The organism is Bradyrhizobium sp. YCK136, assembly GCF_044570075.1.
Classification (GTDB): Bacteria; Pseudomonadota; Alphaproteobacteria; order Rhizobiales; family Xanthobacteraceae; genus Bradyrhizobium; species Bradyrhizobium diazoefficiens.
The window spans coordinates 8,713,408-8,769,638 of the sequence record NZ_CP172424.1 but is presented as its reverse complement, the minus strand read 5'-3'; the positions used below and the strand labels follow the sequence as shown (position 1 = coordinate 8,769,638).

The following is a 56,231-nucleotide window of genomic DNA, read 5'->3' as shown; positions in this document are numbered from 1 at the left end:
TTCCGGCTGGTAGGGGCGGGCGATGATGCCGCGCGGCGGAACGCCCGCCGCCGCCAGCATCGCCTGGATCTCACGCATCGACCCCGCGACCGGACGCGCGTTGGGCGTGCCGGACGGCGCGTCGATATGGATGGCGCCGGTGCCCTCATGCAGCCAGGCCGATGCCAGGCCCATCACGTCGGCGCGCTGGGCCGCGGTCAACCCGCCGCGGGCGTGGCCGACGAAGACGACAATCGAACGGTTCTGCTCCTCGATCGCGATCGGATGACGCTGCTTGTAGCTGTCGGGAATGGAGGCGGTGACCGCTTCGTCGTGCTGGCAGCCGCCGAGCGCAAGCGCGATGCCGACGAGCGCGCCACCGAAGCCGATGGCGCCTCTGCGAATCTGGGGTGGTCTTGTGGTCATAACGAAGTCCCCGTTCCGCCTTAGTCGGTGATGAAGCCGTAGGTGCCGCGGTAGTTCCGGCCCGGCTCGGTCCGGCCAGGCACGCCGTAGATGCGGTTGATGTTGCCGAGCAGCTCGACCTGCGGATCGGCAGGCGCGGAGAATCCGTCATCCGGCCGCGACAGATCCTTTTGCGCCACCGCGCGAACGATATAGGGCGTCACGATCACGACCAGCTCGGTCGCGTTGTTGACGAAGTCGCGGCTGCGGAACAGCGTGCCGAGGATCGGGAGCTGCATCAGGCCCGGCAGCCCGCTGACCGCCTGCTTGGTCTGCTGCTGGATCAGGCCGGCCATCGCCATCGCGCCGCCGGAGGGAATCTCCAGCGACGTCTCCGCCCGGCGGGTCTTGATCGAAGGCACCGTGAGCGAGTTCACCGACGTGGAGGTCACGGCCTGCGACAGCGTGATCGCATTCTCGTTCGACAGTTCCGAAACCTCGGTCATCACCCGCAGGCTGATCTTGCCCTCGGTCAGCACCACGGGCGTGAAGTTGAGCGAGATGCCGAACTTCTTGAAGCTGATCTGGGTGGTACAGACATGCGTCGTGGGATCGCACGCATAGCCCGCCGGTACCGGGAATTCGCCGCCGGCGATGAAGGTCGCCGACTCGCCGGAGATCGCGGTCAGGTTCGGCTCGGCCAGCGTCCGGATCACGCCGGCGGTCTCCATCGCGCGCAGGGTGGCCTGCACCGACGGCGTCGCGCCGAACTTCGTGGTCAGACTGTTGCCGTCCACCAGATTTTTGCCAAGAGCGGTGAACGGGTTGGAGTTGCTGAAGGTCACCACGGAGGTACCGTAGTTGAGGTTGGCGGTGAGGTCGATGCCGAGCTGCTTGACGATGCTGCGCGCGACTTCGGCGACCGTCACCTTGAGCATGACCTGATCGCGGCCGCGGACCACGATCGAGTTCACGACCTTGTCGGCGCCGCCGGCGAGGCGCGCGGCGAGATCATTGGCCTGCTGCGCTTCCATCGGATTCGCCGCCGTGCCGGTCAGCACGATGCCTTCGCCGAGGCCGTCGATCTGGATGTCGGAATTGGGCAGGATCTGCTTCAGCGCGGCCCGCACGCCGTTGAGGTCGCGCTTGACCGCGATGTCATAGGCCGCGATCTGCTGGCCGGCGGAATCGAAGAACACGATGTTGGTCTGCCCGACCGCGGCGCCGATGATGTAGGCGCGCTGCGACGAGCGGACCACCGCATTGGCGATCTTGGGGTCGGCGACCAGCACATCCTTGATGTCGCGCGGAAGGTCGATCACGATGGACTTGCCGACGCCGAGCGAGAGGAAGCGCGCGTTCATCTGGCCGTCGGCCGCGACCGGCGCTGCGGGGCGGTAGTCGGCGGCGACCACGGGGGTCAGTGCCGGGTTGAGCACCAGCGCGAGGGCGGCCGAAAACGACAGGGCGCGGACCATTGAGGTTCGCATCGTCGCCAAATCTGCCCTGCATTTCATATCGACTGACCTCATCGTGCCTTCGCCGTCGAGCTTGGGATACCGTAGCGAATGATCGAAACGCCATCGCGCCTCTGTGCGGAATCATCGAGCGTGATCTCGCTCATCTTGACGTCGACGATGCTGCGCAGCGCCAGCGACAGCGTGCCGCTCTGGCGGGCGGCGGAAAGCGTCGCCGTCTGCGTGGGGTTGAGCTCGAGGGTGGCGGTCTTGCCGACCACCGTATTCTGGCCGTCCTTCTCCTTCGGCGCCTGGTCGATGGCCAGGACGCGGATGTTGGCCAGGATGATCTCGGACGTGACGATGTCGGGGGCGCCGTTGCTCGGGTCCGGGTTCTTGAGGCGGCGCGTCAGAAGCACGTCGACGCGATCGTTGGGCAGGATGAAGCCGCCTGCGCCGGTCTCCGGCGAGATCTCGGTCGAGATCGCGCGCATGCCGGTGGGCAGGATTGCCGCCATGAAGCCGGAGCCTTCGGCCTTGACCAGCTTCTGGTCGCGGATCGGCTCACCCTGGATGAAGGGGGCGCGCGCGATCGAACCGGTCACCTGGGTCACACCCTCGGGGCGCTCGTTGCGGCGGATGAAGGTGGCGCTGGCGGTCGCGGCCGGCCAGGTCTGCCATTGCACGTCTTCCGGTTTCACGGTCTGGCCGAGGCCGATGTCGTTCTTGGCCACCAGCACGTCGACGGTTGGAAGCTGCGCGACCGGAGCCGCCGGAGGCGGCGCAGAATTGTCCGAGCCGCTCGCCAGGTACGCGGCGACACCGCCGGCGCAGATGGCGACCGTCAGGACGACAATGCGTGCCCTATTCATACGCTTCACTTTCCAACAAACGCCGCGACGCAGCCGCCGCCGTAATCGGCAGTTGACCAGCTATTCGTCAAAGCATGGTTAATGAGGCGTATCTAAATCGCCTTAACGCCTGGTTTACCCGGAGCGTTCAACGCAGTGCGAGATGAGCGAGGTCGATCGCCTTCACCCACTCGGTTTCCGGGTAGACCATCAGCGCGCTCAGTGCGAGCGCGATGCCATAGGGAATGCCGCTCTCCTTGGCGTGCAGTCGCGCAAGCCAGGCCTGGCCCGCGAGGCCGTAGGGCAGCGGCCATTGCCGGAACTGGAGCAGGAGCAGCGTCAGCGCTCCGCCGAACAGCGAGGCGTAGAGCAGGAAGTTCATCAATGGCGCGAAGCCGAACCAGAGCGCGACGGAGGCCGCGACCTTGGCGTCGCCGCCGCCGACCCAGCCCATCGCAAAACAGGTGAAGGCCACGACCAGGACAAGCGCGCCGGCGCCGACATGGCCCAGCATCTCGTAAGGTGCCATGCCACCGGAGAGGGCGAGCGCGAAGAAGCCTGCGACCAGCGCCAGCGAGACGCGGTTCGAGATCGTCATCGTGAAGAGATCGCTCGCGGCGGCGAACGCCATCAGGGCCGGGAAGAGCAGAAGGCGCGCAAGGTCGAGGATCATGGGCTGCGTCTTGAGGCCTGGGTTCGTCGCGATATCTGGCGTCGCCCGATGCTACCCGGCAGAGCTAAACAAACCGACAACGGCGGCTGTGGCCTTGACAGGGCGGATCGCGCGAGGAGTGCTCACCAGAGGCTGGCAATGCGCGCGGCGAGTGCGAGCGTCGCAAGCAGCAGTGCAAGGCAGACCCAGTAGGCCGGCGAGCCGGTCTGCGCCGCCTCCGCCTCGCTCGCCGCAACCGCGGCATCGGTTCTGTACTTGCGTAACGCCACTGGAACTCGCCGTACTCAGAAAAACAAAGGCCCCGGATGTCCGGGGCTTTTGCCGTCGCCTGTCGGTCGCTTACTTCAGCGAGGTGCTGATCGAGGTGAACTTGGTGTTCAGCGTGCTGCCGAGGTTGTTGACGACGGTGATGATGGCCAGCGCGATGCCGGCGGCGATCAGGCCGTATTCGATGGCGGTGGCGCCGGATTCATCCTTGGCGAAACGCGCAATCAGGTTCTTCATGAACAAACTCCATCTGGGGTTGGATCGCCTCGTTCGGCGCTGTCTTTGACGCTATGAGCATGAAAGCCGAGCTCTTTCGGTAGAGTTAATTCGATCGTGCAAACCCGATCCCTGCGCGATGCTTTTGCCCAGAGTGAATTTCGCCTTAAGGCCCGCTGGAGTTCGCTGCGGTTCTAACGTACCGCAAGTGCGTCGCCGGCTTCACCCTCCCTTAAATTTCGCGGAGTAGGCGTAGGAGGACCAGCAATCCGGAAGAGAGGCGACGATGTCGAGCCTGCCCATGCAAGTCGCCCTGATGCTCGGCGAGACCATCGCGAAGGTGGTCCCCATCACCCTCGCGCTCGCGGCGGTCTTCACCGTGCTCGAGCATTTCTGGGCCTGCAATCCCGGCACGCCCTGGTGGCGCAAGCGGGAGATCGTCACCGACATCTGCTATTGGTTCTTCGTTCCGGTGTTCGCCCGCACCATGCGGATCGGGCTCTTGATCGTCGGCGCGAGTCTCCTCTTCAACATCCACGATGCCGACGGTCTCATCGCCTTCTACGACAATGGCCACGGCCCGCTGGCGCTATTGCCGCTCTGGGCCCAGGCTGTCCTCTTCCTGGTCCTGTCGGATTTCATGCTGTACTGGCTGCACCGGTTGTTCCACGGCGGCGAGTTCTGGAAGTATCACGCGATCCATCACTCCTCGGAGGAGATCAGCTGGATTTCGGCGGCCCGCTTCCATCCCGTCAATCTCGTGCTCGGCTCGATCGGGGTCGACGTCGTGCTGCTGATGGCCGGCATTTCCCCGAATGTCATGATCTGGCTTGCCCCGTTCACGACCTTCCACTCGGCCTTCGTGCACGCCAATCTGAACTGGACCTTCGGACCGTTCAAATACGTGCTGGCGACGCCGGTATTCCACCGCTGGCACCACACCTCGCTCGAGGAGGGCGGCGACACCAATTTCGCCGGGACCTTCCCGCTCTGGGACGTGCTGTTCGGCACCTTCCGCATGCCGGAGGGGCAACTGCCGCAGGATTACGGCAAGGACGAAGCGACCATGCCCAGGGAGATCGCGGGCCAGCTCGCTTATCCGTTCCGCCGCTAGCACGACCGCGAGGACCTTAAAACGCCAGTCCGCTCAAACAATAGTCGGCGAATTTGCGGAACGTTCACGAATTGAGGGCAGGTTAGCGCGGTCGGGCGCCGGCTCCGCTGTATCAATCGCTTCTGCCGGTTTGTGACGTCCCGGGGGTAAGAGTATGCGTAAAGAACTGCTGCGCCGCCATGCGCGCGTGTGTCTTCTGGTTGCGGCCGCGGTGCTGGCATCGCCGGCTGCCGGTCTTGCCGAATCCACCGCCGATACCATCGCCGTCAATGTCGACCAGGCCAAGCTGGTCCGGCTGCCCGGCAAGGTTGCGACCATCGTGGTCGGCAATCCCCTGATCGCCGACGTCACGCTGCAGCCCGGTGGCATGATCGTCGTGACCGGGAAGGGCTACGGCGCCACCAACTTCATCGCGCTCGACAGGGGCGGCGAGATCCTGGTCGACCGCCAGATCCAGGTCGAAGGTCCGAGCGACCGGCTCGTCACCGTCTACCGCGGGGTCGAGCGTGAGTCCTATAGCTGCATGCCGATTTGCCAGCGTCGCGTGACGCTGGGCGACAGCGACAACTTCTTCAACACCACGATGAGCCAGGCCGGTTCGCTGAGCAGCAATGCCAGCGGCAACGCCGGCGCGGGCGCCAAGACCAACTAGCAAGACCAACCAGCAGGCCAACTGGTAGGACCGCCCCGTTCTTCGAACATGAAAAAAAGGCCGTGCGTCACGCACGGCCTTTTTCTATTGCGTTGGCTCGTTCGCGCGAGCCGAAGCTCCGTCGGCTCAGCCGGCGGAGCGAAGATTGTCGGCGGCCGACTTGCCGGACCGGCGATCGGCAACGATCTCGTAGGAGATCTTCTGGCCTTCGCGCAGCGTGCCGAGGCCGGCGCGCTCGACGGCGCTGATGTGCACGAACACGTCCTTGCCGCCGTCGTCGGGCTGGATGAAGCCAAAGCCCTTGGTCGCGTTAAACCACTTCACGGTTCCCATGCTCACGGGGGTAGTTCCTTCTCAGATACACAATGTAAGAGCCCGCTCGCGCGGGCAGGTTAGATCGAATTTCTGGAAGGGTCGTCAGCGTGTCTGAACCGGCTGTACCGGTGGATGCCAATGTCGTCCGGCCGAAAATCGATTAATTCATTTTATTGGAAATGAGGCTTCAAAACAATCCTGACGCGCACGATTTTTTGATCCGCCGCGATGTGCGCGGCAGATCAGCATACAGGTCAGCATTTCGATTCCGCGCTTGCGCGCGGAATCGTCGTTCGCCGCCTAGCGGCGGCGGAACTGGCCACCGCGCTGCGCGCCACCCCGCGGCGGTCCGCCGGATGTTGCGGGACGTTCGTCCTTGTGGCGGAAAATCAGCCGGCCCTTCTCGAGATCGTAGGGCGACATCTCCACCGTCACGCGATCGCCCGCGAGCGTCTTGATGCGGTTCTTCTTCATCTTGCCGGCGGTGTAGGCAACGATCTCGTGCCCGGCGTCGAGCTGCACGCGGTAGCGGGCGTCGGGGAGGATTTCGGTGACCAGTCCTTCGAACTGGATCAGCTCTTCCTTAGCCATGAATGTCTCCAGGTCGTGGACGGCTAGTGCGAATAGGGTTTGCGAGTTGGTTGGCCCATCGGCCGACTGTCCCGGCGCAAAAAGGCAACGCCTTGTATCCCATCAGGCGTCCCAGCGCTATGCGCGGAACGCTGTTCAGGGCGGTCGGTTTGCGAAGAGTGCATCTTGCCGCCGGAGCGGCGGCGACGAGACCCCTTTGAGGCCTTCGGGCCGCTGCCGGGCCTTCCGTCGACGTGGCGCGCGTCGCCATGCCGGCCTTCACCGGGCCGTCCATCACCCTGCTTGCCGGCGCTGTGGTGGCGTCCGTCGCCGTGCCTTTCGTCGGTACGCCGTCCGTCACCGTGGCGCTCACCATGCCTTGCGCCTTGCGGACGCTGGCCCGGGCGGCCCGGCCGGCCCTGTCGTTGCTGCGACGGGGGCGGACCCGCATCGCGGCGGCCGGCATCGGTGCGGAGGTCTTCGCGCGGCAGCGCCACCTTGATCAGCCGCTCGATGTCGCGGAGATAGCTGAGCTCCTCGCCGCCTGCGACCAGCGAGATCGCGGTGCCCTCAGCGCCGGCGCGCGCGGTGCGACCGATGCGGTGGACGTAAGTCTCGGGCACGTTGGGCAGGTCGAAATTGATGACGTGGGTGATGCCGTCGACATCGATGCCACGGGCGGCGATGTCGGTGGCGACCAGCGTGCGGATGTCGCCCGAGCGGAACTGGGCGAGCGTGCGCTCGCGATGGTTCTGCGACTTGTTGCCGTGGATGGCGCTGGCGGCGATGCCGGCCTTCTCGAGCGTCTTCACGACCTTGTCGGCGCCGTGCTTGGTGCGGGTGAAGACCAGCGCGCGGTTGATCGGCTCGTCCTTCAGGAGCTTGGTCAGGAAGGCGGGCTTGGCCGAGAAGTCGACTTGGAGGATACGCTGGTTGATGCGCTCGGCGGTCGAGGAGACCGGGGTCACCGCGACACGGGCCGGATCACGCAGCATGGAGTCGGCGAGCTCGGCGATGTCCTTGGGCATGGTGGCCGAGAAGAACAGCGTCTGCCGCTTGATCGGCAGCTTGGCGACGATCTTCCGGATGTCGTTGATGAAGCCCATGTCGAGCATGCGGTCGGCCTCGTCGAGCACGAGGAATTCGACGCTGCCAAGCTTCAGCCCGTTGCTCTGCACGAGGTCGAGCAGGCGGCCGGGGGTGGCGACCAGCACTTCGACACCCTGCATCAGCGAGCGGACCTGGCGGCCCATCGGCACGCCGCCGATGGCGAGCGTCGAGGACAGGCGGATGTGGCGGCCATAGGCGTTGAAGCTGTCGAGGATCTGGCCGGACAGCTCGCGGGTGGGCGACAGAACCAGGACGCGGGTCGTCTTCGGCTGCGGCTTGATGCGGTGCTCGAGCAGGCGATGCAGGATCGGCAGCGCGAAGGACGCGGTCTTGCCGGTGCCGGTCTGGGCGATGCCGACGACGTCGCGGCCGGTCAACGCCGTGGGGATGGTCTGGGCCTGGATGGGGGTGGGGGTGACGTAATTCTCTTCGGAGAGAGCGCGAGCGATCGGTTCGGCGAGGCCGAAGTCCTGAAACGAAGTCAAAAGATGGGTTCTTTCCATGTCAAAGGCGGGCGCCCGGCGCATTCAGCGCGGCGCGCGCAAACGGGTGTCGAGAAGACACCTGCGTGTTTGGGGTGTCGGATGGCTTGGGAGATATGGGGCAAGCCAGAGGCCCGTAGAGGGCTTAAGAACACGCGGCTCGCAACGACCCCTTGATTCGCAAGAGGTCTCGACCGTCATATGGAACATTGAGCGGGCGCTTTCAAGGCAGGCGGGCCCTAAACGGCGATTGCAGTGCAGAAATAGTTATGCCGAAAATTTTGACAGAGGTGTCATTCTGCTCAATAAATGAACTGTCTGCCGCATTAGAATACAATTAATTTGCACAAATCTTGAGCAATTAGCTCTCGGCGAAACTTCGATTTTTGCTAGATTATAAAGCAAAATCAATGTCTTGGTGCGTGTCTAGCCCATGGCATGGTTCTTGCGATTCCGTTAATCGCAGGCGGCCGTGGGGCCGTTTCGCAGCGTTTTTCACGTCTGCGTCAGGGAGATGATACACAAATGCGCACCAAATCCACTCACGATATAGCGGCGTCATTTAGCCGCCGCGGCGTGCTCGCCGCGACCGCCGGACTGATGCTCGGTCTGGCCTCCATTTCCGGCGCGAAGGCCGCGGACGACACCATCAAGGTCGGTGTGCTTCACTCTCTCTCCGGCACCATGGCCATCAGCGAAACCACGCTGAAGGACACCATCCTCTTCCTGATCGACGAGCAGAACAAGAAGGGCGGCGTGCTCGGCAAGAAGCTCGAAGCCGTCGTCGTCGACCCCGCTTCGAACTGGCCGCTGTTCGCCGAAAAGGCGCGCGAGCTGATCACCAAGGACAAGGTCTCGGTCGTGTTCGGCTGCTGGACCTCGGTGTCGCGCAAGTCGGTGCTCCCGGTCTTCAAGGAGCTGAACAACATCCTGTTCTACCCCGTGCAGTACGAGGGCGAGGAGAGCGAGCGCAACGTGTTCTACACGGGTGCTGCGCCGAACCAGCAGGCGATCCCCGCCGTCGACTATTTGATGAAGGACGAGAAGGTGAAGCGCTGGGTGCTCGCAGGCACCGACTACGTCTATCCGCGCACCACCAACAAGATCCTGGAAGCCTATCTGAAGTCGAAGGGTGTCGCCCAGGAAGACATCATGATCAACTACACGCCGTTCGGTCACTCCGACTGGCAGACGATCGTGGCCGACATCAAGAAGTTCGGCTCGGCCGGCAAGAAGACCGCGGTGGTCTCGACCATCAACGGCGACGCCAACGTACCCTTCTACAAGGAGCTCGGCAACCAGGGTATCAAGGCGAAGGACATCCCGGTGGTCGCGTTCTCGGTGGGTGAGGAAGAGCTCGCCGGCATCGACACCAAGCCGCTGGTCGGCCATCTCGCCGCCTGGAACTACTTCGAGTCGATCAAGACCAAGGACGGATCGAACGAGAAGTTCATCAAGGACTGGCAGGCCTACACCAAGAACCCGAAGCGTGTGACCAACGACCCGATGGAAGCGCACGTGATCGGCTTCAACATGTGGGTGAAGGCGGTCGAGAAGGTGAAGTCGACCGATCCGGACAAGGTGATCGACGCGCTTCCCGGCATCGAGGCGCCGAACCTGACCGGTGGCGTGTCGAAGATGCTGCCGAACCACCACATCACCAAGCCGGTGTTCATCGGCGAGATCAAGGGCAACGGCCAGTTCGACGTGGTCTGGAAGACCCCGGGTCTTGTCGCGGGCGATGCCTGGTCGAAGGAGCTCGACGGCTCCAAGGACCTGATCGGCGATTGGGTCGGCAAGAAGTGCGGCAACTTCAACACCAAGACCAACAAGTGCCTGGGTTCGGGCTCCTGATCCGGGCCTGACCGTATCTATGCACGCGACCGGAGAGGGCGGCGATCCCGCCGCCTTCTCCACTCATTTCTGCCGGGGTCATTCACAGTGCCAGCTAATTTGTCCGCCCGCCTCTGTTCGCTCCTGCTCTCGTTGTTCCTGATCGCGTTCGCACTGCCGGCCTTCGCCGGTCCGTTCGAGGATGCGGTCGCCAAATTCGCCAACGATGATTATTCCGACACGGAAGAGGCGATCGGCGTGGTCGCGAGCAGCGGCAATCCGCTGGCCTTCCCCATCATCAGCGCGCTCCAGGACGGCCGCCTCATGGCCGATCCGGACAGCAAGAAGGTTTACGTCACCGGCACCGACGGCAAGTCGATCGACGCCGCGACCGGCCAGGCGGTGGCCAGCGTTCCCGATAGTGCGAGCGCGGTCCGCCTCAACAACCGTCTGCGCCGCAGCGTCGATGCCGCGGTCGGCAGCCTGACGCTTCAGTCGCCGGACGTCGGAACGCGCCTCCAGGCCGCGCAATCCGTCTTCAAGTCGCATGAGGAGACCGCGCTCGAAGCCGTCGATGCCGCGCTCGCCAAGGAAACCAACAAATCAGTCAAGGCTACGCTCGGCGAAGCCCGCGCGGCGATCCTGCTGTTCAAGCCGGACGCCACCGAGGTCGAGAAGCTCGAGGCCGTCGCCACCCTCAGGGCGCGCGGCGACCAGGAGGCGATGGCGCTGCTCACCGGCATGGGCGACCAGCCGGCCTCGGTGACCAAGGCCGCCGCGAGTGCGATCGGCTCGATCCAGAGTTCGCTCGCGGTCTGGTCCACGGTGCAGAATGCCTGGTACGGCCTCTCGCTCGGCTCAGTGCTGCTGCTCGCGGCGATCGGGCTCGCCATCACCTTCGGCGTGATGGGCGTCATCAACATGGCCCATGGCGAAATGGTGATGTTAGGGGCCTACACCACCTTCGTGGTGCAGGAGGTGATCCGCACCCGCTATCCCGGTCTGTTCGACTATTCCTTGCTGATCGCCGTGCCGCTGGCCTTTCTCGTCGCCGGCGCGATCGGCGTGTTGATCGAGCGCAGCATCATTCGCTTCCTCTACGGCCGTCCGCTGGAGACGCTGCTGGCGACCTGGGGCCTGTCGCTGGTGCTCCAGCAGGCGGTCCGCACTATGTTCGGCCCGACCAACCGCGAGGTCGGCAACCCCTCCTGGATGAGCGGCGCCTTCGAGCTCGGCCAGATCACCATTACCTATAACCGGCTCTGGATCCTCTGCTTCACGCTCGCCGTGTTCGCGATCCTGCTCGCGATGCTGCGCTACACCGCGCTGGGCCTGGAGATGCGCGCTGTGACGCAGAACCGGCGCATGGCGGCCTCGATGGGCATCGCCACCTCGCGCGTCGACGCGCTCACCTTCGGCCTCGGTTCGGGCATTGCCGGCATCGCCGGCGTGGCGCTGTCGCAGATCGACAATGTCAGCCCCAATCTCGGCCAGAGCTACATCATCGACAGCTTCATGGTCGTGGTGTTCGGCGGGGTCGGCAATGTCTGGGGCACGCTGGTCGGCGCCTTCACGCTCGGCATCGCCAACAAGTTCCTGGAGCCGGTCGCAGGCGCCGTGCTCGGCAAGATCGCCATCCTGGTTCTCATCATCCTTTTCATTCAAAAGCGGCCGCGCGGTCTGTTCGCGCTCAAGGGCCGTGCGGTGGAAGCATGACCCCTCACATGCTGACGCGATCACTGGACCGCAGCGCGACGATCTTCCTGCTGGTTGTCGCCGCGCTGGGCGTGCTAATCCCGTTGTCCAACCTGCTGCTGCCCGCGGGCTCGTTCCTGCAAGTGCCGACCTATCTGGTCGCGCTCTGGGGCAAATATGTCTGCTACGCCGTCCTGGCGCTCGCGATCGACCTGATCTGGGGCTATTGCGGCATCCTCTCGCTCGGCCACGGGGCTTTCTTCGCGCTCGGCGGCTACGCGATGGGCATGTACCTGATGCGGCAGATCGGCACCCGCGGTGTCTACGGCAACCCTATCCTGCCAGACTTCATGGTGTTCCTGAACTATTCGAAGCTGCCCTGGTACTGGTACGGCTTCGACATGTTCTGGTTCGCCGCGCTGATGGTGCTGGTCGTGCCGGGCCTGCTCGCCTTCTGCTTCGGCTGGCTCGCCTTTCGCTCTCGCGTCACCGGCGTGTATCTGTCGATCATCACGCAGGCGATGACCTATGCGCTGCTGCTCGCCTTCTTCCGCAACGATTTCGGCTTCGGCGGCAACAACGGCCTGACCGACTTCAAGGACATTTTGGGCTTCAACGTGCAGGCGGAAGGGACTCGCGCCGCGCTGTTCGCGCTGAGCTGCCTGGCGCTGATCCTGGGCTTCCTGGTCTGCCGCGCCATCGTCTCGTCCAAGCTCGGCAAGGTGCTGATCGCGGTGCGTGATGCGGAATCGCGCACCCGCTTCCTCGGCTACCGGGTCGAATCCTACAAGCTGTTCGTGTTCACGGTGTCGGCCTGCATGGCCGGCGTTGCCGGCGCGCTCTACGTGCCGCAGGTCGGCATCATCAATCCGAGCGAATTCGCGCCGGGCAATTCGATCGAGGCGGTGATCTGGGTCGCGGTCGGCGGCCGCGGCACGCTGGTCGGCGCGGCGCTCGGCGCCGTCGTCGTCAACTATGCCAAGACGTTCTTCACCTCTGGCATGCTGGCGCCGTACTGGCTGTTCATGCTCGGCGCGCTGTTCATCCTGGTGACGCTGCTGCTGCCCAAGGGCATCGTCGGCACCTTCAACGCCTGGTGGGACGCGTCGAAAGAGAAACGCCCCGCCGCGACAACGGCGAGCGCCGCGGCCGAGGACGGCGTCACCGAACCCAAGATGGCGGAGTAGGCGCAATGAACGTCATGGACACCCGCGCGACCTCCGCAATGCTCTATCTCGACGGCGTGCACGTCTCCTTCGACGGCTTCCACGCCATCAACAATCTGTCGCTGACGCTCGAGCCCGGCGAGATGCGCGCCATCATCGGCCCGAACGGCGCCGGCAAGACCACGATGATGGACATCATCACAGGCAAGACCAAGCCGGACGAGGGCACCGTGCTGTTCGACGGCGTCACCGACCTGACGCGACTGGATGAGACCCGGATTGCCGAGCTCGGCATCGGCCGGAAATTCCAGAAGCCCACCGTGTTCGAGAGCCAGACCGTGCAGGACAATCTGCTGCTGGCGCTCAATGTCGATCACAGCGTCAAGGGCACGCTGTTCTGGCGTGGCAGCAAGGCCGAGTCCGAGCGCATCGACAAGGTGCTGGAGACGATCCGCCTCACCGAGGCGCGCAACCGGCTGGCCGGCAGCCTCAGCCACGGCCAGAAGCAATGGCTCGAGATCGGCATGCTGCTGGCGCAGGATCCGAAGCTCTTGCTGGTCGACGAGCCCGTCGCCGGCATGACCGACGTCGAGACGCATCTCACCGCCGAGCTGCTGAAGGAGATCAACAAGACCCACACCGTCATGGTGGTCGAGCACGACATGACGTTCGTGCGCGAACTCGGGGTCAAGGTCACCTGCCTGCACGAAGGCTCGGTGCTCGCGGAAGGTACCATCGACCAGGTCTCGTCCAACGAGCGGGTCATCGAAGTCTATCTGGGACGCTGACCGATGCTCGAAGTCAAAGACATCAACCTGTTCTACGGCGCGGCGCAGGCGCTGCGCGGCGTCTCGATTGCGGCCGAGCCCGGCAAGGTGACTTGCGTGCTCGGGCGCAACGGCGTCGGCAAGACCTCGCTGCTGCGGGCCATGGTTGGGCAATATCCCATCTCCTCCGGCGCGATCGTGTTCGACGGCAGCGACATCACGGGCCTCAAGCCCTACGAGCGGGCGCGCAAGGGCATCGGCTTCGTGCCGCAGGGCCGCGAGATCTTTCCGCTGCTCACGGTCGAGGAGAATCTCAAGACCGGCTTCGGTCCGCTCAAGCGCGAGGACAGGCACATCCCGGACGACGTGTTCTCGCTGTTTCCGGTGCTGCAATCCATGCTCGGCCGCCGCGGCGGCGATCTCTCCGGCGGCCAGCAGCAGCAGCTCGCGATCGGGCGTGCGCTGGTGATGCGGCCGAAGCTGCTGCTGCTCGACGAGCCGACCGAGGGCATCCAGCCCTCGATCATCAAGGACATCGGCCGCGCCATCTCCTACTTGCGCAACCTCGGCAACATCGCCATCGTGCTGGTCGAACAATATCTCGACTTTGCCTGCGAACTCGGCGACAGTCTCGCCGTGATGGATCGCGGCGCGGTGAAGTTCACCTGCGACCGGACCAATCTCGACGCGAGCGAGATCAGCCGTCAGATGGCTCTGTAAGCCATTTGTGCCGCGACCGGCTGGGGAGGCGGATGCGCAGCGAACTATCAGTCACGTCCAGCATATTCGAGGCCAATCGCGCCCGCGGCGCGGTCAGGTTCGACGTGCATGCGCGGGACGGCGTAACACGGCGCGGAGTGTTGCATGAATCCGGCTCGCTGCGCGTGCGCTTTCCCTCGCCCGAGGATGAAGGTCTCTCCGGCGTGTTCGTCAACACGGCCGGTGGCGTTGCCGGCGGTGATCGCTTCGATGTCGAGATATCGGCGGCCGATGCCGCGCGGCTGACGCTGACCACGGCGGCTGCCGAAAAGGTCTATCGCGCGCCGGGCCCGGCGGCGGAGCTCAATATCGCCCTGAAGGTCGGCGCAGGCGCGCATCTGTCCTGGCTGCCGCAGGAGACCATCCTGTTTGATCGTGCCCGTGTCCATCGTCGCTTCGACATCGCGTTCGATGAGGCGGCCTCGCTCCTGCTTTGCGAGATCGTGGTGTTCGGACGCACTGCGATGGGTGAGCGGATGGAGCAGGGCGAGTTCGTCGACCGATGGCGGCTCTCTCGCGGCGGTCGGCTCGTCTTTGCCGAGACCGTCAGGCTGGGCGGTGATATCGGCGCGAAACTCGCGAGGTCCGCGGTGGCCAAGGGGGGCGCGGCAATCGGCACGGCCTTGATCGTGCCCGGCGATGAGGCGCTCATCGAGCGCATTCGGGAGGCCTCGGAATCCTTCGCCGGCGAGGTCGGGATATCGGCCTGGAATGGCTTTGCAATGGCGCGGTTCTGTGCCCAAGATGCGGCGCGCTTGCGCGCCGACATGATGGCCGTGCTGGCGCGCACCGGTGCGGCGTTGCCGCGGCTGTGGTTGAATTGACGTGTTGAACGGAAGAGATTTCGCATGAACCTGTCTCCCCGCGAAAAGGACAAGCTTCTGATCTCGATGGCCGCCATCCTGGCGCGCCGCAGGCTGGACCGCGGCGTCAAGCTCAACCATCCCGAGGCGATCGCGATCATCTCCGATTTCATCCTCGAAGGTGCGCGCGACGGCCGTACCGTGGCCGAGCTGATGCAATCCGGCGCGCAGGTGCTGACCCGCGACCAGGTGATGCCGGGCATCCCCGAAATGATCCACGACATCCAGGTCGAGGCGACGTTTCCGGACGGCACCAAGCTCGTCACCGTGCACGAGCCGATCAGGTGATTTGAATTCGTCATTCCGGGGCGCGCGCAGGGCGAACCCGGAATCCAGAGATTGTTGATCGAGATTCCGGGTTCTCACTCCGCGAGAACCGGAATGACGGAGGAAGACAGAGATGATCCCCGGTGAACTCTTCATTCAGGACGGCGAGATCGAGCTCAATGCCGGCCGCAAGACCGTGACGCTGACGGTCGCCAACACCGGCGACCGCCCGATCCAGGTCGGCTCGCACTACCATTTCTTCGAGACCAACCCCGCGCTGAAGTTCGAGCGCAAGAAGGCCCGCGGCATGCGCCTCGACATCGCCGCCGGCACCGCCGTCCGCTTCGAGCCCGGCCAGACCCGCGACGTCCAGCTCGTCGCACTCGCCGGCAAGAAGACCATCTACGGCTTCCGCGGCGACGTGATGGGGAAGCTGTGACGCATGCTCTCCGCCGTCTGCCTCATCTCCGAAGCCGCTGAGCTGGCCGCGCGCCGGCACAACGGCATGGCGCGCAAGGGGCGGGGGAACGAGCCTTACGTCAATCACCTTGCCGAGGTCGCGAACCTGCTCGCGAGGGCGACCGATGGCGCCGATGCGGAGCTGGTCGCGGCCGGCTGGCTGCATGATACGATCGAGGACACCGAGACCACGCGTGAAGAGCTCGCGCAGAAATTCTCCGAACGTATCGCATCTCTCGTCGTCGAGTGCACCGATGACATGAAGCTGCCGAAAGCCGAGCGGCGCCGGCGGCAGGTGGTCGATGCGCCGAAGAAATCTGCGGGCGCAAAACTGATCAAGATCGCCGACAAGATCAGCAATGTCGGTGCGCGCATTCATGCCGCCCCGACGACCGAGGAGCGCGACGACCTCGCCGACTATACCGGCTGGGCCGAGCAGGTGGTCGCCGGCTGTCGCGGCGGCAATCCGTGGCTCGATCAGAAATTCGACGACGCAGTGCGTACGGCGAGAGCTTCGCTGTGAGCACCATCAAGACATTCAAACGCAAGCGGGGCCTGTGATGTCCGTAAAGATCAAACGTTCCGTCTATGCCGACATGTTCGGCCCGACCACCGGCGACAAGGTGCGGCTGGCCGACACCGACCTCATCATCGAGGTCGAGAAGGATTTCACCACTTACGGCGAGGAGGTGAAGTTCGGCGGCGGCAAGGTGATCCGCGACGGCATGGGGCAGTCGCAGGTGACCAACAAGCAGGGCGCGGCCGACACCGTCATCACCAATGCGCTGATCGTGGACCACTGGGGCATCGTGAAGGCCGACGTCGCGATCAAGGACGGCATGATCTCCGCGATCGGCAAGGCCGGCAACCCCGACATCCAGCCGGGCGTCACCATCGTCATCGGCCCCGGCACCGACGTGATCGCGGGCGAGGGCAAGATCCTCACCGCCGGCGGCTTCGACAGCCACATCCATTTCATCTGCCCGCAGCAGATCGAGCACGCGCTGATGAGCGGCGTCACCTCGATGCTGGGCGGCGGCACCGGTCCCTCGCACGGCACCTTTGCGACGACCTGCACGCCGGGCCCGTGGCACATGGGGCGGATGATCCAGTCGTTCGACGCCTTCCCGGTCAATCTCGGCATTTCCGGCAAGGGCAATGCCTCGCGCCCCGCGCCGCTGGTCGAGATGATCAAGGGCGGCGCCTGCGCGCTGAAGCTGCACGAGGATTGGGGCACCACGCCGGCCGCGATCGACAACTGCCTCTCGGTGGCCGACGATTACGACATCCAGGTCATGATCCACGCCGACACGCTGAACGAATCCGGCTTCGTCGAGGATACGATCAAGGCGTTCAAGGGCCGCACCATCCACGCCTTCCACACCGAGGGCGCCGGCGGCGGTCACGCCCCCGACATCATCAAGGTCGCAGGGCTGAAGAACGTGCTGCCGTCATCGACCAACCCGACGCGCCCCTTCACCCGCAACACCATCGACGAGCATCTCGACATGCTGATGGTGTGCCACCACCTCGATCCCTCGATCGCGGAAGATCTTGCGTTCGCCGAAAGCCGTATCCGCAAGGAGACCATCGCGGCCGAGGACATCCTGCACGATCTCGGCGCGCTCTCGATGATGTCCTCGGACTCCCAGGCCATGGGTCGCCTCGGCGAGGTCATCATCCGGACATGGCAAACCGCCGACAAGATGAAGAAGCAGCGCGGATCGCTGCCGCAGGACAAGGGCAAGGACAACGACAATTTCCGCGTCAAGCGCTACATCGCCAAATACACGATCAACCCCGCGATCGCGCATGGCGTGTCGAAGCTGATCGGTTCGGTGGAGAAGGGCAAGCTCGCCGATCTCGTGCTGTGGTCGCCGGCGTTCTTCGGCGTCAAGCCGGACTGCATCGTCAAGGGCGGCACGATCGTCGCTGCGCCCATGGGCGATCCCAACGCCTCGATCCCGACGCCGCAGCCGGTGCACTACCAGCCGATGTTCGGCGCCTTCGGCAAGGCGCGCACGGCATCTTCCGTGGTGTTCACCTCCAAGGCCGCGATCACCGGCGGGCTGGCGCGCAAGCTCGGTATCGAGAAGAAGCTCTATGCCGTCCAGAACACCCGCGGCAGGATCTCCAAGAAGAGCATGATCCACAACGACGCAACCCCCGATATCGAGGTCGATCCGGAGACCTATGAGGTCCGCGCCGACGGCGAGCTCCTGACCTGCGCGCCTGCCGAAGTGCTGCCGATGGCGCAGCGATATTTCATGTACTGAAATAGCGCCCCGGTCCCCGGAGCCTGTCCGGGGACGGTTTTACGGTGTTGCGTTCGATCCCGCCTGGTCTAATGTCCCGCCCGGTATCTTGAACCCAGAAGAAAAGCCGGGAGGATTTCTCGTGATTTACGTCGTTGCCACCTTGACCATCAAGCCCGAGACGCGCGCCGAATTCATTGCAGGCGCCACCGCCTGCATCAAGGAGACGCGGAAAGAGCCCGGCAATATCGCCTATGATATGCATGAAAGCGTCACCGATCCGACCAAGATGGTGTTCGTCGAGCAGTGGGAGAGCGCCGAGGCGCTGGTGCCGCATCGCGCCATGGAGCACATGAAGACGTTCGGCCGCATTGCGGTGAAATGCTTCATGGCGCCGCCGAAGGTCGAAATCATTACGCCCGAGAAGGTCGAGACACGGTAACAGGGTAGAAGCCAATGATCCGGGCGACGCAGGTTAGGGGACAGCACCGCTTCACCGAAGCACCAGTGGACACGGTCGTGCTCGATTTCGACGATCGGCACCGCCGCCGCATGGCGATGACGGGGACGCGGGGGCTCGAATTCCTGCTCGACCTGGAGAACGCCGTTGCGCTGCGCGGCGGCGACGCGCTGGTGCTGGAGGACGGCCGGCTGGTCGAAGTGGTTGCGGCGCCCGAGCCGCTGCTCGAGATCCGCGGCCGCGATCCGCACCACCTCATCCGCGTCGGCTGGCACCTCGGCAATCGTCATCTGCCGACGCAGATCATGGCCAAAGCCTTGCGCATCCGCCGTGACCACGTCATCGAGGCCATGGTGAAGGGCCTCGGCGCGCGTGTCGTCGAGATCGAGGCGCCATTCGATCCTGAAGGTGGCGCCTATGCCGACGCCGGTCATGCGCATGGCCACGATGACCATGCGCATCATGATCACGGCCATCACCACCACGATCATGGCGACCATCATCATGATCACCACGGTCATGATCATCACGGCCACGACCATCATGATCATGCCGCGCATGACCATGGGCACGATCACCATCATCACGACGAGCATTGCGACCATCCCGACCACCACCACGGCCACAAGCATGCTCATGACCACAAATGAGCCGGTCAATGCCGGTGACCTCGCCGCGCGCGAGGCGGCGGCGCTGTACCGGCTGATGACCTGGCTGTCGCCGGCGTTTCCCGTCGGCGGCTTCTCCTACTCCAGCGGGATCGAATGGGCGGTCGAGGCGGGCGATATCACCGACACGGCGACGCTCGCCGACTGGCTCGATACTATGCTCGGCGACGGTTCGGGCTTCTGCGATGCGACGTTCCTGGTCCAGGCCTATCGCGCCACTGAGGCGGGCGAGGAGACCTCGTTGCGCGACATCGCTGAGCTCGCGAGCGCCTTCGTGCCGTCGCGCGAGCGGCAGCTTGAGACGACGTCGCAGGGCCGCGCTTTCATCGACATCGCCCGCGCCGCGTGGGATGCGGAGGGGCTGGACGCCATGGTTGCGGCATGCCGCACGCCATTGGTCTATCCCGTCGCGGTCGGTGTGGTCGCCGCGATGCACGGCGTGCCGTTGGCGCCGACGCTGCACGCCTTCCTGCACGCTGTGGTCTCGAACTGGATTTCCGCGGCCACCCGCCTCATTCCGCTCGGCCAGACCGACAGCCAGCGCGTGCTGGTGCGGCTGGAAGCTGCCGTTGCCGCGACCGCAACTCGTGCGCTGAGCGCGACGTTGGACGATCTCGGCAGCGCGACATTCCGCGCCGATCTCGCCAGCCTGCGGCACGAGACGCAGTATACGCGGCTGTTTCGGTCGTGAGCGCGTTGCATCACATTCTGCCGTCGTCCTGGCGAAGGCCAGGCCCCATAACCACGAATGCCTGTGGTCATGGAGGGATGTGGCCTCAGTCCGCCGCGACAATGAACTTCGGTGGTAATGGGTCCTGGCTTTCGCCAGGACGACGATAGGAAAGAGTCAATGGCTACGTCTCACGGCCCCCTGCGTGTCGGCGTCGGCGGTCCGGTCGGATCGGGCAAGACCGCGCTGATGGATCTGCTCTGCAAGACCATGCGCGAGCGCTACGACATCGCGGCGATCACCAACGACATCTACACCAAATGGGATGCCGAATTCCTGGTGCGCTCGGGCTCGCTGACGCCGGATCGCATTGCCGGTGTCGAGACCGGCGGCTGCCCGCATACCGCGATCCGCGAAGATGCCTCGATGAACCTCGCGGCGGTCGCGGACATGCGCGCGAAATTCCCCGGCCTCGACCTCGTGCTGATCGAATCCGGCGGCGACAATCTCGCTGCCACTTTTTCCCCGGAGCTTGCCGACCTCACCATCTACGTCATCGACGTGGCGGCGGGCGACAAGATCCCGTCCAAGGGCGGCCCCGGCATCACCCGCTCCGACCTCCTGGTCATCAACAAGATCGATCTTGCGCCCCATGTCGGCGCCTCCCTGGAGAAGATGGAGACGGACGCCAGGCGCATGCGCGGCACGCGCCCCTTTGTCATGACCAACCTGAAGAAGAGCGAGGGGCTCGACCGCATCGTGGGCTTCATCGAGGCCAAAGGCGGCCTGAAACGGGCCGGCTGACGGACGCGACGACTTGGCACAGGCGTTTTCCGCCGTTAACGCCTGAGGCAGGACCGTATCCGCGGAACAAATTCCGGACACGGCGATTAATTACCGGTACCCGGGGCAAATCCATTCCGGCCGGACGACCGGCCGGGCGGATTAAGCTTTTCAGGCGACCCAAGTTGCGTACTGATGCCTCCTCCTTCATTATCTCCTCCATCGGGGTTCATCCTGTTTCGGCACATGGCCGTTCGAGCTGCGTTCATATGCTCCGTGTTTATTGCCGACCTCCTGCTTCCGTCTGAGTAGTCGCGTGGTCCGGCTGGGTTTCATCATCGGCTTCATCGCTCTGCTCGGAGCCATGCTTTCCGGGCTTGCGGCCTATCGCGTCCACGACCAGGAGCTGGCGCTGGACCGGATCGCGCTCGCACGTGCGATCGACGTCCATGCGAGCCTGGTGCAGGACCGGCTGACCGAGCGCGAGCTGCTCGCGCGTGTCGCCTCAGGCCTGTTCCGCGCGCCATCGGTACTCAAGCCCAACATGCTGGAGCCGCTGCGCTCGGCGATCTACGCCTTCAAGACCGATTTCGTGGTGGCCGGCTGGGTCGCCCGGCTCCAGCCGAACGAGCTTGCTGCGGCGCAGGCCGCGATCGCGGCCGCCGGCTTCCCGAAGCCGCAGATCCGTGACTACGGCGACAAGCCGATCGATCCCGCAAGCCTCACCCAGCCGATCGACGTGCTGATGGATCTCGAGCCGCGCAGCGATGAGACCAAGGGGTTGCCCGGCCGCAGCTATGACCGGGACCCGGTGCGCAGCGCGATGCTCGCCCGGGCCAGGATCGAGAAGAGGTCGGTCGCCTCCGACCCGGTGCCGCTCCTGCGCAACAACGGGCCGGTCGGCGTCATCGTTGCGGCCCCCGTCATTCCCGAAGGCGCGACCGAGCCCGTCGGCTTCATCACATTCTCCTATGAGCTGGCATCACTGATGCTGACCAACGACGACATGTCGTTGTTCGCGGTCGCGCTCAAGGACCCGCGCAAGGACGGCGGCGAGCTCGTCGCCAACGACCAGGGTATCGTCTCCACGCGCATGACGGCGGCGGACGGGCCGGCGCCATCGGCGACGCGCACCGTGAGCTTCGGCGGCCGCGACTGGCAGCTCGGCTATTACGCAAAGACCAACTCGGCGCGGCGCGCCGAGCAGACCGCGATCATCGTGGCGGCGATCGGCTTTGCGATCACCGCGATGGTGTGCGGCCTGTTTGGCTATGTCGCCTACAACAATCTGCGGCTCAGCCGGGAGATCCAGGTGCGGATCGGCTTCGAGCGCCGCCTGACCGCCGTCATCGACGAGCTCAACCACCGGGTCAAGAACATCCTGGCGGTGATCCAGTCGATCGTGACGCGCACGCTGCGCCACGGCGCGGACATCGACGTCGCGCGCGAACTGCTGATCGGCCGCATCCACGCCATGTCCAACGTGGTCTCGCTGCTCAGCGAGAGCCAGTGGCAGGGCGTCAAGTTGAAGGGCCTGTTCGAGGCGCGCGCCATTCCGCATGCGGACCGCATCGCCGTCACCGGTCCCGACATCGCGGTGAGCGCGCGTGCGGCGCAGAGCCTGTCACTTCTGTTCTTCGAGCTCGCCTCGCATTCGGACGAAGGCCTGTCGCTGGTCGGCAAGCATCCGCACATCACCGCCAACTGGACGGTGACAGGCGAGGGGACCGACGAGGTCTTCCATTTCCGCTGGGAGGAGTTCAACACCAGCGAGGCGACGCGCCGTCCCGATTCCGATTTCGGCCTGATCCTGCTCGACCGCGTCGCGCCCGAAGCGCTCGGCGGCACCGCCAAGCGCTACTTTACCGACGTCTCCTATGTCTACGAGCTGATTGCTCCGATGGAGACGGTCGTCGACATGAGCGAGCGCGACCGCACGGACAAGCTCTCGGCCCAGGTGAGGCCTGTGCGATAAACCTCGCGCGCTTCAGCTCGAGGTCGGTCGAGCCGCGATTGCGGTCATCTCGAGCTTGACGCCTGAACCGAGATCGGCCACGCCGACGACGGCGCGTGCCGGCAGATGGGCTTCGGCAAAGTGCGCTTTCCAGGCCGCATTGAACGCAGCCTTCTCGCCGAGATTCGTAACGAAGATGGTCACCTGCAATACGTTGGCCAGGTCGGATCCAAGAGTCTTCAGCAGACGCGACAATTGGCCAAGCCCGTCGTTTGCCTGACCTGACATGTCGAGGCTCGTGTCCTCGGCGACGATTCCGCCGATGTAAAGCACGCCTCCATGCTCGACCACTTCGTGGAGCAATCCTTCGTATGGCAAGATGCGTTTGATCATGATGAGACTGATGCTCCTGTGGGGAAAGACGTGAGATGTCCGCGCGTTCTAATCACCAAGGCGTGGAACTTGAGTCGGGGACGGACGGCGGGCATTTTCAGCGCCTGATCTAGCCCTTCGGCCGCAGCACGAGGTCGACCAGATTGCGCGCGTAAGCCGGCGTGATCGGCGCGATGCCGAAGACGTAGCGGTAGAACAGGCCGCCATAGATCGCGTCGTAGAGGTCCTCGGGCGCCCCCTCGGCCAGGACGCTGCCGTCCTTCTGGCCTGCGGCGATCATCTCCACCAGCGCGTCGCGGCGGAATTGCAGGTAGCGTGCGTAGAACAGCTCCGCCGAGCCGGTCTTGGAGATGCATTCGGAGATGACGGCGAGCTGCACCTTGCCGAACTCGCCCTGGAGCGCCTCGGCATAGGCCGCGGCATGGCGGCGTGCGCGTGCCGCGGGCGTGCCGGAGCTCACCGGGGGCAGTGGCAGCATCTGCGCGGCATGGTGGAGAAAGGCGTCGATCAGCAGCGCCTCGCGCGACGGCCACCATTTGTAGATCGTCATCTTGGAGACGCTGGAGTGGCGCGCGATCGCGTCGATGGTGGTGGCGGCAAGGCCGGTCGCGGCCATCAGCGCATAGGCGCTTTCGAGGATGGCGTTGGTGGTCTCGATCGACCGCGGCCGGCCGCGCCGGGGCGCGCTGTCAGCCTCTTCACCCCCGCCTTTCGCCATCGCCACGCCCGGTCTCCTCACGCAGAGTCCCTCCGCATAGCGCAGCCACAGGTCTCGGCCTAGCAGAATCGCACGATTATGTTGTCAGGTCTGCTGCCGCAAGGCCGCAGGCAGGTCCTGCCGCTTCGACCAGGTGATGTAATAGGCGACCGCGGTCATCGCGGCAAAGCCAACGATGCTCACCGCGACCTGCATCGCCACCAGGTTCGGCCCGGTGATCAGGATGAGATGGCCGGCGAAGGAGAGGAACACCGCGACGCAGAACACCGCGAGCCATTCCTCGCCGCATATGATCACCGCCTGAAGCGGCCGCCATTTCAGGCCGGGATGATCGGCCGGAATGAGATGGGTTGCGATGAACGCGAGCGCGAGGAAGTGGACCACGCGATAGGGCGCGAGGTTTTCCTTGTCGGTCGGCGCGATGCTGTTGAGCAGCAGGTCCGGCAAATAGGCGGACAGTGCCGGCGAGTGGCGCATCAGGGTGACGGCCATCGCGAAGACGAGATAGGCGCCCGCGAGGATCCGCAACCAGGACATTCCGTGGAGCGCACGGCCGGGTGCGCCAGTCACGGCGAACCAGCCGCCCAGCACCATCAGCATCTGCCAGCACAGCGGATTGAAGGTCCACTCCTGGTCCGGATAGACCCGGAAATTCCAGTCGAACCAGCGCGCCGCGACGTACAGCGCGACCGATGCCGCCAGCGTCAGGTTCGGTCCTCGCAGCAGCCCCCACAGCACCAGCGGAAAGAACGCCATCAGCGGGATCATCAGTTGCAGCAGGTCGAGGTTCAGCGGCTCTTCCTGGAGCACCAGGCCGCGGACCAGGATTCGCAGCGGGTGCTCGAGAATGCCCGAGATGTTGTATTCGTGGATGATCTCCGGCGCCATCGATTGCGAGGCGACGTAGGCGATGGTGTCGATATAGATCACGAACAGCACGACATAGGCGGCGTAGAGCCGCCAGACGCGGCGAAAGATGCGTGTCGCTGCGACGACGTAGCCGCGCTCCAGCGCCATCCTGCCGTGGATGATGGCGACGCCATAGCCCACCACGAACACGAACAGGTCGGCGGCGCCGCTGAAGCCGAAATTGCGCAGCGTCAGCAGGTTGACGACGTTGTTCGGGATGTGGTCGACGAACACCGACCAGTTGGCGATGCCGAGCGTCAAATACAGCCTGGCGTCGTGATGGAATGCGGCGAGGTTCGCCTTGACGGACGGTTTCATGAGTAAAATAGCTTTGGGAATCAGGGTGATGCTTTTACCGGCAACCGCCTGCCTATCCGAGTAGCGTTTGCGTGAGGAGGGCCGGTTTGTCCCGACTGGCGAAAAATTACGCAGGGCGCGCCGGTGCGCTCGCGTGTCCGCCCTTGACCCGCCTGGCACGCAATTTTTGCAAAGACGATCTGCTTCGCAGCAGCTCGCGCTTCCGAAGCCGGCGACCTCTGGCGGTGTGAGATTCGCAGTCCACGCGCCCGGGCGTGCCGTGTTCGCCCTGCCGCAGCCGGGGATAGGTCAAATCGGGCGTGCCGCCCGGACCGTTACTCGGCAGGTTCAGCCGATGCCTCGTCGGAGACGCTGGTCCTACTCGCCATGATTCCGAGTGCGACGCCGGCGATCGCCAGGATCGGCAACAGTCGCCTGACCCCGATGGCGCGAACGATCTGGAGTCCCGTGGCGAGCAGCATGGGATCGGCCAGCATGCTCGCGGCCGCCGACTTCGCGGCGCGCTCGGCCGCGATTTGGGCGCGCTTCTGCACCTCGCGCTTGTAGCCCCAATAGGTGCCCGCGGCGGTGAGCGTCAGCAGGAAGAAGATGCCGGCGCCGGCGAGGCATGCCTGCACCGGGCCGTACTTATCCAGCACCGAGATGAACGCGGCCGCGCAAAGAAAGCACGTCGTGATGAAGAGCGCGAATGCGGCGGCTGCGGCGAGCGATGTCAGACGGACCGTCGTCCCGGTCGAGGCGCTGATGCCGTCGATAATGCGCTGAAACATGCCCTTGCTCCTCAATCCCCCCACAAGCCTGAGGCGGCGGCCGCGCGCCGCCGCGATCCCAGGGTCCGTCCCGCGCTTTACCGGCGCCAGGCGGCGCCGATCAGGAAGCCAATGCCGAGCGCGATACCGACGGTCGCGAGCGGCCGCGCGGTGATGGCGTCTTCCAGCGTCTCCTCGATCGAGCCATAGGCATCCTGCGCCGCGCCCATCATCGCGCTGCTGCGCTCGGACATGTCGTCGAGTGTCGAATCCATGTTCTCGCGCGCTTGCTTGTAGCCGCGCCGGGCCTGTTTTCCGGCCGAATTGGCGAAAGTATTGAGCGCGTCGGTAATCTGGTCGGTGAGGGCGGCGATATCGTTTTTCACGGCTGCTACATCCTTCTCGAGGCGTTCTGCGGTGGCTTTGTCGATCCAGTCTCTCATCCTGGTTTCGCCGTCGGCTATTGACATCGCAAACTCCGAACTGTTGGCGGTGAGATGGGCGGAAAACGTTTCGTCGTGACGGAAGTTCCGTTCGCGGGAGCCCGTCACGCCTGCGGGAGCTGCGGCGAATTCTCCGGCAACAGATGCTCCTTAAGGATGAGTCCCACGATCAGGAGCGGCGACGACAGAAACGCGCCCATTGGTCCCCACAGCCAGGTCCAGAAGGCCAGCGCGATGAAGACGGCGAGTGCGTTCAGCGACAACCTGCGACCGATGATGGTCGGCGTGACGAAGTGTCCCTCCAGGAAGGTGATGCCGCCGAAGGCGAGCCCCGCCATCAGTCCGCCGCCCAGCGTCGGGAAGGCGACGAGCCCCACCACGATCAGGACGATGAACATCGCGATCGGTCCTATGATCGGGATGAAGTTGAGCGCCGCCGCAAGTGCGCCGAGCCCGGCCGGATTCGGCATGCCGGTGATCGCGCAGATAATGCCGGTCGCGACGCCCACGCCGATATTGATGACGGTGACGGTCAACAGGTAGTTGCCGAGGTGAACCTCGATCTCGTTGAGAATCCGCAGCGTGCGCAGCCGCGCGTCGCGATCGCCGAAATTCATGATCAGCGCCCGCCGCAGGTCGCGCCAGCTCGCGATGAACAGGATCAGGGTGGCGAAGAACAGCAGGAATTCGGCGAAGGTGGGCGAGAGGAATTCCAGCGTCGGCTGGACCCATTCGGCCTTCGGCAGCGGCAGGCTTGGGAGCCCCTCTGAGCCGCCGACCATGGTTTGCAGCTCCTTCCACAGCGCCAGCGGCCGGTCGAAAACGTGCAGCTTCTCCTTCAACTGCGCGCCCAGCTCCGGCAGGCGCGAGCTCCATTCCATTGCGGGCACGGCAATCAGCGCGACGACGAAGGCGACCACCGTCGTCACCGCGGTCACGATCAGCACGGCGCCAAGCGCGCGCGGCACGCCCCGCCGTTCCAGAAAGCTTGCGGCCGGCGAGAGCATGGTACCGGCGACAACAGCCATCACCACCGGAAGGAAGAACGCCTTGGCGAAATACAGCACCCCGATCACGGCGATCAGGAGCAGGCCGGCGAGGGCGTAGGCGACGAACTCGGTGCGGCGAATGACCGGCGGCAGCTCGCTATGGCTGTCGGGGAGTGGGGCGCCTTCGCCGTTGCCGGAAATCAGACGTTCACTGGGAAGGACGCGCACAATTTCTCTCCCGCACGGAGGTGTCCGGGCGCCCATTGGTCATCAGGAAACGCCGGAGGGGTGCTGCGGTTCCATCGCGGCTTCGTGAAGTTGCGCTCGCTTGACTGTGACGTCGACGCCGCAGAAGGCGGCGGAACTTGAGTCGGCCCGGCTGCGTTTGTTGGCAAGCCGCATCACCTGAGATGCACGCACCCAATGGGGCAGCACATGACAATGGTCTCTACAGTCCGTCGCAGCTTCTCGCCGCGCGCCGCCGCCGCTTTTGCCTTCGCAACCGCTCTGCTCGCGGTGCCTTTCGGCAGCGCAAATGCGCAGACGCTGGGCTATGCGCCGATGCAACCGCAGGCGTATTTGCCGCAGCCACAGGCGTATCAACAAGACCCGAGCTATTCGCAAGGTTATGTCAGCGAGCCGGCGCAGACGACCGACGAGGATGCCCAGTTGCCCGATCGGCTGCGCAAGCAGGTCGTCAGCTTCGACCGCAGCGAGCCGGCCGGCACGATCGTGATCGATACCGGCAATACGTACCTCTATTACGTGCTCGGCAACGGCCGGGCGATCCGCTACGGCGTCGGCGTCGGCCGCGAGGGCTTCACCTGGTCGGGCGTCCAGAGCGTCAGCCGCAAGGCGGAATGGCCGGACTGGCATCCGCCGGCCGAGATGATCGCGCGTCAGCCCTATCTGCCGCGCTTCGTCGCCGGCGGTCCCGGCAATCCGCTCGGCGCGCGCGCGATGTATCTGGGCTCGAGCGAATACCGCATCCACGGCACCAACGATCCCACCACCATCGGCAAGTTCGTCTCTTCCGGCTGCATCCGCTTGACCAACGAAGACGTCACCGATCTGTTCAGCCGCGTCAATATCGGCGCCAGGGGCGTGGTGCTGCCGAAGAACGCGCCGCTGATGGCGAAGGGCGGCGACAGGGGGAGTGATTCTTGGCGCAAGCGCCCCGCGTCGACGACGCTGCCCTCGGGCCGGCAGGCCCTGAACATCTCGACGTCGGCCGTGAACTGAGAGTTGGGTGAGATCGCATGAAGAGACGTTCGATCAGCAAACTGGCCGGTGGCGCCGCGGCGTTCTTCGCCGCCGCATCTTTCGGCCTCGCGCTGACGCCGGCGCATGCGGAGGATTTCTTCTCGGCGCTGTTCGGTGGCTTCCGGATGCGCCCGCCGCCGGAGATCCGGATGCCGTTTCCCAATGACGACAGGCCGCGCTACGACACGCCGCGGCAGCGGGCGTCCTACGGCGGTGGCGCCGCCTATTGCGTCCGCGGCTGCGATGGCCGTTACTTCCCGGCGCAAGGAAACGATGCCGAGAGCAAGGCGCAGTCCTGCAAGAGCTTCTGCCCGACCTCGGAAACATCGCTGGTCTATGGCAGCAACATCGACGACGCCACGACCGAGGGCGGAAAATCCTATTCCGATCTGCCGAACGCGTTCCGCTACCGCAACGAGATCGTGTCGGGTTGCACTTGCAACGGCAAGGATCCGGTCGGCCTCGCCCAGATCAAGGTCGAGGACGACCCCACCCTGCGCAAGGGTGACATCGTCGCGGGCGCCGATGGCTTGGTGGTCGCCAGCCGCAACGCTGGCGATCGCCGCGGCGTCGCGATGAACTTCTCCCCGCTGCCGGACTCGGTCCGCGCCAGATTCCGCCAGGTGCCGGTGGTGGCGAAGGAGTAGCCCCTGTCGTCCTGGCGAAAGCCAGGACCCATTACCCCGAATGCGAGTTTGGCGGCACGCAGATAACCACCAGCCTGCCCATTGTGGTGGCCGGTGGTTATGGGTCCTGGCTTTCGCCAGGACGACATCTCGCGTGATGCAATGCCCGTGCCCCAATCTCCGCTGTCGTCCCGGACAAGCGCGCCCAAAGCGCGCCTAGATCCGGGATCCATAGCCACAGGGCGTGGTTTGGCGAAGACTCGGAGTTGCCAGCTCGCATCCTAACTTCTCCTTGTGGCTGGGTCCCGGCCCCCCCGTGCGCGATTGCGACTAGGCCGGGACGACACCGAAGGAGCGGCTACGGCTTTCTCTCCAACCCGCAGCCCTACGCCGCGCGGATCTTGCCCAGGAAGTCGCTGACCTGCTGGCCGAGCTGGCGGCTCTGCGTCTCCAGCGTTTCCGACGCCTGCTTGACGTTGTCAGCGGCGCCGGCGGCGGTGTCGGCGTCGGCCTTCACGCCGGTGATGTTGTCGGAGACGTTCTTGGTGCCCTGCGCCGCATATTGCGTGCTGCGGGTGATCTCCTGCGTCGCCGCGCCCTGCTCCTGAACGGCGGCGGCGATGGCGGTGGCGACCTCGTTGACCTCCCCGATGATGCCGCCGATGGCCTGGATCGCGTTGATGGCGTCGCCCGCGACCTTCTGGATGTCGGCGATCTGCCCGGAGATCTCTTCGGTCGCCTTCGCCGTCTGGCTCGCCAGCGACTTCACCTCGGATGCGACCACGGCAAAGCCGCGGCCGGCCTCGCCGGCGCGCGCGGCCTCGATCGTGGCATTGAGCGCCAGCAAATTGGTCTGCGCCGCGATGGTGTTGATCAGCCCGACGACCTCGCCGATCCGCCCTGCGGACTGCGCCAGCCCCTGAACGGTGCCGTCGGTCTCGCGGGCCTGATTGACGGCCCGGCTGGCGATGCCGGCGGCATGGGCCGCCTGCTGGCTGATGTCGTTGATCGAGGCCGAGAGCTCCTCGGCGGCCGCCGCGACACTGTCCACGCTGGTGGAGGCGTCGTTGGACGCCTTGCCGGCGACCTCGACGCACTCATTGGTCTGGCGCGACACCGCGGAAAGGTCGCCCGCGGTCTTGCGCATCTCGCCGGAGGCCTCGCTCAGCTCGCCCAGCGACTTGCGAACCTTGCCCTCGAACTCGCCGACATAGCTCTCCATCGCGCGCTGGCGCGCGGCGGCGCCGGCGTTGCGCTCGCGCTCCTGCTCCTCGATCTTGAGCTTGTCGGTCGCTTGCTGCCTGAACGTCTCCAGCGCTCCCGCAAGCGAGCCGATCTCGTCGTGACGGTCGAGATAGCCGCTGTCGACGGCAAGGTCACCGCCGGCGACCTTGAGCATGGCGTCGCGAATCCGGTGCAGCGGCGTGATCACGCGGCGGCTGACCGCGAGCATCGCGGCGCCGGTCAGGACGATCGCGGCGAGGAGCAGGGCGGTATTGACGATCAGCGATTGCACCGCGGTCGCGCGCTGGGCCGCGGAATGGTCCTTGGCCGCCTCGAGCGCGGCGTCGGCGAGCTTGATCGCGCTCGCCATACGGCCAACCGAATAGGGGCTCCACTGGTTCGCCGTCATCGACGGTTTCTCGCCCTTGGCGACCGCGGCAATGATGCCGTCGCGCGTAGTGGCGTATTGCGGATCGAAATAAACCGCCTTGGCGTTCGCCATCGCCGCGGCGAGCGCCGGCGGCAATTGCATGCCGACCGTGGCGAGCTCGATCGCATGCCAGGCCGTATCGGTGCCGCCAACGAATTTGATATAGGCGAGCTGAAGCTCGGGCGTGATCTTGCCGGTGCCGAGCGCGTTGCCGACGATCAGCGAGGACTCGCCGGCACTCAGGCGCAAGAGCCAGGCCATCTGCTTGATCATCAGGAGCTGGTCGATGACCGCGTCCTGATGATTGACGCTCGCGCCGAGCACCGGCGCCAGCTTTTCGAGGATTGCCATCAGTCCATCCTCGGCGTCGGTATATTCCTTGGCGAGTGCTGCGCGGCGCGAAGCCTTGGGCTTGGCGACTTCGGTCCAGAATTCCGCCTGCTTCTCAAGCAACACCTTGTTCAGCCGGCCGAGGTCCGACACCATCGTCTTGCCCTGTGGCAAGTCGATGGAGGGAAGAATCTCGGTGGCGCGTGCCAGCGCCGGCATCAGGATGTCGCGGATTCCGCGGATATATCTTTCGATGTCCTGGTCCAACTGGACGTCCGAGGTGAGCTGGCGGCTGCTGGTCGAACGGTCGGCACGGATGTTCGCCATCGCCTTGAACACTTCTGCCGATGCGGCCGAGACCGCGACGATCCGGTTGGCGGCTTGCAGCCGGCCCCATGAGCTCCATGCGCTGATCGAGAAGCCGATCACGACGACGAATGCGGTGGACAGGATTACCGCCTTCAGCAGTGCGGATACGGTCAGGCGGTTGAGCATCGGACACCCCGGTACGCGTTTCGAAGTTCGTGGCCCCGAACGGCAGCCCCCTCGAACTTCGAAGGACCAAAGGGTTGCACGTGACAGAAGCACCCGCCTTGCGGCAGGCGCTTGAGGCGCATTTGGCCCGAAAAGGGTAAAAACTTAGACAGTGGTGCTGCCGTAAAATTACCGGGGCATTGAGGGTTGGCACCCACCATCGTCGTCCTGGCGAAAGCCAGGACGACATCGGGGTGTGTGGCCGGCCACGCGCCTATGAAGCCTAAGCCGCGCGGATCTTGCCAAGGAAGCCGGTGACGTCCTCGCCGAGCTGGCGGCTCTGGCTCTCCAGCGTCTCGGAGGCGTGTTTGACGTTGTCCGCGGCGGCTGCGGCGGCATCCGCATCGGCTCTGACGCCGGTGATGTTGTCGGAGACGTTCCTGGTGCCCTGCGCCGCAAATTGCGTGCTGCGGGTGATCTCCTGCGTCGCCGCACCCTGCTCCTGCACGGCGGCCGCGATCGCGGTCGCGACCTCGTTCACCTCGCCGATGATGCCGCCGATGGTCTGGATTGCGTTGATGGCGTCGCCAGCCACCCGCTGGATGTCGGCGATCTGCTCGGAGATTTCCTCGGTGGCCTTGGCCGTCTGGCTCGCCAGCGACTTCACCTCGGAGGCGACCACGGCAAAGCCGCGGCCGGCTTCGCCGGCGCGCGCCGCCTCGATCGTGGCGTTGAGCGCCAGCAAATTGGTCTGCGCCGCAATGGTGTTGATGAGGCCGACGACCTCGCCGATGCGTCCGGCGGATTTTGCCAGGCCCTGCACGGTGCCGTCGGTTTCGCGCGCCTGGGTGACGGCGCGGCCGGCGATACCCGCGGCATGGGCCGCCTGCTGGCTGATGTCGTTGATCGAGGCCGAGAGCTCCTCGGCGGCGGCCGCCACGCTGTCGACGCTCATGGAGGCGTCGTTGGAGGCGTTGCCGGCGATCTGCACGCGGTCGTTGGTCTGGCGCGACACCGCGGACAGATCGCCCGAGGTCTTGCGCATCTTACCGGAGGCCTCGCTCAATTCGCCGAGCGTCTTGCGCACCGCGCCCTCGAACTCGCCGACATAGACCTCGATCGCGCGCTGGCGGGCCGAAGCGCCCGCGTTGCGCGCGCGCTCCTGCTCTTCGATCTTGAGTTTGTCGGTCGCTTGCTGCTTGAACGCCTCCAGCGCGCCGGCGAGCGCGCCGATCTCGTCCTTGCGGTCGAGATAGCCGCTGTCCACGGCAAGGTCGCCGCCGGCGACCTTTAGCATGGCATCGCGCATGGTGTTGAGCGGATGGATGACGCGGCGGTTGACCAGCATGATGGCACCGACGGCGAGGCCGACGGCGAGCGCCAGAAGTGCGAGCTGCATGACGAGTGCGCGTTGAGCTGCGGAGCGCTGTTCCAGCGTATGGCTCTTGGCGGCATCGAGAGCGGCTTCCGCCACCGCGACCGCGCTGGAGAGACGGCCGACGGTGACCGGGCTCCACTGGTTGGCGGTCATCTCGGCTTTCTCGCCCTTGACCAGCGTGTCCGCGAGACGGTCTCGCAGCGCGAGATATTGCGGCTCGAAATAGGCGGTCTTGGCCGCGGCCAGGGCGGAGGCAAGCGCCGGCGGCAACTGCATGCCCGAGGTCGTCAATTCCAGCGCCTTCCACATCGCCGACGTGCCGCCGACATGTTGGGTGTAGTTGTATCGGGCTTCGGGGGTGATCTTGCCGGCGGCAAGACCGGTCGAGACGATCAGCGAGGCTTCGCCCGCGGTGTTGCGCAGCAGCCAGGCATTCTGCTTGATCGACAGCAGCTGGTCGATCACGGCGTCCTGGTGGTTGACGGTGGCGGCGAGGACGTTCGAGAGCTTGTCGAGCGTCTCGAGCAGGCCCTGCGTCGTCTCCATGTATTCCTTTGGCAGGCCCGCGCGGCGCTGGTCCTTGGGCTTGGCCACGTCCTCCCAGAACTGCTTCTGCTCCTCGATCAGCAGCTTGTTGAGGCGCGCGAGCTCCGGCACCAGCGTGCCTGATTGCGAGAAGTCGATGTTCGGCAGCAGCTCCAGCGCACGTGCCATCGCTGGCATCTGCGCATCGCGCAGCGCACGCAAATACTTCTCGATCTCGGAATCCATCGGCTCGGTCGCGTTCAGGAGCCGGTTGGTGGTCGAGCGGTCGGTGCGCAGATTGTGCATCGCCTTGAACAGATCGGCGGAAGCGTCGGCGATCTACGAAATGCGGTTGGCGGTCTTGAGGCGATCCCAGGATTCATAGGCGGTGAGCGAGAGCGCGATCACCACACAGACCGACGTGATCGCGATCACCGCCTTCAGCAGCGCGGATACGGTCAGACGATTGAGCATCGAAGTCCCCCAAATTCCCATTGCAAATTTCGTGAAGACGCCCGGCAACATCGGCAAACAGGGGCGCGGCAGATCGGCAATCGCACGCCGTTTGCGCTTCAGGGGCTCAAACGGTTTCTGCATCTGAAAGGAAAAGGGTAAAGTTTTAGGCAGCCGGCCTGCCGGTAGAAGTACGCATTTACTAGAAGTTGCAATGGGTTGCCCGGGTGGAACCGTCGCGCGAGACAGGCGTTAGGTTATCGTTAGCAATCTGCCTGAGGGGGGCCTCGCGATGCTGGTCGGCGTACTCGTCACATTTCTCGTCGTCATTCTCGTGCTCTATCTCATCAACATGTTGCCGATGGACGGCCGCGCCAAGCAGATCGCGCGCGTGGTCGTCATCATCATTGGTGTGGTGTCGCTGTTGAAATATCTCACGGTATTCTAGCGGGCGCACCGCTACGATGCTTCGAAATGGAAAGCCCCGGCGAAAGCCGGGGCTTGGTCTGCGTTCCCGAGCACGCTAGTGCAGCGTCTTGAGCCAGTCGTCGACGTCCTGACGAACCTGGTCCTTGGCCTTGCCGTAACGTTCCTGCAGCCGGCCTTCGAGCTGCTCGCGACGACCCTCGATCAGTTTGAGGTCGTCGTCGGTGAGCTTGGCCCACTTCTCCTTGGCCGATCCCTTGAACTGCTTCCAGTTTCCTTCGATGCGGTTCCAATCCATGACCATCTCCCGTTGGTTGATGGCCCGACAACGCGAGCGGTGCGCAGCCGTTCCTCCTCGCGCCGCGACGTTTCGCCCAACAAAAAAGCCCTGGCTCGCGCCGGGGCTTTTGACATTTCGGTGACCGGGCTCAGCCCGCCGCCTTCGCCTCGCGGCGGCGCGCGGTGAGGATGTACTCGGTGTAGCCGTTCGGCTGCTCGCGGCCCTTGAAGATCAGGTCGCAGGCGGCCTTGAAGGCGACGCCGTCGAAGGCGGGCGCCATCGGCTTGTAGATGGCATCGCCTGCGTTCTGCTTGTCGACGACGACGGCCATGCGCTTTAGCGATTCCATCACCTGCGCCTCGGTGATCACGCCCTGGTGCAGCCAGTTGGCGAGGTGCTGGCTGGAGATGCGCAAGGTGGCGCGGTCTTCCATCAGGCCGACGTCGTGGATGTCGGGCACCTTGGAGCAGCCGACGCCCTGGTCGATCCAGCGCACGACATAGCCGAGGATGCCCTGGCAGTTGTTGTCGATCTCCTGCTTGACGTCGTCGGGCGCCCAGTTCGACTTCGACACCGGAATGGTGAGGATGTCGGACAGCTTCGCGCGCGGTCCGCCCTTGGTCAGTTCCTGCTGGCGCGCGATGACGTTGACCTGGTGGTAGTGCAGCGCGTGCAACGTCGCGGCGGTCGGCGAGGGGACCCAGGCGGTGGTGGCGCCGGCCTGCGGATGGGCGAGCTTCTGTTGCAGCATGTCCGCCATCTTGTCGGGCGCGGCCCACATGCCCTTGCCGATCTGGGCGTGGCCGGGCAGGCCGTCGATCAGGCCCATGTCGACGTTCCAGTCCTCGTAGGCCTTGATCCAGGCCTGCGCCTTCATCTCGTTCTTGCGGATCATGGGGCCCGCTTCCATCGAGGTGTGGATCTCGTCGCCGGTGCGGTCGAGGAAGCCGGTGTTGATGAACATGATGCGCTTGGAGGCGCGCTGGATGCAGGCCTTGAGGTTGACGGTGGTGCGCCGCTCCTCGTCCATGATGCCGACCTTGAGCGTATTCTCCGGCAGGCCGAGCATCTTCTCGACGCGGTCGAAAATCTCGCACGTGAACGACACCTCGTCCGGGCCGTGCATCTTCGGCTTGACGATATAGGCAGATCCCGTGCGGCTGTTCTTGACCTTCGAATTGCCCTTGAGGTCGTGGATCGCAAGCAGGCCCGAGACGGCGGCGTCGAGCAGACCCTCCGGGACCTCCTCGCCGGTCTCGTCCAGCACTGCGTCGGTGAACATGTGGTGACCGCAATTGCGCATCAGCAGCAGGCTGCGGCCGTGCAATTTCACCTCGCCCTTGCCGTCCGGCGTCTTGTAGCTGCGGTCGGCGTTGAGCGAACGGGTCAGCGTCTTGCCGCCCTTCTCGAAGTCGGCCGAGAGCGTGCCGTTCATCAGGCCGAGCGTGTTGCGGTAGACCAGCACCTTGTCCTCGGCGTCGACCGCGGCAACCGAGTCCTCCATGTCGAGAATCGTCGAGACCGCGGCCTCCATGACCATGTCGGCGACGCCGGCGGGATCGTCCTTGCCGATCGCGCTGTTGCGGTTGATCGTCACCTCGACATGCAGGCCGTTGTTGACGAGCAGCACCGCGCTCGGCGCGGCCGCATCGCCCTGGAAGCCGGCGAGCTGCGCGGCGTTCTTCAGCGCGGTCGCATTGCCGCTCTTCAGCTTCACCGCGAGCTGGCCCGCGACGATGCTGTAGGCGGTGACGTCGGTGTGGCTGCCGGTCGCGAGCGGTACGGCGGCGTCGAGGAAGGCCTTGGCCTTCGCGATCACTTTGTCGCCGCGCGCCTTGTTGTAACCCTTGCCGCTCTCGGACGGATCGTGGGGGATCGCGTCGGTGCCGTAGAAGGCGTCATAGAGCGAGCCCCAGCGGGCGTTCGCCGCGTTCAGCGCATAGCGCGCATTGGTGAGGGGCACGACGAGCTGCGGGCCACAGATCTTGCCGATCTCCTCGTCCACATTGGCGGTCTCGACCTTCTGCGTCGCCGGCTCCGGGACGAGATAGCCGATCTCCTTCAGGAAGGCGGTATAGGCATTGAGGTCGAACGCCTTGCCCTTGTTGGCGCGATGCCAGTCGTCGATCTTGGCCTGCAGCGTGTCGCGCAACGCCAGCAGCGCCCGGTTCTTCGGCCCAAGGTCCTTGATGATGGCGGCAACCCCGGCCCAGAACGCATCCGGCGCGATCCCCGTTTTCGGGGCCGCTTCCTTGGCGATGAAGTCAAACAGAACAGGAGCGATCTTCAATCCGTGGGCGTCGACGCGTTTCATGATGGGCTTTCTTGTTGGAAATGGCTGTTTTTTGGCTGCTTTTGACCCGACAGCAGCAAAATGCGCCCACAGGGGGCGGCTTTCGGGACCTATTAGCCCCAAAATCGGGGCGGTGAGAAGACCCCCGGGGGGTTGTCAAAATGTCAAGAAGCGGTGGGCGGGCCGGATCGTTTTACAAACGCTTGAGCCCGGCTTGGCGCCAAGCGCACAACTGCGCTCCCTCCCCCGCAAGGGGCAGGGCAATCGCATATGGATTTCACGAGGATATTCCGCGGGCTTGCTCCGCCTCTCCCGCTTGCGGGAGAGGCCGACGCGCTCGCAGAGCGCGGCGGGTGAGGGCTCTCGCCACGCAGGGATGTCATCCGCAATCCCCAACAATCCCGACGCGGAGACACCCCCACCCCAACCCTCCCCCGCAAGAGGGAGAGGGAGCCCAGTGCCGATGCCGCCGCATCGTGCACACCATATGCGATTGCCCTGCCCCGCAACGGGGGAGGGAACGCACTGCATGCGCGGAGGCAGCGAGCACACTCGCGATAATCGGCGCCTCAAATATTCGCGGCGAGATCCACGACTTCGTCGAACAGCACGCCGGTGGTCTTCAGCATCTGCTCAATCTCGTCGGCGGCTTCAGTGACCGACCGTGTCGACGTGTCGATCACGAGCTCGGCCGCTTGCGGCGTCTCGTAGTCGTTGCCGATGCCGGTGAACGACGCCAGCGCGCCGGCGCGGGCCTTCTTGTAATGGCCCTTCGGATCGCGCTCCTCGCAGACGCCGGCCGGTGTCGCGACATGGATCTCGCGGAACGCGGTGTCGGCGATGCGGCGCGCGGTGGCGCGGTCCTCGCGGGCGGGCGAGACGGCGGCGACGATCGCGATGTGGCCGTTGCGGGCGAGATGCGTCGCGACCTCGGCGAGACGGCGGATGTTCTCGCTGCGGTCGGACGCGGAGAAGCCGAGATCGTTGTTGAGCCCGGCGCGCAGCGTGTCGCCGTCGAGCAGGATCGGGGAGCCGCCATTGGTGAACAGCCGCCGCTCCAGCGCCTTCGCCAGCGTCGACTTGCCGGAGGCCGGCAGGCCGGTGAGCCAGACCACGGCGCCGTTGTGGCGGTAGCGCGCCGAGCGCTCGTCCAGCCGCAGCGCCGATTCCACCGGCACGATGTCGACCGGCACGGCGCGCTGGCCGGCATCGACCGACAGCACGAGACCGCCGCCGGCGATGCGCCCGGAGACCTCGATCACCAGACGTCCGGTGCGCGGATTCTCGGTGTAGGGATCGGTCGCAATCGGATTCGAAAGAGAGATGTCGATCTCGCCGACATGGTTGCGGCCGATCGCCTTGTTCTCGACGCTCGACAATTCGCCCGGATCGACCGCCTTCTCGATCGCCACCACGGTGGCGCGGCTTTCCTTCGGCCCGCAGCGGACCAGGAGCTGGTCGCCCTTGGCCAGCGGCTTGTCGTGCAGCCAGAAGATGCGCGCGCGCAAGCGGCGCGTCTCGCGCGGGGCACTGCCCGCATGCGCGACGATGTCGCCGCGCTCGATGAACAATTCGCGGTCGAGCGTGATACCGACCGAGCGGCCCGCGCCCTGCCGTCCGGCAATCGGCGTCGCCGGCCAGCTCTCGACCGTCTTGATCTTGGCGATCTTGCCGGCCGGCATGATCACGATCTCGTCGCCGGCAACCAGGCTGCCGGATTCGATGCGGCCCGCCACGATGCGGCGGTCGTCGAACTTGTAGATCGCCTGCACCGGCAGCCGCAGCGCCAGCGCTTCCAGCGGGCGCGCCGGCTCGAGCTGGTCCAGCGCCTCGACCACGGTCGGTCCCTTGTACCAGCCGATGCGGTCGGTGCGCGTCGCGACGCCATCACCGTCGCGCGCGGAGATCGGGATCACGGCCGTCGGCGTCACGCCGAGGCCGTTGAGATGCGCGGAAATCTCGTCGCTGATCGCCTGGAAGCGATCGGCGGAGAAATCCACGCGGTCCATCTTGTTGACGACGATCGCAACCTGCTTCACGCCGAGCAGATGCAGGAGATAGCCGTGCCGCCTGGTCTGGTCGCGCACGCCCTCGAGCGCGTCGATGATCAGCACCGCGCCGTCGGCCTGCGAGGCGCCGGTGATCATGTTGCGCAGGAATTCGGCATGGCCGGGCGCGTCGATCAGCACGATGTCGCGCGAATTGGTGCGGAAGCGGATCTGCGTGGTGTCGATGGTGATGCCCTGGTCGCGCTCGGTCTGGAGCGCGTCGAGCAGGAACGACCATTCGAACGGCATGCCGCGCCGCGCGCTGACGGCCTTCAGCATCTCCAGCTTGCCGTCGGGCAGGCTGCCGGTCTCGTGCAGGAGGCGGCCGACCAGCGTCGACTTGCCGTGGTCGACATGGCCGACAATGACGATGCGGACCTGCGGGCGCGTGGTGCCGTTCGGGGTCGCGGGCGAAGCGGGGGTGACGATCATGTTCATGGCCGCGTTGCGTCCTGAGGTCAGAGATAGCCGGCGACGCGCAGACGCTCGAAGGCGTCTTCGGTCTCGTGGTCGAGCGCGCGTCCCGCGCGCTCCGGCACCTTGGTCTGCTCGAGCTCGACCAGGATCTCCTCGATGGTCGACGCAGTCGAATTCACCGGATTGGTGATGTCCTGATCGCCCAGCGAGCGGTAGCGCTTGCCGTTTTGCGACAGATAGAGCGGGATGATCGGGATGTTCTCGCGCTTGGTGTAGGCCCAGATGTCGGCCTCGGTCCAATGCAGGATCGGATGGATGCGCAAATGCGCGCCTTGCGGCGGCGAGGCGTTGAAATGATCCCAGAACTCAGGCGGCTGGTCGCGCACGTCCCAATTGCCTTCGAGACCGCGCGGCGAGAACACGCGCTCCTTGGCGCGGGTGGCCTCCTCGTCGCGGCGGATGCCGGCGATCAGGCCGTCGAAGCCGTATTTGCCGAGTGCCATCTTGAGGCCTTCGGTCTTGCGCGCAGCGGAACGGGCGGCCGGCGGCAGCGTTGGGTCGACGGCATCGATGGGCGGGCAGGGCTCGACGCGTAGGTCGAGATCCCACTCCTTCCCGTAATGATCGCGGAAGCGATACATCTCCGGAAACTTCTTGCCGGTGTCGACATGGAGGGCCGGGAACGGCATGCGGCCGAAGAACGCCTTGCGCGCCAGCCAGATCATGACGTTGGAGTCCTTGCCGAGCGACCACAGCAGGGCGATCTTCTTCAGACGGGCGAAGGCCTCGCGGAAAATGTAGATGCTCTGCGCCTCGAGCTGGTCCAGATGGTCCATGCTGGGCGCAACATCAGCAGAAAATTCTTGCGAGCCCGAGCGCCCGGTGAGGGCGGGGCTGCTCACTCCGACAGCTGCGGAATCGTCCTTGAGAAGATGCATCTCTGCCACTTTGCGTTTGGAGGCGAAAATTCTATAGTTGCAGCGCAGGAGAGAAGAAAAAATTTTCTCTTTGCGCGCTCGAAACGACACATATATAGAAAATAATTCCAGTCAACCCCGGATGTGGGGGAAGCGAGTATCGTATGCGGTTCTTGCCGGTGTTCCTCGATCTCAAGGCCGGTCCGGTGGTCCTCATCGGTGCGGGTGAGCTTTTGCGCGCCAAGCTGCGCGTGCTCACTGCGGCCGATGCGCGCGTCCGCGTGCATGCGATCGACGGCAATCAGGACATGGGCCTTAGCTCCGAGGACGCGGCGCGCGTCGACATCGCGACCGGCGATCCGCTCATCGCCGATCTCTCAGGCGTCATCGCGATCGTCTGCGCCGGGGCGGGCGATGTCGGCGTTGCGATGTCGGCGCGGGCGAAGGCGCTCGGCCTGCCGGTCAACGTCATGGACGATCTCGAGCATTCCAGCTTCATCTTCCCGGCCATCGTCGATCGCGGCGATGTCGTGGTCGCGGTCGGCACCGGCGGCACCTCTCCGGTGGTGGCGCGACGCGTGCGCGAGAAGATTGAGGCGCTGCTGCCGGCGCGCATTGGCGAGCTCGCCGAGTTCATCGGCGGCTTCCGTAAGTCCATCAACGAGCGCATTGCCGAGTTTCCGCTGCGCCGCCGCTTCTGGGAGCGCGTCATCGACGGCCCCATCGGCGCCTCCGTGCTCGCCGGCCGCAAGGGCGAGGCGGACGCGGCGCTCAAGGCCATTGCCGATCCCGCCGCGTTCGCGCGTGCCGACAAGCCGGAAGGCTCCGTTGCGCTGGTCGGCGCCGGCCCGGGCGATCCCGATCTTCTCACTATCAAGGCGCTGCGCGCGCTCCAGGACGCCGACATCGTCTTCCATGACGAGCTGGTCTCGTCCGAAATTCTCGATCGCATCCGCCGCGACACGACGCGCGTTGCGGTCGGCCGCCGCGTCGGCAAGCCCGGCGTCGGCCAGGACGCCATCAACACGCGCATGATCGAGGCCGCGCAGTCAGGTCAGCGCGTGGTGCGGCTGAAGGGCGGCGATCCCTTCGTGTTCGGCCGCGGCGGCGAAGAGGTCGAAGCGCTGCGCTCGGCGGGAATTGCCTATTCGATCATTCCCGGCATCACCGCCGGGCTCGGCGGCGCCGCCGATTTCGAGGTGCCGCTCACCTATCGTCATGAAGCGACCCGCATCACCTTCCTCACCGCGCACAAGGCGCGCGATGCGGAAGCCGTGGACTGGTCGACGCTCACCGACACCAAAATGACCGTCGTGGTCTACATGGGCATGACCGCGGCGCCGGCCGTGCGCGCAGGCCTGTTCGCCGCGGGGCGTTCGCCCGAAACGCCGGTCGGCGTGTTCGCCCGCGTCACGCGGCCAGATGCGCAAGGCGCGATCGGCACGCTGCGCGACCTGCCCGAGCTCGTGCGGCGGATCCATGGCGGTCCTGCCATCCTCATCATCGGCGACGTGGTCCGGCATGCCGGCTCGCTTCGCCGCCAGACACCCAAGCAAATCATCTCCGACCTATTGGATGCTGCCGAATGACCTCTCCTCTGCAACAAAAGCTGAAAATTACGGGTCCCTCCGTTGTAACCGCCAACCGGACCTGGGACGGCGTCGTCGTCTATCGCACGGCTGCCAGGGGCTGGTCCGTGGAACTGACGGATGCCGCGATCGTGCGAAACTCGGACGAAGCGAAAGCGTTGCTCGCCGAGGCCGTGGCCGATGACGTCGGCGCGATCGGCCCCTATATCGCGCCGGTGCAGGTCGACGAGGCCGGCAAGATCCTGCCGGGTAATCTGCGTGAGCAGATTCGCCGCGATGGCGTGACGATCGGCTTGCCCGTCTGAATGTTGGCAGAGCTGTAAGGCATTCTCCATGTACGCTTACGACGAAATCGACCGCACGCTGGTCAACGAGCGCGTCTCGGAATTCCGCGACCAGGTGCAGCGCCGTCTCTCGGGCGAGCTAACCGAAGACGAATTCAAGATGCTGCGCTTGCAGAACGGCGTCTATCTGCAACTCCACGCCTACATGTTTCGCGTCGCGATTCCCTACGGCACGCTGGCGTCGAACCAGTTGCGGGCGCTTGCCCATGTCGCGCGCAAATACGACCGCGGCTACGGCCATTTTACCACGCGCCAGAACATCCAGTTCAACTGGATCAAGCTGTCGGACCTGCCGGACGCGCTGGCCGATCTCGCCGAGGTCGGGATCCACGCGATGCAGACCTCCGGCAACAACATGCGCAACGTCACCTCGGACCAGTGGGCCGGCGTCGCGCCCGGTGAGATCGAGGATCCCCGCATCTGGTCGGAGCTGATCCGCCAGCACACCACGCTGCATCCGGAATTCTCGTTCCTGCCGCGCAAGTTCAAGATCGCGATCACCGCGTCGGACCACGACCGTGCCGCGATCAAGGTCCACGATATCGGCCTGCGCCTGATCAAGAACGAGAAGGGCGAAACCGGCTTCGAGGTCCTGGTCGGCGGCGGTCTCGGCCGTACGCCGTTCATCGGCAAGACCATCAAGCACTTCGTGCACGGCCGCGATCTCTTGAGCTACATCGAGGCCATCCTGCGCGTCTACAATCAGTACGGACGCCGCGACAACATCTATAAGGCCCGGATCAAGATCCTGGTGCACGAGCTCGGCATCGAGAAGTTCTCGCGCGAGGTCGAGGAGGAGTGGCAGCACATCCGCAACTCCTCGCTCCAGATCGACGACGAGGTAATCGAGGACATCCGCTCGCGCTTCATCTATCCCGCTTACGAGAAGCTGCCGCACATGCCGGACGAGCTGCGGCAGGCCGCGGCCGATCCCGAGTTCGAGGCGTGGCGCAAGAACTCCGTCGCCCCGCACAAGAACCCGGGCTATTCCATCGTCACGATCTCGCTGAAGCCGATCGGCGCACCTCCGGGTGATGCCACCGCCGAGCAGATGGATGCGCTCGCCGATCTCGCCGACAGATATTCGTTCGGCGAAATCCGCGTCGGTCACGAGCAGAATCTGGCGCTGCCGCATGTCGCCAAGCGCGACCTGCCGGCGCTGTGGAAGGCGCTCGACAAGCTTGGCCTGGCGACGCCCAACGTCAACCTGATCACCGACATCATCGCCTGCCCGGGCCTCGACTATTGCTCGCTGGCGAATGCGCGCTCGATCCCGATCGCGCAGGAGCTGACGCGGCGCTTCGCCAATCACGAGCTGGCCAATTTGATCGGCCGGCTCCACATCAACATCTCCGGCTGCATCAATGCCTGCGGCCACCACCATGTCGGCCATATCGGCATTCTCGGCGTCGAGAAGAACGGCGAGGAGGTCTATCAGATCACCATCGGCGGCCGCGCCGACGAGGGCGCCGCGCTCGGCAATCTGATCGGCCCCGGCGTCAAGTTCGACGAGGTCGCCGACGTCGTCGAGGACATCGTGGAAGCCTATCTCGCGCTGCGCGAGCGCCCGGAGGAGCTGTTCATCGACACGGTGAAGCGCCTTGGCGTCGAACCCTTCAAGGAGCGTGTCTATGCCACTCGTTAATGGCGAAAAAATCGTCGACGACAGCTTCGTCAAGCTGGCGGTCGACACGCCGCTGCCGGAGGGCGGCGACATGCTGGTGCCGGCCGAGCGTTTCGTCGGTGAGGCCGATGCGTTGCTCAAGCGTGCCGGCAAGGTCGGCGTGATCTGGCCGAACAACCGCGACATCGACGAGCTCGTGCCGTATCTCGGCAAGGTCGCCGCCGTTGCGCTGGTGTTCCCGAGCTTCCGCGACGGACGCGCCTACAGTCAGGCGCGGCTGCTGCGCGAGCGCTACAACTATCGCGGCGAGCTGCGTGCCACCGGGCAGGTGCTGCGCGACCAGTTCGTGTTCATGCTGCGGGCGGGCTTCGATTCCTTCGAGGTCAAGAAGCAGGCCGACGCGGAAGCCTTCATGCAGACCGCAAAGCGTTATTCGGTGTTCTACCAGCCGACCGGCGACGGCCGGATCACGGCGCTGCACCGGCGCATGCAGTTGCGTCACTCCGAAGGTGTCGGCACGTGAACGCAATCGCGCCTCAGGTATCTCCGGTGTCCGTTTCCGCGCTGCCCTCGGCCGCGGACCTCGATCGCGCCTTGCGCGATGCCTCGCCCGCGGAGGTCATCGCCGCGGCCCTGAAGGCAGTCGGCCGCGACAAGCTTGCGCTGGTGTCGTCCTTCGGCACGGAATCGGCGACGCTTCTGAAGGTGATGGCGGACGTCGATCCGTCGATCCCCGTGATCTTCCTCGACACCGGCTGGCTGTTCGAGGAGACGCTCGCCTATCGCGACATGCTGATCGCGACGCTGGGGCTCAAGGACGTCCGCTCGATCAAGCCGGCGGAGGAGACGCTGTCGCGCGAGGATCCCGACCGCGACCTCTGGTTCTCCGATCCCGACGCCTGCTGCCGCATCCGCAAGGTGGAGCCGCTGGCGCGCGCGCTGAAGCCGTTCGATGCCTGGATCAACGGCCGCAAGCGCTTCCAGGGCAATGCGCGGGCCGACATTCCGGTGGTCGAGGACGACGGCGCGCGGTTGAAGTTCAACCCCTTCGCCAACGTTTCGCGCGAGGAACTCGAGGCGATTTTCGTCCGCGCCAAATTGCCGCGTCATCCACTGGCCGCCTCCGGTTTCCTGTCGGTTGGGTGTATGCCTTGCACCAGCAGAACGGCCGAAGGCGAGGATGCGCGCGCCGGTCGCTGGCGCGGCCGGGCCAAGACAGAATGCGGCATCCACACGATGAAGACTTCGTAGCACAGTCAGGCTGCGACGCCGCGAACAAGAAAATCCGGTTCCGTTGACTTAGGAGCGGTTTGTCCCGAGTTATGCCCGTGTGCCATCGGCGACGTCGACGTCGCTGAGGTGAATGGAGATGGACATGATGCGCCGTATCGTTCTGCTCGCGGCAGGCCTGCTGGCGACAGGCTTCTTGGCAAGCTCGGCTCTCGCTGCTGACATCAATCTTCTGAACGTGTCGTACGATCCGACGCGCGAGCTCTATGGCGAGTTCAACAAGGCGTTCGTGAACGCCTATCAGAAGGAAACCGGCAAGAGCGTCGAGATCAAGCAGTCGCATGGCGGCAGCGGATCGCAGGCGCGCGCGGTGATCGACGGATTGCAGGCCGATGTGGTGACGCTCGCGCTCGCCTATGACATCAATGCGATCGCGAGCAAGGGCCTCATTACGGCCGACTGGCAGAAGCGTCTGCCGCAGAATTCATCACCCTACACGTCGACCATCGTGTTCCTGGTGCGCAAGGGCAATCCGAAGGGCATCAAGGACTGGGACGACCTGCTCAAGCCGGGCGTCGCCGTGATCACGCCCAACCCGAAGACCTCGGGCGGCGCACGCTGGAACTATCTGGCGGCCTGGGGCTCTGCGCAAAAGAAATACGGATCGGCCGACAAGGCCAAGGATTTCATCGGAAAGCTCTACCAGCAGGTGCCGGTGCTCGATACCGGCGCGCGCGGCGCCACCGTGACCTTCGTCGAGCGCGGCGTCGGCGACGTGCTGCTCGCCTGGGAGAACGAGGCCTATCTCGCGCTCAAGGAATTCGGTCCCCAAAAATTCGAGATCGTGGCGCCGCCGCTATCGATCCTGGCCGAACCGCCGGTCGCGCTCGTCGACAAGGTTGCCGACAAAAAGGGCACCCGCAACGCCGCCGATGCCTACCTTCAGTACTGGTACACCAGAGAAGGCCAGGAGATCGCCGCGCGCAATTTCTACCGTCCGCGCGATGCCGAGATCGCCAAAAAGTATGAAAACTCGTTCGCCAAGGTCGAGCTGTTCACGATCGACGACGTTTTTGGCGGCTGGACCAAGGCGCAGAAGGAACATTTTGCCGACGGCGGCATTTTCGATCAGATCTACAAGAACTGATCGGGCGCTGTCTTAGGAGGCTGTAGCAGGGGGCCTGGTGAGCGCAGTTGTAGCAGCACGACGCCGGACATTGCCGGGCTTCGGTCTCACCATGGGGCTGACGCTTTCCTGGCTATCCATCATCATCCTGATTCCACTCGCCGGCCTGTTCCTGAAATCGCTCGAGCTGAGCCCCGAGCAGTTCTGGAACATCCTCTCCAGCCGCCGCACCCTGAATGCGCTGCGGGTCTCGTTTGGGCTCGCCTTCGCGGCGGCCTGCGTCAATCTGGTCATGGGCAGCATCATCGTCTGGGCGTTGGTGCGCTACCGGTTTCCCGGCCGGCGCCTGTTCGACGCCATCGTCGACGTGCCGTTCGCGCTGCCGACGGCAGTCGCCGGCGTCGCGCTGACCGCGCTGTTTGCCGAGAAGGGCTGGCTGGGCGCGCCGCTCGCCGCGCTCGGCATCAAGGTGGCGTTCACGCCGGTCGGCATCTTCGTCGCCATGATCTTCATCGGCATTCCCTTCGTGGTGCGCACCGTGCAGCCGGTGCTCCAGGATCTCGACCCCGAGATCGAGGAGGCCGCGGGCAGCCTGGGCGCGAGCCGCTGGCAGACCATCATCCGCGTGATCCTGCCCTCGCTCGCGCCGGCGCTGCTCACGGGCCTCGCGCTCGCCTTCGCCCGCGCGGTCGGTGAATACGGTTCGGTGATCTTCATCGCCGGCAATTTGCCGAATGTCTCCGAGATCGCGCCATTGCTGATCGTGATCCGGCTCTCCGAATTCCGCTACGCCGATGCGACCGCCATTGCGGTGGTCATGCTCGTCGTCTCCTTCGTCATTATCTTCGCCGTCAACCGGCTCCAGCGCTGGGCGCGGAGCCGGATCCCGGCGCGCTGAGGGCGGATGCGATGACGATGCAGATGGCAGATTCCGTCTCGCTCTCGGCCTCGGACGCCAGGGCGCGCGCGCATGCGGCGGCCGCACAGGACACCCTTCGCACCGAACCGCGCGCGGTGCGCATCGCCATCATCACGCTGGCGGTGCTGTTCCTCTCCGTCTTCGTCGTGCTGCCGCTGGTCGTCGTGTTCGCGCAGGCGTTCTCGAGAGGCATTCTGGCCTATCTTTCCGCGCTCGCCGACCCGGAGGCGTTGTCAGCGATCAAGCTGACGCTGCTGGTCGCAGCGATCTCGGTCGGCCTCAATCTCGTATTCGGCCTCGTCGCCGCCTGGGCCATCGCCAAGTTCGAGTTCAGCGGCAAGACCTTCCTGATCACGCTGATCGACCTGCCGTTCTCGGTGAGCCCGGTGATCTCGGGCCTCGTCTTCGTGCTGCTGTTCGGCGCGCAGGGCTATTTCGGCGGCTGGCTTAGGGATCACGACATCCAGATCCTGTTCGCTGTGCCCGGCATTGCGCTCGCGACCACCTTCGTGACCTTCCCCTTCGTGGCGCGCGCGCTGATCCCCCTGATGCAGGAGCAGGGCACGCAGGAAGAGGAAGCCGCGATCTCGCTCGGCGCCTCGGGCCTGCAAACCTTCTTCCGCGTCACGCTGCCGAACATCAAATGGGGCGTGCTCTACGGCGTCCTGCTCTGCAACGCGCGCGCGATGGGCGAGTTCGGTGCGGTGTCGGTCGTGTCGGGCCACATTCGCGGCGAGACCAACACCATGCCGCTGCTGGTCGAGATCCTCTACAACGAGTACCAGTTCGTCGCCGCGTTCGCGATCGCCTCGCTGCTGGCGATGCTGGCGCTGATCACGCTGATCGCAAAAACCGTTCTCGAACGTCATCTGGACGAAGGACAGGACGCAAGTGACCATTGAAGTCAGGAATCTCGTCAAGAAGTTCGGCAGCTTTGCCGCCCTCGACGGCGTCAACCTCAAGGTCGACAATGGCGAGCTGCTGGCGCTGCTCGGGCCTTCGGGCTCCGGCAAGACCACGCTGCTGCGCATCATCGCCGGCCTCGACTGGCCCGACTCGGGCGAGGTCTCCTTCAACGGGGAGGACGCGCTGGCGCAGGGCGCGCGTGAGCGGCACGTCGGCTTCGTGTTCCAGCACTATGCGCTGTTCCGCCACATGACGGTGTTCGAGAATGTCGCCTTCGGCCTGCGCGTGCAGCCGCGCGCGGTCCGGAAAGAGGAAGCCAGGATCCGCGCCCGGGTGAAGGAGCTGCTCGATCTCGTGCAGCTCGACTGGCTTGCCGACCGCTATCCGAGCCAGCTCTCGGGCGGCCAGCGCCAGCGCATCGCGCTCGCCCGCGCGCTCGCGATCGAGCCGCGCATCCTGTTGCTCGACGAGCCGTTCGGCGCGCTCGATGCGAAGGTGCGGAAAGAACTGCGCAAATGGCTGCGCTCGCTGCATCACGAGATCAACGTCACCTCGATCTTCGTCACCCATGACCAGGAGGAGGCGCTGGAAGTCGCCAACCGCGTCGTGGTGATGGACAAGGGCAGGATCGAGCAGATCGGCTCGCCCGAAGACGTCTATGAAAGCCCGGCGACTGCTTTTGTCCACGGCTTCATCGGCGAATCCATCGAGCTCCCGGTCAGGATTGACGACGGCGTGGTCCGGCTCGGCGAGCGGCCGCTCCGGCTTGCGGCGGACGGACTTGCGCCTGGCGCGTCGCGACTGTTCGTGCGGCGACATGACATGCTGGTCGGTCCGCCCGGCACTGGCGCCTTCGAGGGCGCCGTGCGGCATGTCCGGAATTTCGGCCCGGTGCAGCGGGCCGAGGTGGCGCTGTTCGGCGGCGAAACCATCGAGATCGACGCTCCCCGCGACAGGGAACTCCGCGCCGGAGACAGGGTCGGCCTCGAGCCCCGCCGCTACCGGATATTCGCGGGTTAACGCCCCGTCGTTCCGGGATGGTCCGAAGGACCAGACCTCAGGTGCGCAGTTGCGCACCGGGGAATCTCGAGATTCTCAGGTGCGCAATTGCGCACCCTAGGGTCCAGACTCAATTGAGCCAATATGCGACGAGAGCGGCGAGATGAACAGCGGCCAAAAAATTACGGGCGAGCTTGTCATATCGCGTGGCGATGCGCCGGAAGTCCTTGAGCCTGCAAAAGCAGCGTTCGATGACATTTCGTCCTTTGTAGGCGCGTTTGTTGAAGCGATGGATGACGACACGGTTAGATTTATTGGGGATTACGGGCTTGGCGCCACGACGAATGATTTCGCCGCGAAGCTTGTCGCCATCATACCCTTTGTCGGCGAGGAGCACGCTCATGGGTGGCGCGAGCGCCAGGACATCGGGAGCCGCAGCGATATCGGCATCCTGGCCTGGAGTCAGATGCAGGACGACCGGCCGGCAGAGCGGATCGCTCAGCGCATGGATTTTTGTCGTGCGGCCTCCGCGCGAGCGGCCGATTGCTTGATTGTGCTCCCCCCTTTTCCGCCGGAGGCACACCGGTGAGCTTTAATCGAGGTCGAGTCGAGCGACAGTACGACGCCGTCTTCGCCAGGCTTGGCCAGCGCTTCGAAGATTGCGCACCATCGTCCTCGCTTGGCCCAGCGATTGAAGCGATTGTAGATCGTCGTGTAAGGGCCGTATTCACGTGGACAATCACGCCATCGTGCACCCGATTGCAGCATGTGAATGATGCCGCTGACGATGCGTCGGTCGTCGTCCCGATCCGGCCCCGTCAGTCCCCTCGGCAGATGCGGTTCGATACGCGCCCATTGCCTGTCGTTCAGCCAAAACAAACCAGCGCGCATTCTCTCGCCCCCGAATCAACACGTAGGCAAGAGAATCACGTGGCGCTATTTAGGTACAGACCCTAGTTCGATGCTTCGCATCGCCCCGGAACGACTTGCGTCGATTTTCCTCAAAATTCACCTTTCAGCCACGGTTGGTATGCAACAACGGCCCTTCATTTGGGGGCCCCGATTCATGCGCGCTGCGGCCGCAATACTCATTACTTTGCTGCTCGCCGGCTGTGCCGGCAACGAAGCACCGGTCCAGCAGCCGTCGATGTATGCCGATATGGCGGTCCCGGGCACCAAGCTCGACGCGCCGGCGGCCGCGGTGATGATCTCGCAATACCGCCAGAACAATGGGCTCGGCACCGTCGTGATCGACCCCGACCTGATGCGGCTCGCCGAATCCCAGTCCCAGGCGATGGCGGCGGCCAACAAGATGGACCATGACGTTCGCGCGCCCCTGGCCAAGCGCCTCAGTGCCGGCGGCTATCCGGCCAGCGTGGCGGTCGAGAACGTCTCGGCCGGCTATCATACGTTGGCGGAAGCGTTTTCCGGCTGGCGCGACTCGCCCCCGCACCGGGCGAACATGCTCAAGAGCGGTGTCACAAAATTGGGCATCGCGGCGGGCTATGCTCCAGGCACCAAGTACAAGGTGTTCTGGACCATGATCCTGGCCTCGACGGATCCCCGATAAGCCAGACTTGATCCCGGGATGCATTGACGCCGCGGCGAACTGTCGCCACGGTCGCTCGCCATCTGCTATTGTTCCCGCATGACAGATCATACCAGCCCGGAAACCGCCAGCGTCCCCGCAAATGCGCAACGTGTCCTGGTGTTGCAGGGCGGCGGTGCGCTCGGCTCCTATCAGGCCGGCGCCTATCAGGCGCTGTGCGGCTATGGCTTCGAGCCCGAATGGGTCGCCGGCATCTCCATCGGGGCGGTCAACGCCGCCATCATCGCCGGCAATGAGGGCCACACCCGCGTCAAGCGGATGAAGGAATTCTGGGAGATGGTCTCGGCGCCGGTGCCGTGGAAGCCGATCGGCAAGAGCGACCACAGCCGCGAGCTGTTCAACTCTACCAGCGCCGCGCTGATCGCGACCTTCGGCGTACCCGGCTTCTTCGTCCCGCGCGTCCCGCCCGCGCCGATGTGGCCGCCGGGCCATCCCGAAGCGGAAAGCTACTACGACACGTCGCCCCTGAAGAAGACGCTGGAGCGGCTGGTCGATTTCGACCGCATCAACGACCTCAAGACGCGCTTCTCCGTCGGCGCCGTCGGCGTCACCTCCGGCAACTTCAAATATTTCGACAATTACGAGTTCAAGAAACTCGGCAAGAAGATCGGTCCCGAGCACATCATGGCCTCCGGCGCGCTGCCGCGGGGCTTTCCGTCCGTCGTCATCGACGGCGAGCATTACTGGGACGGCGGCATCGCCTCCAACACGCCGCTCGACTACGTGCTCGATGCCGAGGTGGCTCGCGACATGCTGATCTTCCAGGTGGATCTGTTCAGCGCCCGCGGCGACCTGCCGAATTCGCTGTTAGAGGCCACCGAGCGCGAGAAGGACATCCGCTTCTCCAGCCGCACGCGGATGAACACCGACAAGAACAAGCAGATCCACAACGCCCGCAGGGCGGTGCGCGACCTGATTTCCAAATTGCCCGATTATCTCAAGAACGACCCTTCCGTCGAATTCCTTGCGAAGGCATCTCGTGAGAGCACGGTCACCGTGGTGCACCTGATCTACCGCAGCAAGAATTACGAATCCTCGTCCAAGGACTATGATTTCTCGCACGTGGCCATGGTCGAGCATTGGGAAGCCGGCGTGCGCGACGTGCATCTGTCGATGCGCCACAAGGACAGGCTCGATCAGCCGCAATCCGGCGAGACCATGGTGACCTACGATCTCACGGGGGACGTCTCCGCGCCCCCGGCAAAAAGGAGCGAATAGAATGGGTAGTCTGTCAGGCAAGAACGCCGTCGTGACCGGATCGACCAGCGGTATCGGGCTCGCCTATGCGCGTGCCTTCGCGGCGGCCGGTGCCAACGTCGTCATCAACGGCTTCGGCTCGGCCGAGGACATCGAGAAGGAACGTGCGAAGATCGAGGCGGACTTCGGCGGGAAGGCGATCTACTCGCCCGCCGACATGACCAAGCCGGCCGAGATCGCCGGGATGATCGCGCTCGGCGAGAAGACCTTCGGCTCGGTCGACGTCCTCGTCAACAATGCCGGCATCCAGTTCGTCTCGCCGATCGAGGAATTCCCGCCGGAGAAATGGGACCAGATCATCGCGATCAACCTGTCCTCGGCCTTCCATGCCATTCGCGCCGCGGTGCCCGGCATGAAGAAGAAGGGCTGGGGTCGCATCATCAACACGGCGTCGGCGCACTCGCTGGTCGCCTCGCCCTTCAAGTCGGCCTACGTCTCGGCCAAGCACGGCATCGCCGGTCTTACCAAGACCGTGGCGCTGGAAGTCGCGACCCACAAGATCACCTGCAACTGCATCAGCCCCGGCTATGTCTGGACGCCGCTGGTCGAGAAGCAGATCCCCGACACGATGAAGGCGCGCAATCTCACGCGTGAGCAGGTCATCAACGACGTGCTGCTCGACGCCCAGCCGACCAAGGAGTTCGTCACCTCCGAGCAGGTCGCCGCACTGGCGCTGTTCCTGTGCCGCGACGATGCCGCGCAGATCACCGGCACCAACCTCTCGATCGACGGCGGCTGGACGGCGGAGTAGGCACTCGATGCCGTAGGGTGGGCAAAGGCGCGTCAGCGCCGTGCCCGCCATACTTTCTCAGATTGACGAAAGGCGGTGGGCACGCTTGGCTTTGCCCGCCCTACGAGTTCTCTCACGACGTTTCCGTTCAATGCGTCCAGGCCAGCGCCGTCACGAACGCGGATGACAGGTTCAGCTCCGCAAACATGATCTTGCTGGCGACCACGAACAGCACGCTGGCAAGCGTCAGGCGCAGCACCGTCTCGGGGACGCGCGTCGCGCTGAAGCTGCCGACGATGATGCCGGGCAGCGAGCCCAGCAGCAGCACCCCCATCAGCCCCCAATCGACGTCACCAAGCGCCCAATGTCCGATGCCCGCGACCAGCGTCAGCGGCACCGCATGGGCGATGTCGGAGCCGACGATGGTCGCCATCGGCAGGCGCGGGTAGAGTAGCAGCAGCACGGTCACGCCGACCGCGCCGGCGCCGACGGACGAAATCGACACCAGCACACCGAGCACGATTCCCGTGACCACGGTCGCAATCGCCGTGGTGCGCTCGTCGACGCGCTCCCGCTTTCTGCGGTAGCGTTCCATGATCGCCTTGCGGAAGATCAGGGACGTTGCGGTTAGCAGCAGGGCGAAGCACAGCACCAGATTGACGAGGCTGCGCTCGGCATCGCTCCTAAGATCGAGCTGCCACAGCACGAGCAGCGTCAGCGCGCTTGCCGGGAGGCTGCCGCAGGCGAGCCGCAGCACCGCCGGCCAGTGCACGCTGCGCGACCAGCCATGCACCACGCTGCCGCCGGTCTTGGTGGCGGCGGCATAAAGCAGGTCGGTGCCGACAGCGGTGGACGGATGGACGCCGAACAGCAGGATCAGCAGCGGTGTCATCAACGAGCCGCCACCCACGCCGGTCATCCCGACAAGCAGGCCGACGCCAAAACCCGAGGCGACGTAAAGCGGATCAATCATGGTCTGGGGAATCTTAAGTTTATCTCGTCAGTTGGGCAATATGACGTAGAATAAATTTTCCCTGGGAGGCAACCTCTTGGATCAAATAAGAAAAATCATGCTACCGACCGGCGAATGGCAGTCGTTTCGCCTCGTTTCCGAGCCCGTTACGCAATAGGCGTTCCCCAAGGGGCAGGGCAGGCGAGCGGCTATTTTCCAAACGCCAGAACGTGCAGGCCGAGGCGCTGCCGCACGATCCAGAACAGCAGCACCGTCTCGAAGCTGAGCGAGATCGAGGTCGCGGCCGCGGCGCCATGGCCGCCGAAGCGCGGCACCAGCGCGACGCAGAGCACGACGTTCATCACGAAGGCCAGCGCATAGGCCAGCGCGCAGATCTTCTGCTGCCCGAGCATGTTGAGCAGCCGCTCCACCGGGCCGATGGCGGCGCGCACGACCAGCCCGATCGCGGCGACGAACATGATGTCGTAGCCGACCGTGAATTGCGGCCCGAACAGCCAGAGCAGCGGCTTGCCGAACGCGAGCAGCAGGATGGTCGCCGCCAGCGACGGCCAGAACGTCCAGTTGATGGCATGTGCGACATAGGCCGACAGGCGCGCTTTGTCCCCGAGCGCATTGTATTCGGCGAAGCGGTGCGCGGTCGTCGCCGACATCGCGTAGTGGATGAACGAGACCAGTGCCAGCGTCTTCACCACCGCGAAGTAGACGCCGACCTCGTCGGAGGGACGGAACTGCTGAAGCACCAGCACGTCGGTGTAGGACAGCAGCAGGTAGAAGCTTTCCACCAGCAGGATCGGCAGCGAGACGGCGAGCCAGCCGCCGATGTCATAGGCCTTCGGCCCGGGCTCGATATGGCCGGCGAGCTTGCGGTTCAGCACCACCATCTGCCCGGTCATCGCGATCCACACCGCGCCCAGGCTCGCGACCATCGCGGCGACCGCGCCGATATGATAGCCGAGCAGGAAGGCAGAAGCCGTGATGCCGATGATCAGCGCCTGGCGGATGATGAATTGCGGCATCAGGCCGAGCTGCATCCAGTCATGCGAGCGGGCGATGCCGTCCTGGGTGTTGGCGACGACGAAGGCGGGCAGCGTCATGCAGCCGATATAAAGCGGCAGCGCCTCGGCCGGATCGATCCATGGCGACAGCAGCTTGACGACGCCGGCGAGGCCGAGCGACACCAGCGTGGAGGCGGCAAAGGTCAGCCAGCGGCTGCCGGAGAGAAAGCCGCGCAGCAGCGCGTGCTCGCCGCCGGTGCGATACTCCGGAATGATCTTCTGCGCGGAGGCCGAGATGCCGAAATCCATCATGCTGCCGAGCAGCAGCACCCAGGTCCAGACATAGACGTAGATGCCGTAGTCGGACGTGCCCATCCAGCGCGCGAGCAGGATCTGCGAAAAATAGGCAAGACCCGCGCTGATGACGCGGATGATGAAGATGGTGCCGGCCAGCCGCCGCGTCAGCGACGCTTCGCTCGATCCGCCCGAGAGCCTAGCCCGCAGCCGCGCGATCAGCCCGGCCGGTCCGCCCGCTGCAGGTTCTGCATCCATCACGGCCAATTCGAAAATCCCCAGGGCGTTCCGCATGCCGCGGCAGCCTTGATGCGGCAGCCTTGGGGATTAGCAACCATTCGTTAAGATTCGGTTGGGTGCTTTCCGTCGTCGTCCTGGCGAAAGCCAGGACCCATTACCCCAGGGAGAAGTTTGGCGAAGGCCCGGGGTTAGCAGCTTCGCGTCACGACTGCTCCCAGGGGTAATGGGTCCTGGATCGGCGCTCCGCTTCGCTACGCTTGTCCAGGACGACCATCACTCCAAATTCGTATTGAACTCGTACGACTTCTCTGGCCCGACCAGCGTGAACTTCAGCGCCGCCCCGTCGGGCTTGGCGCCCGGTAGTCCGTCGAGCTCGAAGGAAAAGCGTTTCACGCCGGGCGGGCTGGGCTCGACCGGCGCGGGAATCGGCAGCGACCAATCCGGCGTCGGCCCTTCGACGAACAGATTGACCTTGCGCGCATCCGCCGGCGCGACGACGTCGACCACCACGTTCTTGGGCCCGTCGCGCTTGACGTCGCGGATGGTCAGCGGATTGGGGTCGCCGATATTGGCGGGCTTCGGCACGGTGTCGAGCGCTGCACGCAGGTTGGCGTCCTCGGTCGAGGCGACGCTGTTGAAGCCGAGCTCGGCGCTGGCCTCGACGGGAATGCAGAGCTTTTCGCACACCGCGTAGTTGATCTCGGCGCGCAAGGTCACCGGCTTGTCGGCGGCCTTGGCGACGATGCGCAAGGGCAGCACGATCTGGTCGTGATAGCCGATCGAATGGCCGCCCGCGCCGTCGTCGAACTTCAGCGGCGCCGGCCACATGATCGTCACGGCCTCGACATTCTCCGATTTCGAGAAGTCGAACCGCGGCGGTACGCCGGAATCCCCGGGCGTACGCCAGTACGTCTTCCAGCCCGGCTGGAGCTGGAAGGCGATACCGCCGAGCAGCACGGCGCCGCTGCGTGATCCCGCCAATAGGCGCACCGCGGAATGTCCGTCGCGCTGCCAGGGCGAGGCGTCGTCGGCGCGGGCTGCGAGGGCCAGTGACGACGCAAGCAGGGTTGTCGCGACGCCGATCGCCGCACGCAGGGGAACTC

The 56,231-nt window shown here is 64.9% G+C and carries 56 protein-coding genes and 1 pseudogene (2 of these 57 only partly in view); 32 read left to right on the top strand and 25 right to left on the bottom strand.

Annotated elements, in window-relative coordinates; genetic code table 11:
• The 6 genes from ACFLEY_RS42385 to ACFLEY_RS42360 all read right to left on the bottom strand — a co-directional run.
• Positions 1-405, bottom strand: the 5' portion of a protein-coding gene (locus ACFLEY_RS42385) for a CpaD family pilus assembly protein (protein WP_060909183.1). Its footprint begins 330 nt before the window's first position; the window shows 405 of its 735 coding nt (coding positions 1-405); the start codon lies at positions 403-405; its stop codon lies off the left edge, out of view.
• Between the two features lie 20 nt (positions 406-425).
• Entirely contained in the window at positions 426-1,901 is a 1,476-nt protein-coding gene (locus ACFLEY_RS42380) for a type II and III secretion system protein family protein (RefSeq protein ID WP_028173504.1), read from the bottom strand.
• 11 nt (positions 1,902-1,912) lie between these two features.
• Positions 1,913-2,713: a Flp pilus assembly protein CpaB gene (gene cpaB, locus ACFLEY_RS42375; protein WP_028173503.1), complete on the bottom strand. Its 801-nt coding sequence runs from the start codon at positions 2,711-2,713 to the stop codon at positions 1,913-1,915.
• 127 nt (positions 2,714-2,840) lie between these two features.
• The gene (locus tag ACFLEY_RS42370) at positions 2,841-3,365 is read right to left on the bottom strand and encodes a prepilin peptidase (RefSeq protein ID WP_060909182.1); all 525 of its coding nucleotides are present in this window, start codon (positions 3,363-3,365) and stop codon (positions 2,841-2,843) included.
• A 122-nt stretch (positions 3,366-3,487) separates the two neighbouring features.
• Positions 3,488-3,634, bottom strand: coding sequence for a hypothetical protein (locus ACFLEY_RS42365; protein ID WP_165448137.1), 147 nt, complete (start codon positions 3,632-3,634; stop codon positions 3,488-3,490).
• A gap of 70 nt (positions 3,635-3,704) precedes the next feature.
• On the bottom strand, positions 3,705-3,869 hold the full coding sequence (locus ACFLEY_RS42360) for a Flp family type IVb pilin (protein ID WP_011084259.1): 165 nt from the start codon (positions 3,867-3,869) through the stop codon (positions 3,705-3,707).
• A 265-nt stretch (positions 3,870-4,134) separates the two neighbouring features.
• Between ACFLEY_RS42360 and ACFLEY_RS42355 the strand changes: the two genes are divergently transcribed.
• Both ACFLEY_RS42355 and ACFLEY_RS42350 read left to right on the top strand, forming a co-directional pair.
• Positions 4,135-4,962: a sterol desaturase family protein gene (locus tag ACFLEY_RS42355; protein ID WP_011084260.1), complete on the top strand. Its 828-nt coding sequence runs from the start codon at positions 4,135-4,137 to the stop codon at positions 4,960-4,962.
• A 154-nt stretch (positions 4,963-5,116) separates the two neighbouring features.
• On the top strand, positions 5,117-5,614 hold the full coding sequence (locus ACFLEY_RS42350) for a pilus assembly protein N-terminal domain-containing protein (protein WP_011084261.1): 498 nt from the start codon (positions 5,117-5,119) through the stop codon (positions 5,612-5,614).
• Between the two features lie 126 nt (positions 5,615-5,740).
• On the opposite strand, the gene ACFLEY_RS42345 is transcribed toward ACFLEY_RS42350, so the two are convergent.
• The 3 genes from ACFLEY_RS42345 to ACFLEY_RS42335 all read right to left on the bottom strand — a co-directional run bounded on the left by ACFLEY_RS42345 (position 5,741) and on the right by ACFLEY_RS42335 (position 8,136).
• Positions 5,741-5,953 (bottom strand): cold-shock protein, encoded by a 213-nt coding sequence (locus ACFLEY_RS42345; RefSeq protein ID WP_011084262.1) that lies wholly within the window; start codon positions 5,951-5,953, stop codon positions 5,741-5,743.
• Positions 5,954-6,229: 276 nt separating this feature from the next.
• Entirely contained in the window at positions 6,230-6,520 is a 291-nt protein-coding gene (infA, locus tag ACFLEY_RS42340; protein WP_011084263.1) for a translation initiation factor IF-1, read from the bottom strand.
• Between the two features lie 23 nt (positions 6,521-6,543).
• Positions 6,544-8,136, bottom strand: coding sequence for a DEAD/DEAH box helicase (locus ACFLEY_RS42335; RefSeq protein ID WP_011084264.1), 1,593 nt, complete (start codon positions 8,134-8,136; stop codon positions 6,544-6,546).
• Between the two features lie 480 nt (positions 8,137-8,616).
• On the opposite strand from ACFLEY_RS42335, the gene urtA reads away from it, so the two are divergent.
• The 15 genes from urtA (at position 8,617) to ACFLEY_RS42260 (ending at position 22,711) form a co-directional block, all read left to right on the top strand.
• Positions 8,617-9,945: an urea ABC transporter substrate-binding protein gene (gene urtA / locus ACFLEY_RS42330; protein WP_028173500.1), complete on the top strand. Its 1,329-nt coding sequence runs from the start codon at positions 8,617-8,619 to the stop codon at positions 9,943-9,945.
• Between the two features lie 87 nt (positions 9,946-10,032).
• Entirely contained in the window at positions 10,033-11,640 is a 1,608-nt protein-coding gene (gene urtB, locus ACFLEY_RS42325) for an urea ABC transporter permease subunit UrtB (RefSeq protein WP_060909180.1), read from the top strand.
• Positions 11,637-12,806 carry an urea ABC transporter permease subunit UrtC gene (gene urtC, locus ACFLEY_RS42320; RefSeq protein WP_028173498.1) on the top strand — a complete coding sequence of 390 codons (1,170 nt, stop codon included), beginning with the start codon at positions 11,637-11,639 and terminating at the stop codon, positions 12,804-12,806. Before urtB ends, urtC begins: the two co-directional genes overlap by 4 nt.
• A gap of 5 nt (positions 12,807-12,811) precedes the next feature.
• On the top strand, positions 12,812-13,573 hold the full coding sequence (gene urtD, locus ACFLEY_RS42315; protein WP_011084268.1) for an urea ABC transporter ATP-binding protein UrtD: 762 nt from the start codon (positions 12,812-12,814) through the stop codon (positions 13,571-13,573).
• 3 nt (positions 13,574-13,576) lie between these two features.
• Positions 13,577-14,272, top strand: a complete 696-nt coding sequence (urtE, locus tag ACFLEY_RS42310) for an urea ABC transporter ATP-binding subunit UrtE (RefSeq protein WP_060909179.1) — start codon at positions 13,577-13,579, stop codon at positions 14,270-14,272.
• 32 nt (positions 14,273-14,304) lie between these two features.
• Positions 14,305-15,135, top strand: coding sequence for an urease accessory protein UreD (locus tag ACFLEY_RS42305; RefSeq protein ID WP_060909178.1), 831 nt, complete (start codon positions 14,305-14,307; stop codon positions 15,133-15,135).
• Positions 15,136-15,159: 24 nt separating this feature from the next.
• Complete coding sequence (locus ACFLEY_RS42300; protein ID WP_060909177.1) at positions 15,160-15,462, top strand: urease subunit gamma; 303 nt, start codon at positions 15,160-15,162, stop codon at positions 15,460-15,462.
• A 112-nt stretch (positions 15,463-15,574) separates the two neighbouring features.
• Entirely contained in the window at positions 15,575-15,880 is a 306-nt protein-coding gene (locus ACFLEY_RS42295) for an urease subunit beta (protein ID WP_011084271.1), read from the top strand.
• A 3-nt stretch (positions 15,881-15,883) separates the two neighbouring features.
• Positions 15,884-16,423 (top strand): HD domain-containing protein, encoded by a 540-nt coding sequence (locus ACFLEY_RS42290; protein ID WP_060909176.1) that lies wholly within the window; start codon positions 15,884-15,886, stop codon positions 16,421-16,423.
• A gap of 37 nt (positions 16,424-16,460) precedes the next feature.
• Positions 16,461-18,176: an urease subunit alpha gene (gene ureC / locus ACFLEY_RS42285; protein ID WP_060909175.1), complete on the top strand. Its 1,716-nt coding sequence runs from the start codon at positions 16,461-16,463 to the stop codon at positions 18,174-18,176.
• A gap of 121 nt (positions 18,177-18,297) precedes the next feature.
• The gene (locus tag ACFLEY_RS42280) at positions 18,298-18,597 is read left to right on the top strand and encodes a putative quinol monooxygenase (RefSeq protein WP_011084274.1); all 300 of its coding nucleotides are present in this window, start codon (positions 18,298-18,300) and stop codon (positions 18,595-18,597) included.
• Positions 18,598-18,611: 14 nt separating this feature from the next.
• Positions 18,612-19,265 carry an urease accessory protein UreE gene (ureE, locus tag ACFLEY_RS42275; protein WP_060909174.1) on the top strand — a complete coding sequence of 218 codons (654 nt, stop codon included), beginning with the start codon at positions 18,612-18,614 and terminating at the stop codon, positions 19,263-19,265.
• Positions 19,246-19,974: an urease accessory protein UreF gene (locus ACFLEY_RS42270; protein ID WP_082755578.1), complete on the top strand. Its 729-nt coding sequence runs from the start codon at positions 19,246-19,248 to the stop codon at positions 19,972-19,974. Before ureE ends, ACFLEY_RS42270 begins: the two co-directional genes overlap by 20 nt.
• Positions 19,975-20,133: 159 nt before the next feature.
• Positions 20,134-20,757 (top strand): urease accessory protein UreG, encoded by a 624-nt coding sequence (ureG, locus tag ACFLEY_RS42265; RefSeq protein WP_028173491.1) that lies wholly within the window; start codon positions 20,134-20,136, stop codon positions 20,755-20,757.
• 295 nt (positions 20,758-21,052) lie between these two features.
• The gene (locus ACFLEY_RS42260) at positions 21,053-22,711 is read left to right on the top strand and encodes an HWE histidine kinase domain-containing protein (protein ID WP_060909173.1); all 1,659 of its coding nucleotides are present in this window, start codon (positions 21,053-21,055) and stop codon (positions 22,709-22,711) included.
• Between the two features lie 12 nt (positions 22,712-22,723).
• On the opposite strand, the gene ACFLEY_RS42255 is transcribed toward ACFLEY_RS42260, so the two are convergent.
• From ACFLEY_RS42255 to ACFLEY_RS42230, 6 genes are all read right to left on the bottom strand, one after another.
• Complete coding sequence (locus ACFLEY_RS42255; protein WP_060909172.1) at positions 22,724-23,083, bottom strand: RidA family protein; 360 nt, start codon at positions 23,081-23,083, stop codon at positions 22,724-22,726.
• Positions 23,084-23,192: 109 nt separating this feature from the next.
• A complete protein-coding gene (locus ACFLEY_RS42250) occupies positions 23,193-23,801 on the bottom strand; it encodes a TetR/AcrR family transcriptional regulator (protein ID WP_211433816.1) in 609 nt (202 codons plus the stop codon).
• 84 nt (positions 23,802-23,885) lie between these two features.
• Positions 23,886-25,028 carry an OpgC domain-containing protein gene (locus tag ACFLEY_RS42245; protein WP_028173487.1) on the bottom strand — a complete coding sequence of 381 codons (1,143 nt, stop codon included), beginning with the start codon at positions 25,026-25,028 and terminating at the stop codon, positions 23,886-23,888.
• 314 nt (positions 25,029-25,342) lie between these two features.
• Complete coding sequence (locus ACFLEY_RS42240) at positions 25,343-25,798, bottom strand: hypothetical protein (RefSeq protein ID WP_028173486.1); 456 nt, start codon at positions 25,796-25,798, stop codon at positions 25,343-25,345.
• A gap of 77 nt (positions 25,799-25,875) precedes the next feature.
• Positions 25,876-26,247 carry a YqjD family protein gene (locus ACFLEY_RS42235; protein WP_028173485.1) on the bottom strand — a complete coding sequence of 124 codons (372 nt, stop codon included), beginning with the start codon at positions 26,245-26,247 and terminating at the stop codon, positions 25,876-25,878.
• A 77-nt stretch (positions 26,248-26,324) separates the two neighbouring features.
• Positions 26,325-27,437: an AI-2E family transporter gene (locus tag ACFLEY_RS42230; protein WP_028173484.1), complete on the bottom strand. Its 1,113-nt coding sequence runs from the start codon at positions 27,435-27,437 to the stop codon at positions 26,325-26,327.
• A gap of 207 nt (positions 27,438-27,644) precedes the next feature.
• Here ACFLEY_RS42230 and ACFLEY_RS42225 point away from each other — a divergent pair, with 207 nt between their 5' ends.
• Both ACFLEY_RS42225 and ACFLEY_RS42220 read left to right on the top strand, forming a co-directional pair.
• Complete coding sequence (locus tag ACFLEY_RS42225) at positions 27,645-28,451, top strand: L,D-transpeptidase (protein ID WP_211433815.1); 807 nt, start codon at positions 27,645-27,647, stop codon at positions 28,449-28,451.
• A gap of 17 nt (positions 28,452-28,468) precedes the next feature.
• Entirely contained in the window at positions 28,469-29,119 is a 651-nt protein-coding gene (locus ACFLEY_RS42220; RefSeq protein ID WP_060909171.1) for a DUF2865 domain-containing protein, read from the top strand.
• A gap of 364 nt (positions 29,120-29,483) precedes the next feature.
• Here the strand turns inward: ACFLEY_RS42220 and ACFLEY_RS42215 are convergent, their stop codons facing one another.
• Both ACFLEY_RS42215 and ACFLEY_RS42210 read right to left on the bottom strand, forming a co-directional pair.
• Positions 29,484-31,577 carry a methyl-accepting chemotaxis protein gene (locus tag ACFLEY_RS42215; RefSeq protein WP_060909170.1) on the bottom strand — a complete coding sequence of 698 codons (2,094 nt, stop codon included), beginning with the start codon at positions 31,575-31,577 and terminating at the stop codon, positions 29,484-29,486.
• Between the two features lie 262 nt (positions 31,578-31,839).
• Positions 31,840-33,933: pseudogene (locus ACFLEY_RS42210) on the bottom strand (methyl-accepting chemotaxis protein).
• Between the two features lie 271 nt (positions 33,934-34,204).
• Between ACFLEY_RS42210 and ACFLEY_RS42205 the strand changes: the two are divergent.
• Positions 34,205-34,360, top strand: a complete 156-nt coding sequence (locus ACFLEY_RS42205) for a Thivi_2564 family membrane protein (RefSeq protein WP_011084288.1) — start codon at positions 34,205-34,207, stop codon at positions 34,358-34,360.
• A 75-nt stretch (positions 34,361-34,435) separates the two neighbouring features.
• On the opposite strand, the gene ACFLEY_RS42200 is transcribed toward ACFLEY_RS42205, so the two are convergent.
• The 4 genes from ACFLEY_RS42200 to cysD all read right to left on the bottom strand — a co-directional run bounded on the left by ACFLEY_RS42200 (position 34,436) and on the right by cysD (position 40,212).
• Positions 34,436-34,636 carry a CsbD family protein gene (locus tag ACFLEY_RS42200; RefSeq protein ID WP_027544225.1) on the bottom strand — a complete coding sequence of 67 codons (201 nt, stop codon included), beginning with the start codon at positions 34,634-34,636 and terminating at the stop codon, positions 34,436-34,438.
• A 130-nt stretch (positions 34,637-34,766) separates the two neighbouring features.
• Positions 34,767-36,932: a malate synthase G gene (locus ACFLEY_RS42195; protein ID WP_060909169.1), complete on the bottom strand. Its 2,166-nt coding sequence runs from the start codon at positions 36,930-36,932 to the stop codon at positions 34,767-34,769.
• Positions 36,933-37,480: 548 nt separating this feature from the next.
• A complete protein-coding gene (gene cysC / locus ACFLEY_RS42190) occupies positions 37,481-39,397 on the bottom strand; it encodes an adenylyl-sulfate kinase (protein WP_060909168.1) in 1,917 nt (638 codons plus the stop codon).
• A 20-nt stretch (positions 39,398-39,417) separates the two neighbouring features.
• A complete protein-coding gene (gene cysD / locus ACFLEY_RS42185; protein WP_011084292.1) occupies positions 39,418-40,212 on the bottom strand; it encodes a sulfate adenylyltransferase subunit CysD in 795 nt (264 codons plus the stop codon).
• A 245-nt stretch (positions 40,213-40,457) separates the two neighbouring features.
• On the opposite strand from cysD, the gene cysG reads away from it, so the two are divergent.
• The 9 genes from cysG to ACFLEY_RS42140 all read left to right on the top strand — a co-directional run bounded on the left by cysG (position 40,458) and on the right by ACFLEY_RS42140 (position 49,051).
• Positions 40,458-41,882, top strand: a complete 1,425-nt coding sequence (gene cysG, locus ACFLEY_RS42180) for a siroheme synthase CysG (protein WP_060909167.1) — start codon at positions 40,458-40,460, stop codon at positions 41,880-41,882.
• On the top strand, positions 41,879-42,187 hold the full coding sequence (locus tag ACFLEY_RS42175; protein WP_011084294.1) for a DUF2849 domain-containing protein: 309 nt from the start codon (positions 41,879-41,881) through the stop codon (positions 42,185-42,187). Before cysG ends, ACFLEY_RS42175 begins: the two co-directional genes overlap by 4 nt.
• 28 nt (positions 42,188-42,215) lie before the next feature.
• A complete protein-coding gene (locus tag ACFLEY_RS42170) occupies positions 42,216-43,871 on the top strand; it encodes a nitrite/sulfite reductase (protein ID WP_060909166.1) in 1,656 nt (551 codons plus the stop codon).
• The gene (locus tag ACFLEY_RS42165; protein ID WP_396604423.1) at positions 43,858-44,373 is read left to right on the top strand and encodes a DUF934 domain-containing protein; all 516 of its coding nucleotides are present in this window, start codon (positions 43,858-43,860) and stop codon (positions 44,371-44,373) included. Before ACFLEY_RS42170 ends, ACFLEY_RS42165 begins: the two co-directional genes overlap by 14 nt.
• Entirely contained in the window at positions 44,370-45,101 is a 732-nt protein-coding gene (locus ACFLEY_RS42160) for a phosphoadenylyl-sulfate reductase (RefSeq protein ID WP_060909164.1), read from the top strand. The genes ACFLEY_RS42165 and ACFLEY_RS42160 overlap by 4 nt, the downstream gene beginning before the upstream one ends.
• 124 nt (positions 45,102-45,225) lie before the next feature.
• Positions 45,226-46,227 carry a sulfate ABC transporter substrate-binding protein gene (locus tag ACFLEY_RS42155; protein WP_060912735.1) on the top strand — a complete coding sequence of 334 codons (1,002 nt, stop codon included), beginning with the start codon at positions 45,226-45,228 and terminating at the stop codon, positions 46,225-46,227.
• A 91-nt stretch (positions 46,228-46,318) separates the two neighbouring features.
• Positions 46,319-47,104 (top strand): sulfate ABC transporter permease subunit CysT, encoded by a 786-nt coding sequence (gene cysT, locus ACFLEY_RS42150; RefSeq protein ID WP_038950061.1) that lies wholly within the window; start codon positions 46,319-46,321, stop codon positions 47,102-47,104.
• 11 nt (positions 47,105-47,115) lie between these two features.
• Positions 47,116-48,027 (top strand): sulfate ABC transporter permease subunit CysW, encoded by a 912-nt coding sequence (cysW, locus tag ACFLEY_RS42145; RefSeq protein WP_060909163.1) that lies wholly within the window; start codon positions 47,116-47,118, stop codon positions 48,025-48,027.
• On the top strand, positions 48,017-49,051 hold the full coding sequence (locus tag ACFLEY_RS42140; RefSeq protein ID WP_011084301.1) for a sulfate/molybdate ABC transporter ATP-binding protein: 1,035 nt from the start codon (positions 48,017-48,019) through the stop codon (positions 49,049-49,051). Before cysW ends, ACFLEY_RS42140 begins: the two co-directional genes overlap by 11 nt.
• 109 nt (positions 49,052-49,160) lie before the next feature.
• Here ACFLEY_RS42140 and ACFLEY_RS42135 read toward each other — a convergent pair.
• A protein-coding gene (locus tag ACFLEY_RS42135; protein WP_110115998.1) for an IS5 family transposase occupies positions 49,161-49,921 on the bottom strand; the annotation gives its coding sequence in 2 pieces (ribosomal slippage) (positions 49,161-49,582 and positions 49,582-49,921; 762 coding nt in all).
• A gap of 175 nt (positions 49,922-50,096) precedes the next feature.
• Between ACFLEY_RS42135 and ACFLEY_RS42130 the strand changes: the two genes are divergently transcribed.
• From ACFLEY_RS42130 to ACFLEY_RS42120, 3 genes are all read left to right on the top strand, one after another.
• On the top strand, positions 50,097-50,600 hold the full coding sequence (locus ACFLEY_RS42130) for a CAP domain-containing protein (protein WP_060909162.1): 504 nt from the start codon (positions 50,097-50,099) through the stop codon (positions 50,598-50,600).
• A 78-nt stretch (positions 50,601-50,678) separates the two neighbouring features.
• Positions 50,679-51,857, top strand: coding sequence for a patatin-like phospholipase family protein (locus ACFLEY_RS42125; RefSeq protein WP_060909161.1), 1,179 nt, complete (start codon positions 50,679-50,681; stop codon positions 51,855-51,857).
• A gap of 1 nt (position 51,858) precedes the next feature.
• Positions 51,859-52,647, top strand: coding sequence for a 3-hydroxybutyrate dehydrogenase (locus tag ACFLEY_RS42120; RefSeq protein WP_060909160.1), 789 nt, complete (start codon positions 51,859-51,861; stop codon positions 52,645-52,647).
• Positions 52,648-52,774: 127 nt separating this feature from the next.
• Here the strand turns inward: ACFLEY_RS42120 and ACFLEY_RS42115 are convergent, their stop codons facing one another.
• The 3 genes from ACFLEY_RS42115 to ACFLEY_RS42105 form a co-directional block, all read right to left on the bottom strand.
• Complete coding sequence (locus tag ACFLEY_RS42115; RefSeq protein WP_011084305.1) at positions 52,775-53,599, bottom strand: sulfite exporter TauE/SafE family protein; 825 nt, start codon at positions 53,597-53,599, stop codon at positions 52,775-52,777.
• Between the two features lie 188 nt (positions 53,600-53,787).
• Complete coding sequence (locus tag ACFLEY_RS42110) at positions 53,788-55,155, bottom strand: flippase (RefSeq protein WP_060912734.1); 1,368 nt, start codon at positions 55,153-55,155, stop codon at positions 53,788-53,790.
• 246 nt (positions 55,156-55,401) lie between these two features.
• A protein-coding gene (locus ACFLEY_RS42105) for a protein-disulfide reductase DsbD domain-containing protein (protein ID WP_060909159.1) crosses the window boundary here: on the bottom strand, positions 55,402-56,231 show its 3' portion. 10 nt of this gene lie beyond the right edge of the window; only the last 830 of its 840 coding nucleotides appear in the window; the start codon falls outside the window, past its right edge; its stop codon occupies positions 55,402-55,404.

Bases quoted from the DNA above. Each gene is read 5' to 3' on its own strand.
- ACFLEY_RS42380 (WP_028173504.1), bottom strand. From the start codon at position 1,901: ATGAAATGCAGGGCAGATTTGGCGACGATGCGAACCTCAATGGTCCGC.
- cpaB (WP_028173503.1), bottom strand. From the start codon at position 2,713: ATGAATAGGGCACGCATTGTCGTCCTGACGGTCGCCATCTGCGCCGGC.
- ACFLEY_RS42370 (WP_060909182.1), bottom strand. From the start codon at position 3,365: ATGATCCTCGACCTTGCGCGCCTTCTGCTCTTCCCGGCCCTGATGGCG.
- ACFLEY_RS42360 (WP_011084259.1), bottom strand. From the start codon at position 3,869: ATGAAGAACCTGATTGCGCGTTTCGCCAAGGATGAATCCGGCGCCACC.
- ACFLEY_RS42355 (WP_011084260.1), top strand. From the start codon at position 4,135: ATGTCGAGCCTGCCCATGCAAGTCGCCCTGATGCTCGGCGAGACCATC.
- ACFLEY_RS42350 (WP_011084261.1), top strand. From the start codon at position 5,117: ATGCGTAAAGAACTGCTGCGCCGCCATGCGCGCGTGTGTCTTCTGGTT.
- infA (WP_011084263.1), bottom strand. From the start codon at position 6,520: ATGGCTAAGGAAGAGCTGATCCAGTTCGAAGGACTGGTCACCGAAATC.
- ACFLEY_RS42335 (WP_011084264.1), bottom strand. From the start codon at position 8,136: ATGCGCCGGGCGCCCGCCTTTGACATGGAAAGAACCCATCTTTTGACT.
- urtA (WP_028173500.1), top strand. From the start codon at position 8,617: ATGCGCACCAAATCCACTCACGATATAGCGGCGTCATTTAGCCGCCGC.
- urtC (WP_028173498.1), top strand. From the start codon at position 11,637: ATGACCCCTCACATGCTGACGCGATCACTGGACCGCAGCGCGACGATC.
- urtD (WP_011084268.1), top strand. From the start codon at position 12,812: ATGAACGTCATGGACACCCGCGCGACCTCCGCAATGCTCTATCTCGAC.
- urtE (WP_060909179.1), top strand. From the start codon at position 13,577: ATGCTCGAAGTCAAAGACATCAACCTGTTCTACGGCGCGGCGCAGGCG.
- ACFLEY_RS42305 (WP_060909178.1), top strand. From the start codon at position 14,305: ATGCGCAGCGAACTATCAGTCACGTCCAGCATATTCGAGGCCAATCGC.
- ACFLEY_RS42300 (WP_060909177.1), top strand. From the start codon at position 15,160: ATGAACCTGTCTCCCCGCGAAAAGGACAAGCTTCTGATCTCGATGGCC.
- ACFLEY_RS42295 (WP_011084271.1), top strand. From the start codon at position 15,575: ATGATCCCCGGTGAACTCTTCATTCAGGACGGCGAGATCGAGCTCAAT.
- ACFLEY_RS42290 (WP_060909176.1), top strand. From the start codon at position 15,884: ATGCTCTCCGCCGTCTGCCTCATCTCCGAAGCCGCTGAGCTGGCCGCG.
- ureC (WP_060909175.1), top strand. From the start codon at position 16,461: ATGTCCGTAAAGATCAAACGTTCCGTCTATGCCGACATGTTCGGCCCG.
- ureE (WP_060909174.1), top strand. From the start codon at position 18,612: ATGATCCGGGCGACGCAGGTTAGGGGACAGCACCGCTTCACCGAAGCA.
- ACFLEY_RS42270 (WP_082755578.1), top strand. From the start codon at position 19,246: ATGCTCATGACCACAAATGAGCCGGTCAATGCCGGTGACCTCGCCGCG.
- ureG (WP_028173491.1), top strand. From the start codon at position 20,134: ATGGCTACGTCTCACGGCCCCCTGCGTGTCGGCGTCGGCGGTCCGGTC.
- ACFLEY_RS42255 (WP_060909172.1), bottom strand. From the start codon at position 23,083: ATGATCAAACGCATCTTGCCATACGAAGGATTGCTCCACGAAGTGGTC.
- ACFLEY_RS42250 (WP_211433816.1), bottom strand. From the start codon at position 23,801: ATGGCGAAAGGCGGGGGTGAAGAGGCTGACAGCGCGCCCCGGCGCGGC.
- ACFLEY_RS42245 (WP_028173487.1), bottom strand. From the start codon at position 25,028: ATGAAACCGTCCGTCAAGGCGAACCTCGCCGCATTCCATCACGACGCC.
- ACFLEY_RS42240 (WP_028173486.1), bottom strand. From the start codon at position 25,798: ATGTTTCAGCGCATTATCGACGGCATCAGCGCCTCGACCGGGACGACG.
- ACFLEY_RS42235 (WP_028173485.1), bottom strand. From the start codon at position 26,247: ATGTCAATAGCCGACGGCGAAACCAGGATGAGAGACTGGATCGACAAA.
- ACFLEY_RS42225 (WP_211433815.1), top strand. From the start codon at position 27,645: ATGACAATGGTCTCTACAGTCCGTCGCAGCTTCTCGCCGCGCGCCGCC.
- ACFLEY_RS42220 (WP_060909171.1), top strand. From the start codon at position 28,469: ATGAAGAGACGTTCGATCAGCAAACTGGCCGGTGGCGCCGCGGCGTTC.
- ACFLEY_RS42215 (WP_060909170.1), bottom strand. From the start codon at position 31,577: ATGCTCAACCGCCTGACCGTATCCGCACTGCTGAAGGCGGTAATCCTG.
- ACFLEY_RS42205 (WP_011084288.1), top strand. From the start codon at position 34,205: ATGCTGGTCGGCGTACTCGTCACATTTCTCGTCGTCATTCTCGTGCTC.
- ACFLEY_RS42200 (WP_027544225.1), bottom strand. From the start codon at position 34,636: ATGGATTGGAACCGCATCGAAGGAAACTGGAAGCAGTTCAAGGGATCG.
- ACFLEY_RS42195 (WP_060909169.1), bottom strand. From the start codon at position 36,932: ATGAAACGCGTCGACGCCCACGGATTGAAGATCGCTCCTGTTCTGTTT.
- cysC (WP_060909168.1), bottom strand. From the start codon at position 39,397: ATGAACATGATCGTCACCCCCGCTTCGCCCGCGACCCCGAACGGCACC.
- cysD (WP_011084292.1), bottom strand. From the start codon at position 40,212: ATGGACCATCTGGACCAGCTCGAGGCGCAGAGCATCTACATTTTCCGC.
- cysG (WP_060909167.1), top strand. From the start codon at position 40,458: ATGCGGTTCTTGCCGGTGTTCCTCGATCTCAAGGCCGGTCCGGTGGTC.
- ACFLEY_RS42175 (WP_011084294.1), top strand. From the start codon at position 41,879: ATGACCTCTCCTCTGCAACAAAAGCTGAAAATTACGGGTCCCTCCGTT.
- ACFLEY_RS42170 (WP_060909166.1), top strand. From the start codon at position 42,216: ATGTACGCTTACGACGAAATCGACCGCACGCTGGTCAACGAGCGCGTC.
- ACFLEY_RS42165 (WP_396604423.1), top strand. From the start codon at position 43,858: ATGCCACTCGTTAATGGCGAAAAAATCGTCGACGACAGCTTCGTCAAG.
- ACFLEY_RS42155 (WP_060912735.1), top strand. From the start codon at position 45,226: ATGATGCGCCGTATCGTTCTGCTCGCGGCAGGCCTGCTGGCGACAGGC.
- cysT (WP_038950061.1), top strand. From the start codon at position 46,319: ATGGGGCTGACGCTTTCCTGGCTATCCATCATCATCCTGATTCCACTC.
- cysW (WP_060909163.1), top strand. From the start codon at position 47,116: ATGACGATGCAGATGGCAGATTCCGTCTCGCTCTCGGCCTCGGACGCC.
- ACFLEY_RS42130 (WP_060909162.1), top strand. From the start codon at position 50,097: ATGCGCGCTGCGGCCGCAATACTCATTACTTTGCTGCTCGCCGGCTGT.
- ACFLEY_RS42125 (WP_060909161.1), top strand. From the start codon at position 50,679: ATGACAGATCATACCAGCCCGGAAACCGCCAGCGTCCCCGCAAATGCG.
- ACFLEY_RS42120 (WP_060909160.1), top strand. From the start codon at position 51,859: ATGGGTAGTCTGTCAGGCAAGAACGCCGTCGTGACCGGATCGACCAGC.
- ACFLEY_RS42115 (WP_011084305.1), bottom strand. From the start codon at position 53,599: ATGATTGATCCGCTTTACGTCGCCTCGGGTTTTGGCGTCGGCCTGCTT.